The organism is Celerinatantimonas sediminis (assembly GCF_046054195.1).
Lineage (GTDB): Bacteria > Pseudomonadota > Gammaproteobacteria > Enterobacterales > Celerinatantimonadaceae > Celerinatantimonas.
This window is the reverse complement of record NZ_JBEQCS010000015.1, coordinates 1-57671: the sequence shown is the minus strand read 5'-3', so window position 1 is coordinate 57671 and position 57671 is coordinate 1. Positions and strand designations below refer to the sequence as shown.

Sequence of the window (57671 nt, the reverse complement as noted above, 5' to 3'; positions counted from 1 at the left end):
GATGCAAATGATGGACTGACATCCAGATGGAATTAAGTAACGAGCTTTCATTGTGGGGGGACATGATATGAGAAAGTCCAAAGTCCATAATATTGAGTAAAAAGACAGTAGCATTGATGATGGCTGATTTTGGTATTTGGGAAATTAACAAGGCTATGGCGATAGCAAGCAAGATGCATTTGCCGGTAATCTGATAAAATCTGAGATTGCGATTAAGCTGGTCTGCCTTATTAATAAACCAATGGCGTTTAGCATTATGATTAACCAGAATAGAATAATAACCGCTATCTTTGCCTTTTAGCCCAGCACTGATTAGCGTGATTACCTGCCCCTGACGCAGTGGAATATCACGACCGGAAAGTTGTACCGATTTTTCTACGCCATTAGCACGTCTAATCCAGAACTCCTGATTGGTAACGACCGATGAGCTGATTGTCGGAGCACTGATATGGCCACCATGTTGGTTAATATAACCACCACCACCACTGGATGAAATATGAGTTTCTGAATACTTATTTTGTCCGATGACTTCCCCAGTTACACTCCAAAATTCAAGTTCTCTATTTTTATACCTAAAGTTTTCCACCAATGACTCCTTCCTAGAGCAAATAATGTATTAAACGGACGACCGTTGTTCCATGTCTTAAAGTATTATTTTTACGTTATGAATCTCACAACTAATTTAGGGCTGGAAAATAACTTAATATCAATTAGCTAGCAAGTGAATTTTAGGATAGGAAGATGTACTCGGTATCAGGATGGATAAATGAAAAACGCCACTTTAGCGGCGTTTCCCATAGAATTTTCATAAGAAACTCTGTAGTGACTAGGAGCTGTTGACCTTTTGTAATTAACTTTTCGCTAATCTAAGGCAGATTTAAACTAATCATACGTTTTGCCATGCAGTCATTAGCCACATAGAACATTGTATTGGCTTTATTACCAACAAAAGATTTTGTCGTGCATATTTAATGCTAATTAAATGTCGATATCATCGCTATTTAAGTACCACAAAAGGTTTGATATTGATGATCAAACTCAGCATCTGGATTCCCCCACGAAGTGCCAGAACAAACGTTACCTTTTAAGTAATTAAGATAGTTATCAATTTTTAGCTGAATATCTTGCGGCTCATTTTCGGCAGCGGTAATGAGCATTTCAACTTCGTGGTTTCGCGGGATGGCTTTAGGGTTAGTGCGACTCATCAGCAGTAAAGCCTGCTGGTGATTAATTGCGCGCTGCCATCGCTGTGCCCAGTCGAGTAATTCACTTGGCAATTGCGGTTTTTCGCCACTAAGTGAATGATAGAGCTGATTAAAAATCTCTGTATAATCCCAAGCATGAGTCTGTAATAGCTCAAAAAATTCAGAAACTAAGGGGTTTTCACTGTGTTCGAACCCCAATTTATTGGCACACATCTTGGCATATTCTTGCTCAAACGCATTTGGAAAATGTTCCAGTTCTTGCGTTAATAAAGTAATGGCTTCTTGTTCATTTTCACAAATAAGCGGAATAAGGGTTTCGGCAAATCGAGCCAAGTTCCACTGCATAATCCGTTTTTGGTTACCAAAGCTATAGCGGCCTTGTTGGTCGATTGAGCTATAAACCTGCTCTAGCTTGTATTCACCCAACATAGCGCATGGCCCAAAGTCGAATGTTTCCCCGCTTAAAGCAACGTTATCGGTATTCATAACGCCATGAATAAAACCAACCCGATACCAGTGAACTAAGGTATTAATCTGAGTGCGTTGAACAATTTGATAAAGCGCTAAGTAAGGATTGTCAGCATCAAGTGCCTCTGGGCAAAGTTGGTCTATAGCAAAATCAGCCAGTTCTTTGATAACTCCCAGTGATGAAGCGTATTGAAAACTGCCTATGCGCAGATGACTGCGACCGATACGACTGACGACAGCACCGGCTTCAGCTTGATGTCGATGCACCGCCTCCCCGGTTGTGGTCACAGCGAGTGTACGCATACTTGGGACTCCAAGAATATGCATCGCTTCACTCATGATATATTCACGCACGGCTGGGCCAAGAGCGCAACGACCATCACCACCACGGGAATATTTTGTTAACCCTGAGCCTTTCAGCTGCCAGTCATACCCGTTAATTTGTCCAAGCATATGAGCGCGGCCATCGCCCAGCTGCGGATTATAAGACCCAAACTGGTGGCCAGAATAACCAAGCGCGAGACTTAATTGCGCTGATATCAGCTGATTTCCACAGAAATATTCTGCCGCATCTTGTCCCAACAATTGGGGTGGTAAATCCAGTTCGGCTGCCAACTCCTGATTAAATAGCAAAAGGCTAGGATCTTCGACTTTGCTAGGTTTAATGACCTGATATAAAGAATCAGGTAAGGCCAAATACCGTTGCATCATAGGATTTACTCAAATTAATTAGACGACAGTGCGAGTATGCTAAGAGAATCAGTTCTCATTTTCCCTTTACATTGATTCATTCTATGGACTGATCAAGGTAATATCAAATCAGCAACTTTATAGTAACCAACAGGATTAGGGCCTATTGAGCTTTGAGCGCTCTATTTACCACGATTTAATCTCACTTAGGGTTGGATATGAGTCACACCGAAAAAATGTATAAAGGGAGTTGTCTTTGTGGGAAGATTTCATTTGAAGTGCATGGATTCGAACAACATATTGCGCATTGCCACTGTAGTATGTGCAGAAAATTCCATGGCAGTGCTTATGGAACACTAGCAAAAGTTCGTGGGTTAACTTGGCTCTCGGGCAAAGAGCTACTCACAGAATATGTTGCGCCAAATGGCACCACTCGAACATTTTGCTCACATTGTGGTTCCAGTATTGGCTTTCGCTCCAAAGGCTGCTCGTTATCAGAAATTGAGTTAGCTTTAGCCTTATTTGATGAGGATATCCCGATTCAAATTGATGCGCACATTTTCACCGCTTATAAATCGAACTGGGATGAGATAACCGATGAGCTACCTCAGTACAAAGAAGGCCGCAACTAACCGATTAAAAGATCATCCCAGCAAGACGGCCCAAGCAAAGTTATTTAACACATCGTCTTGGTCTAAACGCCATCCATTGTGTGTTTTAAAACCTGGAGGTGTTACGAATACCAGCCATCAGCCAAAACTTCAGCCTGCACGATGACAAAGTGAATCGCTTCGTCTGCTTTATCGGGTGAATATTTCCAGGACACCGGACAAGGTTGTGCATCCGAGCGCGAACACTTAAACGCAACGATAATACACTTGATATTGAAGTCCAAGTTGAAAACCTAAATGAACAACCGTTAATGGGAATTCAAGGTCGATTACTCATTATTCCTGAAGTATCAATGATCGTTTCGTTTTTTGTCGATGGTTCTAATATTCGAATGATGCGAGTTCTTCATCAAAAGCAAAAATTCCCAATTGAGTAGCTGAAGTTGATTAAGCCACTAACGCCCTGTTAAGTAGTGAGGCTCGATATACAAATGCCTCTGCACTACTGCGTAAACACAAAAGCCACTGCGAACCAAAACTGCCACGCGTGCCGAATCGGCTTGATCAGTTTGTTATACAAAATTTCGCACGACTTACTTTGAATCTTGACGCCGAATCCACTCTTGAGAAGCGTCACCCATTGTTAAACCCACCGAACTTTTCATCCATTGCATGAAATCTCGGTCGAATTTAAATTGCTCACCAAATTTGGCTTTAAAATAACGACGAACGTTTTGAGTTGTCTTGTAACTATCTGTAATAACTGTATCGTCATCGATATCATTTTTATGCCAATCAACCTTTTCCATGGTCTGATTTCTCCATTTTGTATAACGCTGAGCTAAGTGGTTGCCAACGCCTAGATTACTCGATTGATTGACTATCTGACTTAACCAATTCAATAATTTTTTTAGCTTTTTCAAAATGATCTAAGCGATGTGTTTGAATCCACCAAGTTGCGGCCTCCATTAACAACTCCGGATCATCATTCTTATTAGCAAAAAAGGCGTAAAATGAAACACTGGTTATAAGAACAGTACAATGAGAGAGCCATAACACCGCGTTAATGCGTGCCAAACTTGAACGAAGCGAAACTGCCACGCGTGCCGAATCTGCTTGAACAGTTTGTATAAATCACTTATTCAGTTTCTCCTGAGCCGCTGACTCACCACCTTGTTGAAGGTATGACTCCCACAAAAAGCACGCTCCAGAAACAAATGTATTACCGGCTCCACTTAATGTACCAAATAGATAACCTTCATACTTTTCTAGCTTGATTGATAGCTCACAACCAGAACATCCAGATACCGACCATAACGATTCTTGATTCCCTGATGCCGCGAAATTATCTTCAAACAAGTCAAAGTCACCCGGTTGATACGATGCTTCAATTATGCAGCAAAGTTTTGATAAAACGCTTTCCCAATCAGGTAAGCATATCGTGTAATTCTGATAGTTATCCATTTACTACTCTAATTTATAACGCCGCATTAAGTGATGAACAACACGACTACCCAAACTTAAACTCGCCACATTTAGCACTGCAGCGGGCCTAGGCTGAAATATCCAAGCTTTGAGAATCCGTGTTAAATGCTTTGTATGGGAAATTTAGACGCGCCTGATCATCTTGATATGAGGGACACCAGTGCTCTTAGCCACATAAGATTGACCTGAAGCCTGAAAACCCAATTTTTCATACATTGATACGGCATGTAGCCTAGCATTTAAGTATATTTCTTCAGCACCCTTTGCGAGTGCTTCATGCGTCAGTTTTGTTAAAACTCTAGTGCCTAAGCCCTGACCTTGCATGTTTGGGCGGACGACCATCTGAGAAATCTTAAATCGTCGTGGGCTTTCTTCGCTTAATCTGCCATATGCGCACAATGAGTCATTATCTACTACTGCAACATGAATACTGCTACATTCAAGTCCATCAAACATTATTTCCCTAGGAAGACCAGGAGTTCGAAAGAACAAGTCGTACCGTAAATCCAATGCCTCTTGATATAGATCATCCGTACGTTCTAAGTGAATAAGTTCCATTTTATCTCCTTGCCCATAACGTTAAGCTCAGTGGCTGCCAACACCTAGATTACTCAACAATTACACCTTAACCACAAAACCAACTAAAACCCAAAATGCCACGCGTTAACAGCCCACTTGAGCGACTAGTTAGGCCAGTGCCGCACACAACACTTCCTGCTCGAATTCCTTCAGGTTTTTGTAAACCACCTCGCGCCGTTCACTATCGTGCCAATAACTGAGTATTTTTCCCTTATCCGCACCTTCCGTTTCGTACATCAGATAGTCACCGGCTCCGTTGTACAAGATAGGCACCCACGTTTTTGAAAATGGTTCTGAAATATCCTCCATTGGATCGTTCAAAAATTCCCAAGAAGATACAACCTCATCGATTGGCAAAAATGTCCGGTTATCTTTTTGATTTAAGGAATAGCTGCCAAGTTGACCATTGTGCCATTTATATAGCAAAACGATTTCTTCCGGCACTTGGTTACTGGAAAAGCATACTTTCAACAGAGTTAACTCATCATCAGTGGCGCCAGGTTGAAGCGATTCATAGGCCTTATAGAAATTATTCTGCAACGCCTGATCGATCTTTTCTAACGTATCCATAATCGTTCTTCTTTTTGGCCTAACGCCAAGCTAAGCGGCGCAGCTTTGCTGCCTTCTTGCTTGAGCGCCTTGTTAAGCGCTTAGTCTCCGATAGCAAGTTGAAATGGTGCATCACCTGAAAATTCGACACCCACTACAGCCTCTGCTTCAGACTCTGTGTCAAAGTAGATACTCCACTCACTATCAGAATTTATAAACGCGTTTGGATTATTAAAAGTTTGAGCTTCAAGCTTATATTCTTCTCGAACACTCTCGATATATTGCAACGCAATTTCAATTTTGCCAGCCCAACCTTTACATACACCCTGAGCTAGTGCGACCTGTTTGTCCGATACGTTTTCAGTTTCGATACTTAGTATCGCGCCACCCATTGAGTCGGGATTACCCTCCCAGTAGCCACCTTTATCTTGGAACTTACCGACTTGATCTATTTCCATGATTTCTCTGATTCGTATTGATGCGATTTGTTAGGTGTTTTATGCTGATGACTTATTTTAACTTAGCATTGCAACAATTTCCCTTCTGGATAATAACCTGTCCATCCACATGGCAAAAATCCATTCTGATAAGATTCCAACACCAAATAATAAAATTTAGGGACGCCAAAAGATTCATATGTTTTTTCTTGCAAATAAGACAAGATATCCCATTGAATTGATGGAAAGATCGTTAAAGGCAAATCATGTTCTCTTAGTTTATCTTTAAGTGTCGGAAATACATTAGATTCTAGATATGCCTGAAGTTCACTAGTAATATCATTCCATTCGTTATATTCAGCTCGATGATTACATGATAAGTATTCAGAAATATCACCGCTTCGATCTAGTTGAAAATTTTCCCACTCATCGGAGTCGATCATTTTAACTGCATCAAGAACACCTGCATCCGAAGAAATATTATTCATATTAGAAAACCATGGGATATTTTCCAAAAACGATATATCTGATTCTATTAATCTTTTTACCATCTAATTCTCAATTTATTACGATTTACTGTACAGGCACAATTGCTGCGATTAGTTACTGTTGATCACTATTGTCTATTATAAATGTACAACCTCGTTCTAACCTATCCCCTAAATCTGGGGCAAAGGCAAGAAGATTGACAGCATCATATCCCAGATTTTCTGCTTGTTGCCTTGCTGACTGCATATTGAAAACATCGTCACCACCCAGCAAATATAGCGCTGTAATTGAAATCAGTTCCTCTTTCTCAAGAGAATCCAATTCATCGAAGATAGCGACATTTTCAGAACATTCTATCGTAAAATTAATGCCATTACGTTCTAATCTTATTTTTGATTGCTCAATAAGATATTCAACAATTGATAAATTAAGACTCATATTGTTACCACGAAACTAATAAGCAGCTAACGCTAAGCAAACAGCACACACGCTGATGTCTCAGCAAATAATTAACTTTAAACCACAAATGACCAAGCGTTATGTGTCTGATTGCTTCGCCTTGTTATATTTTTGATGTGATGCCACTTATTTTTTCTATTGCCTCTGTTCCCTGATGCCAAAACTCGGAATAACTAGCACCACCGTCTAAGTAAATCTGCATATTTTGTGTAGTTTTTACAGATAAAGTTAACTTATCGATTTCAGCATGGTACTTGTCCGTATTAGGTTCAACACGTAATCGATGAAGAAAATCCAGGACTTCAGATAAAAGCCAACGAGCATCGTCTAAGTTGGGCTGTCTAAGTTCGCGCTCTGCCAACCACCTTGCTTTAATTGCGTCAAACTCTCTTAAATATTGATTATCACGTTGGCTCTTTCTACCGTAAGTCCATGAGCCCAAAACGCCGCCGAGGCAAAGTACCGTCGAGATAAGCGGTTCGAAATCTCGCTCAAAATACAACCAAACTGCTGATAGTATGAAAGCAACAATCGATATAAATAAAGCAGCTTTGTTCATGACTCCCTCAACAAAATATAACGCTGAGCTAAGTGGCTGCCAGCGCCTAGATTAATCAAAGCACTGCACCTTAACCACAAAACTCATTGAAACTAAAAATGCCATGCGTTGGCAGTCCGCTTGAGCGACTTGTTATGTGTCTTCCGCGTTCTAAAATTACTTTATTACTTATATTTTTGCCAGATAACATCCGATTCTTGATATTGTATAGGAAGTTTTTCTTTTGCTTCAGTAATCGAATTGTAATCACAGTCTTGCTCTGTATCCCACTCAAAATCGCAACTAAATCTATAAACTTTTTCACTGTCAGGATACTTGCATATTGCCAGTCCAAAAATTTCAGCAGCGATTTCTCCCGATTCATATCGAACAACGCCAAATGGGGTGTTACCTGACCACGCCCACTCAAGGACTTTTGCACCATCTATTTCTTTTGGTGGTCTCTTCATAGATAATCTTCCTGGCACATAACATTTGTATATTGCGCACGCTCAAAAACCACCTGCGCATTTTTATCCAAACAATTAATAATCCTTTATATCAATTAATTGTCAACGATTTGCACGCATCCGGTGGCAGGTAGCATATGCCGTCATCATCTACACAACTCGTCAATAAAAAAGCATTAAAAAAGGAAAACCCATTGGATTTTCCTTTTAGATAAACCGCCAATTTGAGCAAAACTTTAATCTATACTCATCCACTGGCAAAGATTATTAAGCATCGCCATAGAGCGATTAAGCTGAGTGACGCTCACAAATTCATCCGCTTTATGACCTTGTTCCATGCTGCCGGGTCCGCAAACTAAAGTGGCGATTCCCGCTTCATCGAATAATCCACCTTCAGTGCCAAAAGCCACGGTACCGAACTCTGCGTTATCACTCCACTGGCTCAGCCAATTGGCAAACTCTGATTGCGGATCGGTGAGTAGCGGCGGATACGCTGATAACTGCTCGAACTCAACGCGCGCTGATTCATGAACCTGCTGCATGAGAGGCTGCAAACTGTGGTGAGCATACTGCTGAAGAGCTGAAAAAGTTTTACTGGCATCAGTTTTGGGCAGATAGCGCATCTCCATATCAAACTGGCAATATTGCGGGACAATATTTAATGCACTCCCGCCCTGAATCACCCCTGTTTGCAGTGTGCTGTATGGCGGATCGAAGCGTTCATCACATTGCGTTTTAAGTGGTTCGGCAAGTTCAGTGATTTTACCAATGAGCTTAGCGGCATATTCAATGGCATTCACACCATTTGGCGCATACGCAGAATGACAAGCATGGCCATGGACTTTACAGCGCATTCCCACTTTGCCTTTATGGCCATATACCGGTTGCATACTGGTTGGCTCACCAATAATGCACATGGCAGGCTTTTCAACAGAGGCTTTTAAATGCGCGACTAAGCTGCGAACCCCAAGGCATCCAACCTCTTCATCATAAGAAAACGCCAGATGCAGCGGCATCCGTAGATTGGCCCCGACAAATGACGGAAGAGCCGTCAACACACAGGCCAGAAAGCCTTTCATATCGGCGCTGCCGCGACCATAACATTTGCCATCACGCTCGGTGAGTTGAAATGGCTCTACCGACCAATTTTGGCCATCAACAGGGACAACATCGGTATGCCCTGAGAGCATCACCCCACCATTACCTGCGGGGCCAAGCCGTGCGTATAAATTTGCCTTGGTGCGCTCTTGGTTGTAAACGCGAGTTACGCCAATACCCAATTTTTCAAGATAATCGGCAATTGAATCAATCAATGCCAGATTCGATTCGCGGCTGGTGGTATCAAATGCTAATAATTGACTGAGATGCGCTCTAAGCTCGGGGCTAAGTTCGTCACAATCACTCATCACCAGGTACTCCATAACTCGGAGCCTTACGAGGGTCAATAGCGCGCGTCACGTAATCCATCATCTGTGGCTGATAATCGAGCCACAGCTTTTCTAGCGCATCAATTGGCTCAACTTCAGCCCAATCCACTCGCAAATCGACCAGCGGCCAACTTTGGCTATCGACCACTTTCACCGCTGCAGAGTGAACCGGCCCTGCTTCACCGCCCTTGGCAAGCCCTGCTTTAAGTGCATCAATCAAACGCGCAGTGAGCTCACCGGTTGAGTTTACAAATGCATTTGCCATGGCATCAATGACTTGCTGGTTAGCCAGCATGTTTCCAGCGGCAATGCAGTTTTGGGCTTTAACACTATGGTGAATGCCTAGTGTTTTAGCGCCGCTAAAACAGGCGCTATCGCCATGGATATCCAAAACACTCACTTGGCGATAAGCATTAAATTCATCGCCCGAAACCGCTATATTCAGTGCCTGTTCTGCGCTTTTACCAGCACTTAGCTGATTTAAAATATCTTGGCCTAATGAAGGTAGCGTAATATTTTGGCTAGAAACTGCCCCGACTCCGGCGAGTAACCATGGGCAACGCGCACCGACTGCAATACTAGAGGAGCTAATCGCAATCCCCAATTGGCCAGTTTTAGGGCAAAGTCCGGCAATAGAAATAGTCATCAATACGCTCCTTATTTATCTTGCGGAATCACGGCAATGACATCGATTTCCATCAGCCACTCAGGTTGGGCTAACCCTGAAACCACCAGCCCTGTTGAAATGGGGAAGACACCTTTAAGCCAACGTCCAACTTCCTGATACACTGGCTCACGATAACGCGGGTCAGTAATATACGTGGTTGTTTTAACAATATGAGACATGTCGCTACCTGCCTCTTCTAATAACTGTTTAACGTTCTTCATGGCCTGCTCGGCCTGCGCCCGAGGATCGCCCAACCCCACTAAATTGCCCGCAAAATCTGTCCCAATCTGTCCGCGAACATACACGGTATTGCCCGCCACAACAGCCTGACAAAGATCATTATCAAGCGTTTGATTAGGATAAGTTTCTTTAGTATTAAACATACGAATACGAGTATGTGTCGGCATAATAACTCCTGTTTTAGTTTTGAGCGCGATAGTGTTGATATTGTCGTTGAATAACAATCTGGTCAGCGATGTATTTGGCATCATGCCACACGCCCCAGATAAAGGTTGAGCCGCGCCGAGACAACCAAGGCAAACCTAAGAAATAAACGCCAGCTTCGCTTGAAACACCGCGTTGATGATTCGGCATCTGGTTTTCATCAAGCGCATCCACTTGCAGCCAGCTGTAATCACAGGTGAACCCCGTCGCCCAGATAATCGTGTGAATATTGTTAAGCTTTAAATTGAGCTCAAGCGTCGGTTGAGTCATGCACTGGGGATCGGCTAAAAACTCGCGAGCCTCAGGCTCAAGCGGCAGATCTAACCCATTGCGAGCAATATACTCATCAGCTTTATCGAGCAGCGACAGATAGTTCTCATCACCAGCGCGAATATTGTCAGCCAAATCATTACGAAAATAGGCCGTTCCATCAGCAAATGCGTCAGTGCGCCCCACCAGATTGAGGCCTTGGGCAGCAAGTTTTCTAAAATCAATCGTCTGGCCGCCGTAGGCACCGCTCACCGCAATCGTGACATGCTCTTTGCCTGGCTCATTTGCTTGAGCTTCCCAAAGCCCCAACACACCTAACCACCAGACAAAATCACGGCCTCGGTAACTGCGTGGCGGGCGATCATGCAGCCCCACGGATAGATAAACATCTTTGCCAGAGCGCTGCAGCTCATCGGCTATCTGCACACCCGAAGACCCTGCTCCGACCACCAACACACCACCTTGCGGTAATTGCTCGGGGTTACGATAGCTTGCCGAATGAATCTGATACAGTTCAGGATCTTTAGGTGCAATCGCCGGAATCGTTGGGATCTGAAATGCCCCAGTTGCACAAACAATACGCTGCGCGTGAATTGCGCCCTCAGAGGTCTCAACACAAAATCCGCTACCCCCGGTATTTTTAATCACTTGTTTTACCTCAACACCGGTGCGAATCGGCAGGTTAAATTTCTCGGCATACGCCTTAAAATAATCTGCAACCTGCTCTTTAGGTACAAATTCATCGCCGCCACAGTTAGGAAATTCCATGCCAGGGAAGCGGTCATGCCAAGCTGGGCCATTGGCCACCAGCGAATCCCAGCGCATATCTCGCCACGCTTGGGCAATCTGATTTTTTTCCAACACCAGATGAGGAACATCTTGGCGGCTCAAATGTTCGCTCATTGCAACGCCAGCCTGCCCGCCTCCAACAATGAGGGTATCGATTTGTGTTATATTTTTGGTCATTATTCGCGCCTTTTGATACTGAATTGTTAATTTCTCAAAGATTAAATTCAGCTTATGGCACAAAATAAATGGCGTAAATTAGTATATATTTACGACCTAAATAGAAAAAATATCGCCCCTCATCAATATAAACTAAGCCGTTAACGAAGCACTCAGCGGATAAACCTGTCCTTGATTGGCCGTAACATCTAAGTTGCACTGGCGACAGTAATCCATAAACAAGCGTGCCGGTTTGGTTGGCTCATTCGTTTTCAGATAAGCCATAATCAGCGTTGAACTTTCCATCTCATCGCTAATTTCCACACAGGCTAACTCTTTGCCATCATAAGTAACATTTGAGTGCGGCCGCGTAACTAGCACCGAAAATCCCTGCCCTTGACCGACCATACAACGCACCATTTCAATCGATGGCGAGGCATAAGCAACGTGGGGATGCAGTCCCTTTTCGGTGAATATATTTAAAAAATAATTTCGACTCGGAATAATATCGAGCAAGATCATCGGCTCATGGCTCAATTCAGCCAGCGAAACGCTCTTTTTAAGGGCTAATGGATGATTGGCCGGAAGAAGTGCATAAGGTTTGTGCGGCGCATTGAGCACCTCTTTGCGAATTGAATTATCTAGGTCCAAATCATATAAAAAAGCCAAGTCAAACTGACCTCGATGCAACCCGACCATCAGTTCATGTTGCTCGCCATCGTGCAGCTGAATTTCAATGTCGGGATATTTTTTCTTAAATCCGGCAATCAACTGCGGAATATACATTGGCGCGACCGACTCAAAACTGGCAATCGAAATTTTGCCGCTAGTGATCTCACTATTAGCTAAAGTGTTTTGTTCAAACTCATGGGATAAACGCAGCAGTTCGCTTGCTTTATCATAAAAGCGCCGACCACAGGGCGTTAACGAAACTCCCTGCGCATGATGACGAATCAACAACTGCTGACCAAACGAATCTTCAAGATTCTTAATCGCTATTGAAATAGATGGCTGAGCAATATGCAGCTTGCGTGAAGCCTCGGCAATACTCTCGGTCTGAACCACCGTCGAAAAGTAATGCAATTGTTTTAAAGTAAAATATCTCATGCGCCACCACCTATTGACAAAATATTACTTAACCTCACATCTTCATAACTTTTTATTAGCAAGGCCTATACCACGACTGCAAATACCAGCCATAAATAGATTTACTCTATGTCATACATGGTTTTTCTATCTACGTAAAAGTTACGAAATCGTTATAGATGTTTCAAACATGCTTCATTTTGGACAAATATGGTCTGTTTTGGGGCGAATGAGTGATGATGTCAGGTCTATTGGGCAAGGCGTTATGCTTGATTTCGGAGCATGCCGATTAGATAGTTTTTTTTAAACTAAAAGGCAAAAAAAAAGTAATTGCTAGTTATCCAGCTATCCATCCATAGTGACTAAACATATTTGAGACGCATTTGTTCTGATCTAAATCAGTCTCTGATTAATTAGTTTAGCGAAGGTACACACTCTATGGCATTTAACTGGGACTATCTGTTCAGCTTGTTTAAACTCTCCGACTTTTGGTGGGCCAGTTGGACAGTTGTAAAACTTAGCGTCGCAAGTTGGTTGCTAAGTATCGTGTTTGGCTTTGTTCTGGCGTTAGCAAAACAATCGCGTTTTGCCATTTTAAATGTTCCGGCCAAACTTTACATCTGGTTTTTCCGCAGCCTTCCTCTACTCGTTTTACTCATTTTCGTCTACAACATTCCACAAATGCTGCCATTTAGTAGTTCGGTGCTTTCCAATCCATTTTGGTCAGGACTCATCTCAATGGTATTGTGTGAAAGTGCTTATGTTGCAGAAATTCACCGCGGTGGTTTGTTATCCATTCCTAAAGGACAAAAAGAAGCAGCTCAAGCATTGGGAATTCGTTTTGTCGGCATTCAGTGGTTAGTTGTTATTCCACAGGCCATCCGAGTGGCGCTACCGGCGCTGACCAATGAGTATATCTCGATTGTCAAACTCACTTCGTTAGTATCGGTTATTTCACTCACTGAAATCTTGCTTGTCGGTCAGCAGCTTTATACCCAAAACTTTTTAGTCATGGAAACAATGACCGCAGTAGCCATCTATTATGTGTTGATCGTAACCGTATTTGACTTTCTGCTCAAACGCTTAGAAGCACACTTAGATGTCACGCAAAGCAAAAAATCACATCAACTGCCACAAGCGCTAATCGAAAAAGTAAAAAATGCCCCGCCGGTACAGCTCACTCCGACCACTGAGTTTGATGGCCCCGCGCTTGAAGCGACCAAACTACACAAAGCCTACAACAATGTTGAAGTATTAGGCTCGGTCAACCTCACGGTCAACTCTGGTGAAGTTGTTTCAGTCATTGGGCCATCAGGCTCTGGGAAAACGACATTAATTCGCCTGCTCAACGGCTTAGAGCAATTGGATAACGGCGAAATTCACCTCAATGGCAAACCATTTTTAAAACTTCTGCGCTACGGGCCAGATAAATCTCGTTTTGTAGAACACCCAGAACATCGCAATAACATTGGCATGGTCTTTCAGAGCTTTAACTTATTCCCACACTTAAGCGTATTACACAACCTGATGTTGGCACCAAGTTATCACCACATGGGCGACAAAGAAGCGCTAAAAATGCAAGCGTATCAGCTGTTAGACAAAGTTGGCATGTTAGAACATGCTTGGAAACACCCACATCAGTTATCCGGTGGTCAGCAGCAACGCGTGGCAATCGCTCGAGCATTAATGATGCGTCCACAGATCATGCTATTTGACGAACCAACCTCGGCCTTAGATCCAGAAAAAGTTAACGAGGTATTACAGGTCATCGAAGATTTAGCAAAAGAAGGGATCACCATGGTGATTGTCACCCATGAGATGAACTTTGCCTTCAAAGTCTCAGACCGAATCATCTTTATGGAACAGGGGCGAGTGATCTGTGACGATGCACCGCATGTGCTGCGCTCAGGCCATAACGCTCGCGTTGAAACCTTTCTTAAAGATGTCTCTTTAGCTTCATAACCGATTTTTCAGGAGTCACCCATGATTGAACAATGGCAGATAGATAAATACCACGAACAAGGTTATTTAATCGTTGAAAACGTCCTTTCAAGCGAGCAGATTAGCGCACTGCAAAAAGACTTTGACAGTTGGGTTGAACAGAGCCGTAACCATCAGCAGCCTTGGGGCGAAACCATTGATGGGCGCTCACGGTTTGATATCGAAAGCGATCACTCAAGCTCACACCCATCGCTGCGCCGGGTTGCATCTCCGACTGAAATTTCACAAGCATTTAAAAACACCGCTCTTGAATCAGCTGTGGCACAAATTGCCAGCCAACTCGTTGGTAGCAGCGGTGCTCGCTTGCACCATAGCAAAGTGAATTCCAAATTACCGAATACCGCAACACAGGTTAAATGGCACCAAGATTTTCTATTTACCCCACACAGCAACGATGATCTGGTGACATCGCTATTAATGATAAGTGATGTCACCAAAGAAAATGGTCCGCTACAGGTGATCCCCGGAAGCCACAAAGGCCCGCTTTATTCCCATTGGCAAGGCGATCACTTCACCGGTTATGTAAGCGAGCAGGTTGAGCAAGAAAACTGTCAGCAGTCAGTCTCTTGTTTTGGACCGGCAGGCTCTGTTTGCTTTATGCACACACGCTTGCTGCATGCCTCAGCGCCAAACCATACCGATGCACCTCGAACGCTTTTTATTAGTGTTTATGCTGCTGAAGATGCGCTGCCATTGGCAGAAAATCCGCTACCTAGTGTTCATGAACGAACGTTGGTCAGTGGCATCGAAAGCGGCGAAATTCGTATAACAGCGAATCAATTACGACTACCCCAAAAACCCAAAGGGGCGTCATTCTTTGTTCAACAAGCCGAAAAAAACCAGGCTAGTGCCTGATCTATCAATCGATAAGAGGAATTATGATGATGTTTTCAGCCCGTACTAAACGTTCTAAAGCCCGCTTAATTACAACGAGCCTGGTCGGTGTTGTTTTCTCATTTTCAAGTTTAAGTGCTCTGGCCGCATTTAAACAACCAGGGAAAATCATTGCTGGTTCAGATATGACGTTTTATCCCTATGAATATATGAAAAACAACAAACCAGCTGGTTTTGATATCGAATACTTAGATGGTCTGGCAAAAGTGATGGGCCGCAAAGCAAGCAACATCGACACTCGCTGGGCAAACCTCATTCCTGGTTTGCGTGGTGGCCGCTTTGATCTAATTAACTCCTCGATGTATATCACCGCACCTCGCTTAAAAGTGATTGATATGATCCCATATTCAAAAAGTGGTGAGTCAATCCTCTCGATTAAAGGCGCCAGTTATCAACCCAAAACAATGCAAGATTTTTGTGGTCACACTATTGGTTCAATGGCCGGTACCGCTTGGCTCAAACAAGTGCAAAACGTATCGAAAGACTACTGCGTTAAAAAAGGCCTAAAACCTATTAAAATCAGAATGTACCCAACTGACCCACAAACAACTCAGGCCATGCTCTCTCACGCAGTTGAAGCGCAAATCACCGACTCAGCGGTTGCCGAAGGCGTGGTCAAACGCATGGGCTCACGAGTGGATATCTCCTCGGATAAATTACTGGACCCAGTATTGCATGGCTTTGGTGTGAAAAAAGGGAACGATGAAGTTCGTAAAGCTCTGATTAGCGCAATCGAAAAATACAGTAAGAGCCCTGAATATAAAGCTCTACTGAGCAAATATAACATGCAAGATCTCACCCAAGACGACATCAAAACAATGATGCCTAAAGGCTAAAGACTCAGCCCGGGAGAACTCCCGGGCACATGTGACACAGGAGTAGAAAATGTCACTTTCAACAGAAGAACAAATTCGAATCGACTTAGCTGCGACTTTTCGTATAGTGGCTCATCTGGGGATGCATGAAGCCGTTGCCAACCACTTTAGTGCGGCAGTTTCAGAAGATGGCAAAAAGTTTCTGCTCAACCCCAAGTGGAAGCATTTTTCACGAATTCGGGCCAGCGATCTTCTTTTGCTTGATGCCGATGATACTAGCAATAAAGAGCACAAAGATGTGGATGCAACAGCTTGGTCAATCCATGGACAAATCCATCAGCGCATGCCTGAAGTTCGCGTTGTATTACATTTGCACCCGGTTTACACCACTGCGATTTCTGCTTTAAAAAATCCCGCCATCTTGCCCATTGACCAAAATACAGCACGCTATTTTAACCGTGTATCATTTGACACAATGTATGGCGGCATGGCAGATACAGATGAAGAAGGCGCACGGCTGGCAGCCCTATTAGCTAATAACCACCGACTAATGATGGGCAACCACGGCGTGATGGTGACCGGTAACAATATTGGCGTAGCATTTGATGATATTTGGACGCTTGAGCGCGCCTGTCAGATATTAGTCACCGCACTTTCAACCGGGCAACCGCTCAATGTTCTCTCAGATGAAGTGGCTGAAAAAACCGCTCAAGATTGGGAAGGGATCCCTGATTTCTCACGGCAACATTTCGAAGAAATGAAAGAGATAATCATTCGCCAAGACCCTTCTGTCTTGGACTAACGATATTAGTCACTAAAAAGCCTTGCGAATAACGCAAGGCTGATTAAGAAAGATGTGTACTTAACGGGAAATCACTACCCGGCCATTAATGATTGAAAAATAAGGTTTGTATGTCGTTTCCATCCCATCTGCCACCACTCTTAACGGGCTAGAACCATGTTTATCTTTTAATCGAACTAACTTCCCGTCAGCATAGCTTTCCAGAGTATAGTCCTGCCAATTTTCAGGCGATTTAACCACAGCTCCAGATTGCGTTAAATCATCTTTAAAACCAATCGCGTCAAAAAACTCATCCGGGCTTGATTGGCCTGCTTCTGCCAATGATTTTTCCCGGCTCGACAGGGAATATGCCTCTTTTAAGCCCTGATAATCTTTACGCTTCATCATCTCAATAAGAGCTTGATAGGCCCGATGGAGTTTCTTCATGTTCTCGCGCGTTGGTTTAAAAGACGCGGCTTTGGTCCACGCCCATTGTGGGATTGTTTTAATATAGAAGGGGCGGTGAAAAATAGTTGTCCAACCTTTTTGCTGCTGCGATAAATGAGCCAAATCAGTTTGATGTTTAGCTGGATAACTTTTAGATGTTCTTGCAGTTGCTTTACCATCATCAACCGTAACATGCAGGCTGGAAAGCTCTACTTTATCCCCTTTTTCTGTGTTAGCTGTTAAAGTTAGCTGACATTCCCCATCAGGGCGCTGCACTGCACCGTCCCCTTCATTTTGGGTCCACATATTGATAGATACAACTTGTGCACCTAATGTATTCATCCCCGAGTGTAAAAAAGCAGTCACATTGAATCCGGTCATAATATCACCACTCACTGAAGAGCTATTATCTAACTGCGGCATCTGATTTATCATATTGCCGCATACCATATGATGGGAATTCATATTAACTAAATAGAGAATGGTTGGTTTTTCAGTGGGAATGGCGATATCCGTGGTTGATAAATCCACCACAGATGACTGACAACCGACTAACAGAATAACGCCTAATAATGCTCCCAATCGATACTTCAAAACAGCTCCTTTCATTGAATGATCCGCCCAGTAAAGACTGGACGGCTTATATAACTGGCCCGGCATTTTTGATGGCTTTATGAGATGAGAGGCCTGTTTATTTTCGCGCATTCATGAGTAACAGCTAGCGAATCACTAATGCATCTGTACCTTGCGATACGTCATCTGCTCGGCGTCGCAAATCAGTAAATCGCCTTCAATAGTAAAAGTCAGCTTCTTAAATGGTTGCTTGGCCGCCCACTTGGGATCTTGCACCCAAAAAGCCGCCGTGTTTTTAGAAGCTTGGATAGCTGGCACATCAAACCAGTGATAGTCCGCAGAATCGTTTACCCAACGTAAGCCAACGCGAGCCAGTTGTTCCCCTTTAGGTTTGAATACCCGCGCAACACCATTAAGCTCTGTTGTCGCTTTATATCGTTTGTGCGAGGAGGTTTCCACCTCCACAGCAATATCTGGCACACCGCCAACCTTTTTAACCATAACAGCCACTTGAAAAAAGTTACTCGGGATTTGTCGCACCCGTTTCATATCTTTGTCAGAAAACAGCGTGAACTTAGGTGAACCAGACAATGGCAATGTCTCAGGGGTTTTCAACTGCAACACACCTTGGGTAACAGACCAAGTTCCATGAGCTCTCATATCAGCACTGCCCGCTATCATTACCCATCGAAAGGAGTGATCTGGCTTAAGCAGCAATTCAGACGCCGTTTCCATTTGATTAATGAGCCGATAGCGGCCCGCAAGTTGATCCGATTTAGCAGCAACTGAGCCTGCAAAGCCCAGCAGCAATAATGCTATAAGCAATTTTTTAAACATAATAAAGACTTCTAATAAACCTGAAACATGCACAGGCATCGACCCGTGCAGCAAACTAACACCCTTGGGAAATAACGCCGTAGCTATTGTGAATAATCCTAAGCATCAAAGCCCAAGCCTGATGCAGAACCAATAACTGTGCTTACAAAGCGATTCTATTGTTAATATAATCAATTAGAGGAGGTAAATTAGCAGCTTGTCGTAATGAAGACAAGTTGAAGGCATCAGCTATGATGCTCATGTTCGTATTGTTTTTAGATAAAGCCTGCGAGCTTTTGTGTCGCAGACAACGAGCAGTTAAAAAGCCGGCATAAAAAAGATCAAAGCACTCACCACGGCTTTTGATGAGTGCTGGACAAGATCTTGCTCGGTTAATTTTTAATCAGACTGGTGTTCTAGTAGATTGTTATCATCATGTCGTTACGACATGATTCGAGCCCGAAAAGACTTCCCTTTTAATTTTCCGCGATTCAGTTTGGCTAAAGCTAATTTGATATGCGAGCGTTTTACTGCAACATACGACCAGATATCGTGGATCTGGATTTTTCCGACATCTTGGCCGGACAAATCATTGCCTGCGGTCAGCGCACCTAGAATATCTCCGGGGCGAAGCTTGTTCTTTTTGCCACCATCAATGCGAATACAGCTCATTTGAGCTGCAACTATATTGGCGTTTAATCCAGCGTCCCTGGACAGCTCGCCAACGGACTGTGGACCAATTCTATCTTGCAAAAGTGCAAAGCCATAATCATCATTAGGGCCAATCAGAGTCATAGCTCGACCCTGCTCGCCCGCTCGACCAGTTCGTCCAATACGGTGAATATAGGTGTCGCTATCATGTGGCAGCTGATAATTAACGACTAAATCAAGCGCATCAATATCCAAACCTCGCGCAGCAACATCGGTTGCAACCAAAACAGTGACACATTTAAGGGCAAATAACGCTAGCGCTTGATCACGTTCTCTTTGGTCCAAGTCACCATGGAGCGCTTTCACATCGAACCCAACATCTTTGAGATAATCAGCCAGCTCTTGCGTTTCCCGCTTGGTATTACAAAACACCACCGCGCTTTTTGGCTGTTTTGCCAGTAATATCTGCTGAGTTGCGCTCTCTCGGCTACGCGCATCGCTCACGGCAACAAATTGCTGGGTAATATTCGCCTTGTCATCGCTTTGCTCAATTTTAATTGAAACGGGGTCAACCAGTTGCTTTTTCGCCATTGCGGCAATGCTTTCAGGAAATGTTGCGCTAAACAACAAACGCTGGCACTTCGTTGGCATAAACCCGGTAATCGTCTCCAGCGCTTCGCTAAATCCCATCTCTAACATTCGGTCTGCTTCGTCCAAAACGAATTGGCGAACATTTTCAAGATTCAAGCGCCCTTTGCTCAAATGATCTAAAACTCGCCCAGGCGTTCCAACAATGATATGCGCGCCATGTTCAAGCGAGCCAATCTGTGGACCAATCGCAACACCACCACATAAAGTGAGGATTTTAATGTTATGGATCCCTCGGGCAAAACGGCGCAACTCACTTGCCACTTGGTCAGCAAGTTCTCGAGTCGGACACAAAACCAAAGATTGAACACGAAACAGCTTTACATCCAACTGATTAAGAATGCCTAAACCAAATGCGGCTGTTTTACCTGAGCCAGTTTTTGCCTGCGCAAGTATGTCTTTTCCGGCTAAAACCTCAGGCAACGCCTGCGCCTGAATCGGCGTCATGGTTTTAAAACCTAATTCGCCAAGTGTATTTACCAACGATGGATTAAGTGCCAACTGGCTAAATTCTGTATTGGATTGCAAAGTGATTCCTGTGGCCGCGTATACGGCTCAACTAACGATGGCGCAATTGTACCAGTAATGGGTGGCGCTGTACCGTGATTGACTAAAATTACATTCTTAAACACAGGATATAGTTGATTGATAAATTAATATACTTTTAAGCTTAGCCTCAAAGCTTACTAATGAATCAATACAACTGTTTTTTGACATTTAAGGCAAAGTCCACCACTAATCTGGCCGGATTAATATTTAAAATATTTCAAGTTAATTCAATATTATAGTGTATTAATTTAAATACCTTCCCTTTATTATGAAATTTGTAATTAATTAACCAGATTGATTTATTGATATTAAACTTATATTTAAATACCCCACAGCCATTAATTATAAATATCTAACTTTTATATTGCATGAATATAGAGCATCCATTTGGTTATATCACACCAATATTGAACAATATCTAAAAATACTACTTCTGATCACTTAAAAACATTTGACCCATTTTCAACTTTTTTTGAATCATTTTTGAATCACATGAATCAAAAAGAATTCAAATGCTCACATATAAATACCTAACATTGCTGATTTTGACTCGTCCCAAAAATGAATCATTTGAATCAAAATAAAATCAATTGGATCACAATTTGCCTATCTTAATTCATAAACTAATTCAGATAGACAATTACAAATGACTCAGCAAGAACTAAATATTCTGATAAAAAAACGGTTTGATTCATTGCCTAAACGAGAGCAACAAGCAGCTGCTTTTATTCTCGAATATCCCAATGAAATACCGGTCATGTCTATGCGTGAATTAGCATCTTTAGCGGGGCTTCCGGCCTCGACAATGACTCGACTAGCCAAGAGTTTAGGATTTAATGGATTTGATGAACTGCGCTCAATTTATATTTCGCAAGTGCGTGGCCAGAATAATATTTATGAGCAAAAGATGGCTGGTCTAGTGGCAATGAAAGAGCAGTTTGGCAATCACACTCTGGCGATAGATCTTGCCGATACAACAATTAAGCACATTCAATCTTTATGTGACCCAAGACAAATGGACGTGATTGTTCGCGCCGGGCAATTACTCTCGCAAGCTCGCAAAATTTATTGCCTAGCATTGCGTTCATCTTTTCCGATTGGTTATCAATTTGCGCATGTCTGCAGTTATTTTCGACCTGACGTTCAATTAATTGATGGCCCAGGAGAGAGCGGCATGATGAACATCATCCATGGCTTATCCAGCAAGGATGTATTGTTTGTCACGAATATCTCACCTTATGCGAAAAAGGCAATTTCAATTAGCCGTTATATGTCCAATCAAAAAGTAAAAATTGTATCGATTACCGATAACGCTAGCTCACCTGTTGCGAGGATTTCTGACGAAGTCATTCTCGTAAAAAAAGAAACCAATTCATTTTTTGACACCCTGACACCTGCGTTAATGGTGACAGAGATTTTAATTGCCCTACTTGCGGCAAATACCAAAGGCGATGTCCGTTCTCAGGTTAAAGGAACCGAAGAAAAAATATGGGCATTAGGTGAATGGTTAAAAACCACATAATTTTTTTAAAGTCGTAATTACAAAGGAAAGAAATGGCTAATTATAAACCTGAATATACTACTGCTCCGAAACATGGCCATAAGAGTCTATTTTATTCGGATGTCGTAACAGACCTGAACACTTTAGATTCTGTTGATATCGCAGTTTTAGGGATCCCATATGGTTCACCTTACAACATCGATGAAGTGTCCAATGATCAAAGTAACGGCCCAACTGCAGTGCGCCAAGCAACTGACCGCTCGCTGCGCAGCTTTGAACGTTACGACTTCGATTTAGGTGGCTCAATGACCGACAATCAACCGATTAAAATCGTTGATTGCGGCGATATCTCAGGCGATGCCAGAGCGTTAGGCAATCACTATGAAGCGGCCGAGTCAGTGGTACGAAAAATCATTGAACTGGGCGGTATGCCGTTAATTATTGGCGGAGATCATGGTGTTCCAATCCCAGTTATCCGCGCATTAGACACACTAGGGCCAATTACTCTGATTCATATCGATGCGCATTTAGATTGGCGTGATCACGTCAACGGCGTCAAAGATGGTTATTCAAGCCCGATTCGACGCGCTGCTGAAATGGACCACGTTGGTGAAATTTTCCAGATTGGAATGCGCGCGAATGGTTCAGCACGCCAAGAAGAAGTGGATGATGCCCTCGAATATGGTGCTCATCTGATTCCAGCTCATGAATTACACGATGCGGGCATGGAAGCTATTTTGGCTCGGATCCCTGATGGTGGAAATTACTATATTACTTGTGATGCCGATGGTATCGACCCAAGTATTATGCCAGCTGTGAATGGCCCAGCACCGGGCGGAGTAACTTATGATGAAATGCGTAAATTAATTCATGGTCTTGTTAATAAAGGCAGAGTGGTCGGCATGGATATTGTCGAAATAACTCCTCGAAAAGATATTAATAAAATCACAGCTATTACAGCAGGACGATTTTTTATTAACTTAATTGGAGCTGCAGTAAGAGCCAATTACTTCAAAAAAGATAAATAAAACAATACTTAATTAACCCCAAGTTATCTCACAAAGGAATATAATCATGGTGATAAAAAAGGCTTTTTTATCAATTACGTTAGCCTGTGCTAGTGCTGTTATTTCATTATCAGCGTCTGCCGACGTATTACAACAAATTCAAGAACGCCACGTCGTTCTAATTGCAATTCCGCAAGACTATGCGCCTTATGGATTTGTTTCATCAGATATGACACCTAAAGGTCTGGATATTGATGTTGCAAAATTAGTCGCTAAAAAAATGGGCGTTAAAGTTAAATTAATTCCTGTAACCAGCCCGAACCGCGTACCTTATTTACAAACAGGGAAAGCGGATATGACAATTTCTTCTTTAGGTAAAACACCGCAAAGAGCAAAAGTGATTGATTACAGTATTGCTTATGCCCCATTTTATGATGCCGTCTTTGGTTCAAAAGAATTAAAAGCATCAACCCCTAAAGAAATGGCTGGTAAAACCGTGTCGGTAACTCGTGGCTCAATGCAGGATAAAGAGCTTTCAGAAATCGCACCGAAAGCTATTGTTAAACGCTTTGAAGATAATAACAGCACGATTACCGCATTTCTTTCTGGTCAGACGCAAATGGCAGCAATTGGAACAACCGTTGCCGCAGCGATTGAAAAGAGTCATCCAAACGTAGATATGCAATTAAAGTTAGTTTTATCTAACTCTCCTTGTTACATCGGCATGCCAAAGGGCCAACCTAAATTAGTTGCAAAAGTTAACTCAATTATTCGAGCAGCTAAAAAAGATGGCACCTTAGATAAAATTTCCCAGAAATGGCTAGGAGCGCCAGCGGGTAATTTGCCAGAGTAATTTATATGGCACGTTCATGATAAATGAGCGTGCCTTTTTAAGGAAGTTAGAATGAATCAGCAGTTAGCGCTTGTATCTTTGGCAAATTATTTAAATCATCAAAAAGAACAAGTTTTACCCAACCGGATTATTCACATTGCGAAGCGATGCTTAATCGACACGTTAGGAGTTGCGCTCGCGGGTAGTCAACATTTGGCGGTGCGCAAGGCCCGTTGCGCGTTATCAACGGGTGGCAAAGGCGCGCATTTTATTGGCTGTCGCGAGCAAAGCTCGAGCGCAACAGCGGCATTAGTAAATGCAACAGCAGCCCATGTACTGGACTTTGATGACAATTGCTATGCTGGCTTTGTGCACGGTTCAGCAGTCATTGTGCCTGCGGCGTTAGCCATGGCTGAAACATTAAATGTCACTGGCAAAGAGCTGTTAAAGGCCATTGCACTTGCGAGCGAATGTCAGTATCGAGTCGGCATGTTGCTTGATAATGAACTGTACTATCAGGGATGGTGGACAACTGGCATCTTGGGCACTATCGGCGCTTGCGCAGCAGCAGCCACATTATTGCAATTAAATGCTGAACAATCAGCTTGCGCATTTGGGATTGCAGTTGCCTCGTCTTGCGGTATGAAAAATATTTTTGGGACTGACTGTAAATCACTCATGGCGGGGATAGCGGCGCAAAAAGGGATTACTGCTGCGATACTGGCCAAAGAAGGATTGTCCGGGCCAACTGATGCACTGGAACATCCATCAGGACTAATCAATCTTTGTAATAACGGCCACAGCAATCCGGACCAATTTAAAATCGACACGCAAACCTGGTGTTTAGAAGAGGTTGGAGTCGATATCAAGCGGATCCCGCTTTGTCTTTCTTCTCATGCCGCTGTTGATGCGTTGCTCCATCTAAAACATCAACATCATCTGACTGTCGAGCAGATTCAGCGTATTGACTGTGATGTACCACAAATTGTGGTGACCAACCTTATTTATGATAAGCCACAAACAGCGCAACAAGCGCAGTTTAGCCTGCCCTTTGCTATCGCTCAGAGCTGCTTATCAGACACGATTACGCTTGACCATCTTTGCGATGAAAACCTTCAGTGTGAACAACTCAACTCATTAATGGCACAAGTTTCATATACCTCAAGCAGCCAATGGGACTTAGCTCAAATGGCCAAAGAGGCCCCAGAAGGAGCCGAAGTAACGGTTCATCTTAAAGATGGCACAAGCTACAGTCACTTTGTGGCTAAGGCTCGCGGCGCGGCATCAGTACCTCTAGATGATGAAGAAATTAGCGCCAAATTTTCTCAATGTGCTCAAGGCGTTCTCAGTCAAAACAATATTCACAAATTATTAGATGACCTATGGCATATCGAAGCAATCAACACCAGAGAACTAGCAAATTATTGGGAGCATTGCTATGAGTAATCTAGATTTTGCTTCAGTTTTAGCCAATTGGCAGGTCTTTGTCGATGGCGCAGCGATCACTGTGCTAATGACCGTTATCGCAACTATATTCGGACTAGTGCTGGGCATTGCTTGCGGTTGGTCAAGAGCTCAAGGGCCTCTGTGGCTGCGGATCATTGTGAGCTGCTATGTAGAACTGACTCGAAATACACCTTATATCATTCAACTATTTTTTATCTTCTTTGGCCTGCCAGCGATAGGCATTCGAATGTCAGCGCTTAATGCCAGCATTATCTCACTCATTATTAACTTGGGTGCCTATGCCTGTGAAATTGTTCGCTCTGGTATTCAAAGTACTCCCAAAGGACAAGTGGAAGCGGCTCAAAGCCTAGCTTTAAACAACTGGCAAATATTTACGCGAGTGGTACTGCCACCGGCGCTAAGCCGCGTATGGGATGCCATTATCGGACAGGTCATTATTATTATGCTTGGTTCAGCGGTTTGTAGTCAGATTTCAACAGCCGAACTATCGTTCCAGGCGAACTTACTTGCCAGTCAAAACTTTCACAATTTTGAATCCTATATCGTGGCAACTGTGATCTATCTGTTCTTAGCCGTTGTCGTTCGCCAAATTTTTCGCTGGATTGGTCCGCGATTTATCTTTGCCCGCTAATCAATAGGAGATCATTATGGGTGATTTTACTCTTTGGGACATCATTAGAAACTTGCTGCTGGCGCTGCGCTGGACCATTGGTTTATCAATCATCGCGTTTGTTGGTGGCGGTTTGGTTGGCGGTACATTGATGATTTTACGCCTGGCTAAAATTCCAGGAGCTTCACGATTTGTCCGCATCTACATCCACCTATTTCAAGGCACACCGCTGCTCATGCAGCTGTTTTTGTGCTATTTCGGCTTGGCTTTATTCGGAATTGAGACAACGCCGATTATGGCGGCATCCATTTGCCTTACGTTGTATGCCAGCGCCTTTTTAACCGAAATTTGGTATGGCGCGGTTAAATCAGTCTCGATTAATCAGTGGGAAGCTGGAGCAAGCTTGGCACTATCTTTTTACCAACAGCTACGCCACGTCATTTTGCCGCAGGCATTAAGAATATCCATTGCGCCGACCGTGGGCTTTATGGTTCAGGCCATAAAATCTACCGCATTGGCCTCTGTCACCGGGTTTGTTGAACTAACTCGCTCAGGCCAAATCATTTCAAACGTCACGTTTAATCCATTTCTTGTGTATGGATGCGTTGCCCTGCTTTATTTCATGATCTGTTTTCCGTTATCGCTCTTTAGCCAACGTCTAGAAAACCGTCTGAAAAGGAGTTTATAAACATGTCAGATTTAGAATTAGTGAATATATCCCGCCTCCACAAACGATTTGGAGACAATGAAGTCCTTAAAGGGATTGACCTTAGCATTGAGCGGCAAAATGTTGTAAGTATTATCGGCAAAAGTGGTTCGGGCAAAAGTACCCTACTTCGCTGCATTAACGGCTTAGAATCATTTGATGAGGGAAGCATCAAAATTGGCTCTCTTGCAGTTTTAACCGATGACAACCAAGCTTTGCGGGACTTACGGCAAAACGTCGGGATGATATTTCAAAGCTTTAATTTATTTCCTCATCTGAGCGTTGGCAAAAACATTATGTTAGCCCCAACCTTAGTCAAAAAAACGACCACTGCAGAGGCTGAAAAAACCGCTAAGGAGCTGCTTGCAAGAGTGGGTTTATCCGATAAATTCGATTGTTGGCCAGATGAGCTTTCCGGTGGCCAGCAGCAACGTGTTGCGATTGCTCGCTCTTTGGCGATGAATCCAGAAGTACTCTTATGCGATGAAATTACATCAGCCCTTGATCCGGAATTAGTCGGTGAAGTTTTACAAGTGATTGAATCACTAGCCAAAGATGGAATGACGATTATTATGGTGACGCATGAGATGAACTTTGCCAAAAAAGTCAGCGATAAAATTGTCTTTATGCACCAAGGACGAGTGCACGAAATGGGCAATCCAGATGAACTATTTACCAGCCCCAAAACAGCCGAACTCGCGCAATTTTTAAATTAATCGGTGCCCTTCTATGCTTTGTCATTGCTATCCAATGGGCAGCTTTGCTGCCCTTATCTGACACAACACAATAAATCGTGAACTGAAGTTCAGATTTGAGTGATAACCACCTTTACACTACAAAAATAGCTATTTAAAACGGCACGAATAAATAAAGCTTAATAGTAGATAAAGGCAATGGCGCATCTCAGTTTCAATTCATATATTTTGTCATTACTCGATGGTATCGCAGCAAGCTATCACCAGTTGCGAGTGTTGATTCGCCGCATCAAGCCCTGTTTGAAGCTCCTTATTAAAGAGCAAAGTCGCTCAAATAAACGCCAACTATTGTGCCAATCATCGGATGTTTTAATCACTTTATTTAAAACGCTTTCACAAATTCGCGATTTGCAGGTACAGGCAGAGCTATTTCACTCACAACAAATCCAAGCCGATGAACACAAAATTGCACTTAATCATTACATCGAACAGCTTGAGACGGACATTAAACATCACCAGCATCAGTTAATCCCCATAGTTCAATCGCTGGATGTTCTTAGCGCTATAACGCTGATAAAAAGCGATTGTAAGAAAAACAGCCAACAGAAAAAAATTCAAGCACAAGCCAACGTTCAACGAAAAAAATCTCAAGATAGCTATAAGCGCTCATTAACGAAACTGGCCGAACAACCGGAAACCTTTCATAAAGTTCGCATCAAACTTAAAAATTACCGCTATGCACTTGAGCTTTATGGACAAATCGCTAAAAAAAGAAAAGCTAAACGAATTCAGCAATTAAAAGAGATGCAGGAGAAACTGGGCGATGCAAGCGATCTTTATAACGCAGTGAGATTGATGCAGCACTACCAGCTTGGAGAAAAGACCATCAACGACATTCGAGCCCGCTACTTACAAGCTCGCAACCACGCCATTGAACAGCTCTTGGCACAATAAAGCTAGGGACTAAAAACAGGCCAAATAACATTCTTAGGAGATCTATATAAAGCTTTTAGCCCCTTTCTTAGCACTTCTGATTAAATCTCGATAACCGATTTAAGGCATAGATATAAAAAACAACAAACTGAAGACAAAATATCAATAAATAAGACTATAGTTGAATCGAACACTGTTAACACCTTAATATAATCCAAATATTAAGGTGTTAAATAACCAATCAAGGTTACAGCATATCTAAAGATACCGCGTCTTTGAGTATCGCCAATAAACTACAGAATACGACTACATCAACTAAAATTGAAAAGAAGCTGGCAACTTATCAACCGAAACTTGTAACATCAATTCGCAATCGGTTATGCCTGATTCAGGCATTCGAAGTTGTTGACACAGCATTGCCAATTCCTCTTTTGATTTAGTTCGCACTTCACCAACAAATTGCCGAGAACCACAGCTAGCAGAAAAAATAGTGACTTGTTCATTTTCTAGTAAGAACTCTTGTGCTCGTGAATCGCCATTAACTAATAAAATAGCCAGATAACTATGCTCAACTAAAATATCATTGATAATTACCGTAGAACGAACAACGCCAGACTCCAACAACACCGAAGCGCGGCGCCTGACAATTCCGTATGGCCTTTGCAGGCGCTCAGCTAATTCCCTAAACTGGATCCTTGGCTCATTAACTAATTCACGTAACATTGCTCGATCATCATCAGAAAAAGCAACTTGAGCTAAAACCTCAGATGTCGCAGGAGGGGAACCCGTATCTTCACGCCATTTAACGATGCGTAACATTGGCCAATATTCAGTATTTAAAACGCCAGGGGCACTTCGTAAGTGTTTGTGAATAAAATTGTGCATCTGAATATCAGTTTCACCAACTAATTCACCAAAAAATGAAAAGCTACCGACTGTACGAGTAAGATGAATAATTTCTTTTTGAGCCTGAGCCCAAGTTGAAAAGATATCTGGGTCTCCCTGAACAACGACACCGAAAGAAAAGCGGACTGATTGACCAAAAAGAGCTGGGTCAACCAGTGTTACCAAGCGAATACAGTGATCTTTAATTAATCGATCTAAACGCATCCGCACCGCATCAGAAGAAAGGGAAATAACACTACCTAATTCAGCGTATGACAATCGAGCATTGCCCTGCAATAAATGGATCAGTTGCTGATCTTTTTCATCTAAAATAGCTAACTTTGTGCTGGATAATGACTCATCTGACATAGTACTAAATGGCTGGTTATTCTTCATCTAACACATACTCTCCTTATGAACAGCGGTCAAAACCGCGGCTATTATTGTCAAAAAGACTACACAACTAGCAATGACAATAATGGCGCCTATCGTACCAAGTAAGCCAAATAAAGGCCAGGAAGCGGCAATCGACCCACCACTAGCTCCATATCCAACCGTATTTAAAATTGCATACGCTCGGCGTAATTGATGAAGTTTAGTAATACGTCGTATTAGAGTTAATCCCACAAGTTGTCCCAGGCCTTGAGATGCGCCACTAAAAATAGCCGAAACAAACAGTGCCATTGCTGAATTTTGCATGGTGCCTATCACTAAAATAATCGCCCCAGTACCACCAATAAATAGAGCCACCTTACTTTGGGTAAGAGGAGAAAACTTTGCTAACAACATTTGAGCAACGAAAGCAGAACCAAAGACAAGAAACACCAATACTCCTGCTAAGAACGCACTATTGACAGCTAATGTTTGCTGCAAATAAGCAGAGCCGATGGACATATAGATACCACTTGTAATGTAACAAGATGCAAAAATTATCGTAACAGCGATAAATAATGTCTTGGGATGTGGCAATGGATTGTGTTCATCAATCATCGGGGTTACATCCGCATTAAGATGAAAACTAGCCGCAGCCTTTAGTGGTTTATTTATCAATAATAAGATTGCGCCAATCAATAACAATATCGCTTCAAACATAAACACTGTTTGGGTCGGAGATGGAAGATAGTCCGCAAACAAGCCCCCTAACAAAGGACCAAAAGCTAAACCTATCGAAATGGCTAATGAGCTCACTAACGATGGCTTGGGATGCCCTTTATTCTCTAAAATTGCGGTGACAGCAGCAGGTCCACTAGAAACAAAGATCCCAGCAGCAATGCCACTGAACAAACGCCCCAACATAAGTTGTTCTGGCGAATGAGCAGAAGCAAATATAAGCGCAGCCATCAAGCTGAGTGTAGTGCCGCCAATGAGGGATACTCTCCAACCAATTTTGTCAATAAATCGCCCAAGTCCTAATAGGCCAATTAATACTCCACCTTGGTATAAGGAAAACAGCAACGTTATTGTTGCTGTTGAATAACCAAGATCGCTTTGCCACAGTGGATATATAGGGGATGGCATATTCGATAACAAAAATACACCAAGCATAATAAGAGCCGCGATCACAATAGCTCCCCTTTAGGACAATACCAACTTGGCGCCAACCAATTTTGCCGACCACCATCAAATGTTTCATTAGTGACGTTAGTTGTCTGTAATTGCTGACGGCGTACCTCTGTAGCAGGCAAGTCAATCGATAAGGTTTCCCAACGTTTAGGGTCGCCACTAATCACAACGCCATACGCATGAAATGCTCGCTCTACAGAAATATACTCATCAATAACATCTTCAAGAACAGCCTGCGGGTCGCGAGTTAAAGGTGAACCATAACCACCAGCCCCAGATCCTAAAGAAACAATTGTATCTCGCTTAGATAAGTGAACTTGTGCAACAACATCTTCAACTTGGTGAGCCTGACCATCCGCTTTGATTACCCAAGCTTGGGGTCCTTGAGCTATTCCCCCGCCTCGGATCCCTTTAGGACGATTCTGAACACCTTCTAAATAATAATGTGATGCAGCTGAACTAAGCAGTGGCCCATAGGACGAAATGGTTCCTGGTGCACCACGATGACATCCAGCACCCTCAGAGTCTGTTCTCACTGATGCATGTTGCCAAATCACCAACGGATATCGTTGCTCCACAATCTCCGAAGCATCAATTCGAGGAATCCCTGCGCCCATAATCGTTGCAAACGCTAACCACCCATCTGAGTCCGCTGTACCAGGTCCCCCAGAAGAGCCAGAAAAAATCTGCAAAATATACTCGTCATTATCCCGTCGAGGATCATGTCCAGAAACAACTCCCTCATGCGGAGGACAACCTAATGGAGGCTCGGCCGCTCCAATACCTTGCGCCATCGAAGTTAATCCAGCGAGAACCATACCACTAACTCTATCGGTAATTGTTCGTGTCGCAGCAGAACAAGATGCGGGATGTTTAGGGATCCCAACAACACACCCTTCACGAAGCATAACTTGAATCCGACGATAGCTTCCTGAAGTGTTCGGCACCAAAGATTTACTGGCATTTTTATCAGTATTTAGAGCCATCAGAACGGAGATAATCGCGCTGTTAATCGCTGTTGCTTCTGTTAGGTTGAATCCAGTAGGTGTACAATCAGGATTATCCCGCAGATCAATCGATACCGTTCCTTCTTTAGGTTTCACATCAATAGTTGCTTTTAAATCAATTCCGTCAGGCAAACCAGGAAAAGCATCCATATGAGTTTGTACCTGAATACATCCTTCAGGTAACTTCGCTATCCCTGCAGCTGCCATTCGTTCGCCATAATCTAACCATTGATTAACGAATTCTTGTAACTGCGAGATACTGGCAAAACTTGCACAAAACTCTTTTAAGCGCTTCTCCGCCAAACGCAGTGCCCCAAGAGAAGCCAAATAATCCCCATACCAAGTATCAAAAGCTCGAATCCGCAACCTAGCCATTCCAATAATGTCTTCAACATCTTGGAAGTCCGATTGCACTTTAACGCATGGGAAAATCAGAGCCCCTTCTTCATATACATCTCTTGCTTTGGGCATGTAGGTTGTTGGTAATGCATTACCTGCATCGACCTGATGAGCTTTAGCGATAACCGTAAAAACATGTTGCCCTTGGTAAAATACAGGCACCATCAGCGTATGGTCTGCGGCATGCGTATTTCCATCATAGGGATCATTATGTAAAAAGGCATCGCCTTCGCGAAAATCAGGATGCCGGCGCATCATACTTGCCGTTGTCAACGACGAACCATAAACGTGCACGGGGATCCCATCAGGAGCCGATAACAATTCATTATTGTGACTGGTAATAGAACACGAAAAATCACGAGCAGCCATGGTAGTAGAGCGAGCTGTGCGGATCATTGTGTTGGTCATTTCCCGAGTGATGCTATCGAGTCGATTCGCCATAATACTCAAAGTTACGGGATCGATAGTTTCATTATTCACATTAGTCATCATCGTCATCCTTATAAAGATTCTATTGAAATCAAATAGTGAGTGGCCCGAGTGTATGCAGCTGAGCCAGGGGGAAGAACAATGGTAGTGGTGGGTTCTTCAATAACAGCAGGACCAGAAATAGTGATATCAGAGGGTAATTTTTCAACACGATAAACACTGCCTTCTACAGGTATGGCATCAAAGAACATCTGACGATGTTCGGGTTCTATCAATGAGTTGCTGGCAACGGTTAACGGCATTGCCAAAGAAGGTTTACGACGGATAACTCGCCCTTCAGCGCGCCAGCTAACAATTTCTATCGGGGCTCCAGGCTGATTCACAGAAAAGTACTTCAAGTGCGCTTCGTCAAACGCATCGTGCAATCGGCTGATTGCATCAGCTGTTGAAAAATCAATCAAGTCACCTAAATCAACATCAATTTCAAAGAGCTGTTGCTCATAACGGGCTTCGATAATTAATTTTCGCCGACGCTCTCCATCGTTATCGACTTCAGCAAAAAATGAAGAAAGTTTATCAAACAGCTCAGCCACAACCTGATTTGCTTTTGCTATATCAAATTTAGTTGTACTCATGTACTGACCGGACGAAACAGTTGCACTAATATCTGTACATTGACCACCAACGGCGCTCAGTCCTGATGCTAATCGAGGGATTATGACATGAGAAATCCCCAAGTCTTTAGCGATTCGAACAATATTCATTCCTGCTGCACCACCACCTGCGACCATGACACAATCTCGCGGATCGATTCCCTGACTAATAGTCATATCAGTGGTAAATCCGCGCATATCTTCAGAGGTAATCCGTAATACGGCTTCGGCACTTTGTTCAATACTGATCCCAAGAGGTTTGGCTAAATGATTTTGAAATGCTTCTCTTGCCGCATCGAGATCTAACGTCATTCGTCCACCTAAAAAATTATGTGGATCTAAATAACCTAAGACTAATGCTGCATCTGTGACCGTAGGATGAATACCTCCGCGACCATAACAAGCGGGGCCAGGTGTTGCGCCTGCACTAATGGGGCCTACCCGCACTAATCCCCCTTCATCGATATAGGCGATTGAACCGCCACCAGCTCCCAATGAGCGAGTATCAACCGCGGGCAAGCCCGTCATATGTCCTTGAAATTCAGCTCCCAACCACTTTTCTCGGCTATAGGCTATTTGACCGTTCTCCGTTAGGCTCACGTCATAAGAAGTACCGCCAGTATCAACAACAATGATATTTTTATCTTTAGATTTGGATTCTAGCTGTCCATAATGAGCTCCTGCAACAGGAGCTAAAGCGGGTCCTGAATCAATTGTTTGAATCGGCCGCTCGGCCATTTGTTCCAAGCCCATGACACCACCGCTGACATGAGTAACCATCATGGGTTCCCCTGCAAACCCCATTTCTCTGAATCGACGTTCTAGAGAATGTAAATGTTCACGCATTAACGGCTTAATTGACGCATCAATTGCTGTAGAAGAAGCCCGGCGATATTCACGAACAACATTATTTACTTGATGACTAAGTGAGTAGGAAATACCTGGAAGCTCTTGCTCAATAAGCTGCGCTATTTTTAATTCATGTTCAGGATTAACAACAGAAAAGACTAAGCAAACAGCGATTGCCTCGACATCTAATTCTCTAATACGTTCTAATACTTGACGAACCGAGTGCTCATCCAGCTCAACAGCAACATTCCCGTCTGATAAAATTCGCTCAGTCACTTCAAATGACAATCGCCGAGGAATATAAGGGGCTGGATATGGCGTTGATAAATTATAGGGGTCGGCCTTACCACCTTCTCGATATAACAACACATCACGAAATCCACGGGTTGTAATTAACGCTGTTTTTGCAACTTTCCCTTCTAAGACTGCATTCGTCGAGCGAGTTGTTGAATATACAAATCCTTGAGTCTTGGTAAGTAACTCCCGTAAAGTCATGCCATTTTCGTTAGCAGCAAGTTCAATTGAAGCTGCAATACCTTCAAATAAATCATGAGGAGTTGATGACGATTTATATAAACCTATGATTCTACTTTTGTCTGCCAAAATTAAATCAGTGAATGTCCCTCCAGTATCGACAGATAATGTAAAAGGAGGTGTAAGTATTGCTGAATTCATAATATTCCTTACTATGTAATGAGATTCTCGTTATAAAAAGTAACGAGCAAAATCTATTTGGAAGTTAATTCAAGATGTTGGATTCGAGAAGCAAAGCGACCTTTCGTCACTATTGCCATAAGAGGAGTTACAACAACTGTTGCCGCAAAAGCGACAAAAGGAGCGATAGTGGTACCAAATGGACCAGCTATACCAAAAGACAATGGCAAGGCACTCACCAAAGCGATGATTAAAGCTGTAAAACCAACTGGATTGACGCTGCAAAGTTGATGCTGATCATAATAATAATGTTCTGAGCTTAATTTTAATAAATAGCGATTAATTAAAATATCAGCAAAAACAGTTCCTACCCAAGCAATTAAAACGATTCCCCAGATCCCTAAAACAACAGTAGCTTTACTATATAAATCAGCTGTTAGAATAAGGACACAAAGAATACAAGAGATAACAACCCACCAAAGTCGAGCCAATTTGAGATGCAATAAACGATTAGCAACGGTGGCTAGACTAACTGCTGCCGAATACACGTTATTGGTATTAATTCGAGCTTGGGTTAGCACAACAACTAACACTCCTAATGCCCCAAAGGACTGTGTGAAATAGACGGCGGGATCTGATTCTTTAAATGAGGCGCCAAGCCAAGCACCAAATAGCAAAGGGACTAAGAAAGTAAACAGAGTAAACACAGGCCCCAACATAACCCCTCCGATTTTTGCATGACGAGAAGGAATGAATCGACCAAAATCACTGGCAGTTGCGCCGATACCTGATATTCCAAACATTGCCACCATCACTTGTAATATTGGAGATCCGGCTAGCAAATTAGCTTGAGAAGAAACACCAATTGACCAAAAGTGTAAGTTTGTATCAATACTGGCTGCCTGATGAGCAATTAAAATAAAAAACAGAAATAATACAGGTAATGATAGCCACATGATACGACTAACTAATTTCACACCAAAACAAGTTAGCGGAATAAATAATAATCCACATATAATCTGTAAAAGGAGAATTGGAATAGCAGGGAAATATGTATGCACGGCATTAATCATAATGCCACCTTCCATTCCAAAATAAAGCAGATTATTAAGCGCAAAAATTAAAGCTGTGACAGTTGATCCCAAATAGCCAAAGCCACTTGCTCGAGTTATTAAATCTGAATTAAATCCGGACTTAGAAGCAAAGTTTACCCAAATAAAGCTTATCAAGCCGACTATGGCAGCTGTTACTGTAGCACCTATTAAAAAATTTATAGTACCAAATGAGTGGACTAATTGTGCTCCGAGCGAAAACCATATTAAAGCTGTAGACACACCTAGCATGACATTAAATATAGATAAAGCACTCACACTCTTATCTGATTCAGGAACAGGTGAGTTTGCATACTCATCAGCACGGTCATCCTCATAAGAGGCTAAGTCTTGATTTTTTTTCATCATGAATCCCTTCTAAAAGATTGGTTTTAGATGTTAAAAACACGAAAAAACTAAACACAATTAAATAAAAACACTATAAAAATTAAATTTCAATGAAAAAAACACCATTATTTTAAATAAATTATGAAAATAAAGCTTCTTTTAAAAACGTTCCATATGGGTGCATTGCTTTAAAATAATGCATTTTAAAGACGATGCTGTGAAATAGTGCAATCACACAACTCTGCATATATGAAGATGCATCAATAACTTATTGTTAATTAGATTAAATTATTTAAATTGCATCAAAATAATACAATGTCTTATTTTTTGGCTTTAAAATGAGTCATAGCCAGTTTGCGACATAACAATGCAACACTGGCTATTTTATGAGCGCTATATAAATAAAAAAATTCATAGCATGGTGGTGGGAAAATTAGAATCAGTCTGAATTTTTAGATTCAGAAGGCGAGCCAAGTGTATTCTGTAACGCAGAATAACAGGAAATTTGAGCTTGGCGGACTAAACGCTAATAGGAAAGAACATCACTTCAAGACTAGGAACACATATTTAATGAGTACCTTCATATCAATGATATCAATTGCCATTTAGCATGATGCACTTGTGGAGAGTCAAAAAGGTATTAGGCCACTGATGTAAATCCACTTTCATCATTCATAAAATGGCTTTACCAAGACTATTCAGAAATCTCGAATACAGATCTTGCGCAATTCCTTTTGAAAAAGAGACAACATGGTGGGTGACTTACATCAATTACGTACTCCCGCCACAAGGCGGGATACCTCACTCTACAGTCAGAAACCTTAAACAAGTCTATATTATTTTGTTTGCATTGTTTGTGGAAAATTAACGCTGATATTTTTTAGCATGATTTCCGGAATATTGCGCTCTAGCCATTGATCAACAGAAATTTTAGTTCGCACGGGTTTATGGGTTTCAATAAGATGTAACCATCGAGGCTCTGTAACTATCGCTCGACCTACAGCAATCAGGTCACAACCGATTTGGCGGGCCTTAATGAGATCATCATTCGATTGCACATTTCCAACACCAATCAAGGGGAGTCTCCCCTGTAATGCTTTTTTCAGTAGGGTAACAACAGGGGTTGTGTCCAATGGGTTGCGACGAGATGTTTGATCATACTGTTGTAAAGAAATATGCAGATAACTTAATTTTCTCTGAGCCAACAGGTCTGCAAATAGGCATCCTTCATCTAAGGTCAAACCATCTGTAATTTCTAGAACTTCTTCCGCCGTTAATCGATAACCGACAATGAAATCAGGACGATTTTCTTCTTTGACTGCTTGTATAACAGCATCGACAACTGCCAGAGGAAAGCGAGCCCTGTTTTCAAATGTACCTCCCCATTGATCGCCTCGTTTGTTCGTCGCTAACGATAGAAATTGCTGGAGTAAATACCCATTCGCACCATGCAGTTCGACACCATCGAATCCCGCTTTAATTGCTCGTTTTGTCGTTTCAGCAAATTTTTCAATTAAAAAATATATTTCTTGTTCTTCTAATGCTCGAAGATGGTACGGTAAGCATAAGTTTCAGCAATAGCTGAAGCACTGACAATATCATCCGATAGCATTTCACTGGTAGAACGACCCGCATGAAAAATCTGCAAAATTGCTTTTGCCCCGCCAGAATGGATCACAGCGGCTAACTCTGACAATTGTGGCAACGAGGCATCGTCACCTGCATAAAATTGACCTTCAAAACCACGACCATTTTTGACAATGTGAGTAGTCGCAGTTATCACCATACCAACATCTTGTACTCGTTCACGGTAATAAGCCAGCTCAGTACCCATTAGCTGGCCATCATCGGGGCCATGACCACGGCATTTCGTAAGTGAACACCATTTGAAAGAGTAAAAGGTTCATGCACATTGTTATTCATTCATATTTTCCTCGAAGAATTCTCATCGATATGCAGAGTACTGCATACAGTAGAATCAGAATAGTGATATTTCACGCTTGATATAAACTATAAATCATCCAAATTATTCGATAAGTGAACAGAACTGATGTCTGATGATATTGAAAAATTGAAAATTTTTTGTACTGCAGCACAGAGTCCAAGTTTCAAACAAGCCGCTATAAAATTGAAGACATCGCCACAAGCTGTCACACGAGCAATTAAAGATCTTGAGGCAAAATTCAATGAAATTATCTTCATTCGTAGCACTCGAAATATTCAAATCACCCAATTTGGTGAAACACTTTATAAAAAATCGTGGCCAGCGATAGTCGAACTCACCAATGTTTTTCAGACCACTTTAAAGGAAGATATTCCTGTACGAATTACCGTTCCGTCTCTCATCTGTAGCCATTTTATAATGCCGTTGATGCCGAAAATAAAAGAGCTTGATAATGCATTAACTTAATTTTTAAACTGAGTGATAGCCACAGCGATGTGATCGATGAACGAATTGATATAGGAATACGTATTGGGCCTGCCATCAAAGATGAACGATTTATTGCGCGTTCTATTGGTAAATTTAGCTTTGCTATTGTGGCAACACCCGAGTTATTAACGCAATATGGCAAACCCACCTCGATAGATGACTTAAATAATAAACCATTGGTTGCTCTTGCCGATGTAAAGACTGAAAAACTATGGTTTTGGCCATTTATCAATAAAATTAAGTTTACCCCTATCGCTCCTAAGCTAATTTGTGATGATGCACAGACAGAACTTAATGCTGTATTAAATCATGTTGGTATTGGCCGAATTCCAAAATGTCTTGCTCAACCATATATAGACAGTGGAGAACTCATTTCTGTACTTGATGAGTTGACGGTCGAAGGTCCATGGGATGTGTTTATATATCGACCTCAGAGAGGGCCAGTCCCCCATCGAATCCGAGTACTCTTTGATTTCTTTAACAAGGCTCTTAATTTTCATTGAGTTAACTGATAGCAAGAAAAGTACTAGCCCATTCGAAAAAGGCCTGAAAGAATGTATGTTAAGATGTATTTTCATTCGGTATTCAGTTTTTTGTTAACCTTAAAATGGATATTTATGCCTTCTAATCTCTTCACTTCAAAGTGTTCTAGGTATCCTTCAACACGTAGAATTTTATTCTCCCGCATAGGGATTTGTTTACTCATTGCCTCGTCATTGATTAGTAGCGGACTGCCTTCGCCACTCTATCCCATTTATCAAAAGGCATTTCAACTCAGTAATCTGTGGGTTAATTTATTGTTTAGTGCATACGCCGTCGGGGTTTTGCTGGCTATGATGCTGGCTGTATTTTTTGGGGATCGATTCAAAGATCGAAGACAATTGTTAGTTACTGGTGCTGGCTTTATTCTCGTTAGTGCCACCACAATGGCACTAGCAACGAGTCCTTCGGCTTTGATTTGTGGTCGTCTGCTATCGGGAATTGCAACAGGCCTGTTGCTCGGGTCAGCTAATGCGGCTCTTCTTGAATTACATCCCAGTCATGATGCTCGCGCGACTGCGACACTTACAACCATTAACTTTACGCTTGGTAGTGCAATTGGACCATTGATTAGTGGATTTTTTATTCATCTGCACCTCTATCCGACCACTGTATCTTTCATTGCAATCATCATTATAACGTTAATAGCAATCCCTCTGATGCTAATCACCAAAGTTCCTGTTCAAGTTGCTTCATCAACACCGATTAAGAGTGCAACTTCCGAGCAAAAATCACCATTTTTATCACTTCCGTTCCTAATCGCCATGTGCACGCTGATTATTGGCTGGTCTGTCGGTTCTGTTTTTATGTCTGCAGGACAATTTTTTACGCGAGATTTAGCAGGCGTCCACAATATATTGATAGCAGCATCATTACTAACAGCCTTTCAGGTTGTTGCTGGTGGGGGGCAATTATTGAGTAACCAGTTTCATCAGCAAACCGCTATTGCAGTTGGCATTGTGCTCTGTATTGGTGGACAGATAGCCATGTGTTTGTTTGCGATTCATGGTGTAAAAATACCTTATGAAATCAGTAGTGTCGTTGCGGGATTTGGTTATGGTATCGCATTTGTAGGGGCGACAGCTCTAGTGAATCACACAGCTCCGCCATCCAAACGAGCAGGCTATATTTCAGCGTACTATGTCATGGGATATGTTTTTGGCAATGCACTCCCGGCAGTTATTGTTGGCGCGATTACTGACGCACTAGGTCTGCGCATAGCAATTATTCTATTTACAAGTTGGTTAACTCTGCTAACTATCGTGCTTTTTTACGTGATGAATCAATATCGGACTTTGCAGCAGAGCTGATCTTTTGGGTTGAATATTACTCAATTAACCCCAGCACAGTCTGTAACGCCTTTGAGCTAAGCCGATAGTTAAATGAACTTGAAAGACGATAGCCTTAAAAATTAATCCAAATGGTTCACTTAGATTAATTTTACTTGGAATTTGCCTGGAGTTTCGCCAAAGCGCTGACGAAAAGCTTCGATATAAGCACTCACATTCGTGTATCCACTTTGCTCTGCGACCTCGCTAATACTGAGTCCTTTTTGTATTAATGCCAAAGACGTGATGATTTTGGACTGCTGACGCCATTGGCTAAACGTCAAGCCAGTTTGTTTACTAAAAATACGACTGAGCGTTCGAACGCTGACGCCCCATTGACTGGCCAACTGCTCTTGCGATAAATGACTAGATGGCGATTTTAAAAGCTCATCGGCAATGTTGCGAGCTCTTCTATCCAAAGGAAGCGGCAGCCTTAGAGGAAGTTCTTGTAACCTTGCTACTTCATACGCAAGAAGTGCAACAAGGTGATCGATATAACTTTGTGGGTAGCTTGAGCGGTCACATTCAACGGTGCGTTGCAACAACGTCTCAAGGAATGTGTTCATACCAGATACCCGAGGTTCATTTGGGAAACCTTCAGCATCAGAGTATTCCAAGTTAAGAACATACACCTGAACTGACGTGAAAAACTTCACCTTATGAGTACAATCTTTTGGCGTCCACCCAACCGAGCCCGGCGTGACAGTCCATTGGGCTTTGCCTGTTTCAACGTTAATAACGCCACTTTCTAGCCAATACAACTGCCCCCACTGATGATCGTGCCAAGGGGTTTCACATGTTTCCGTCAGCGTAACTGACTCTAGATTGATAATTATGGCTGAATATCCGTATTAGATGTCAATATAACGATAATAGTATCACAGTTTATCCTGTAAATTACATAGGCTTGGAAAGAGAAATGAGAACGATATGCATTTGTATTATTATAACAGCTTTTGATTCTTAAAAAATACCTAATATCAGTACTTAGCTATCAAATTATAGCCCTCTTTTAGTTAGCGAAATCATTTCTAAGCAATGAGCCTTGTGTGTTCTCAAGCACTGCCTTTTTCAAAAGACAGGCAAACGAAAACTTAAGCTCAGCTTGCTCTTGCATCGATATTAAAAATAGAGAATTAGCCGGATTATAGGAAAATCAGAATGGAAATCTTTTCAATTAGACACCTAACGCTTAGCGTTATGATCGCGTTATCTTCCCTACCCGCATGGGCCCAAGATACGGTGGATCAAGAAGAGAGCTCATCGACTGATACTATAACAGTTGTAGGTAACGATACTCAGTCACCTGATATTTCTGGTGGTACAGGGATGGGGCTTTCAGCAGAGCAAACACCACAATCAATCAGTGTGGTTGATTCTTACACCATGCAGGATTGGGGCATGGATTCTCTGAACGATGTGCTAAATAACGTTATTGGAATTTCATTAAAACGTGATGATGATGTTCGCACTGAGTACCAATCGCGTGGCTTTGATATTAACAATATTCAGATCGATGGTACGCCGTACGCTTGGGGCTCTCTTGGTAATAGTTCAGGTCAAGCTCTGGCTGATATGTCAATCTATGAGCGCGTTGAAGTCGTGCGTGGTGCAACCGGTTTAACCACAGGTGTGGGAGATCCATCGGCTTCAATCAATCTGGTTCGCAAGCATGCTGACAGCAAAACTCTTAAGGGCAACGTTGAAGCAACCTTAGGAAGTTGGGATCAACATACGATTATGGCGGACGTACAAAACGCCTTGAATGATGATGGCTCGCTGCGTGGCCGTTTGGTTACAAAATACACTGAGAAGAATTCTTATGTTGATCTCTACAGTTCAAAACGAAAAGTACTTTATGGTGTGGTTGAAAAAGATATAAATAGCAATACTTCACTCCGGGTTGGTGGCAACTATCAAAGTGATGATATTGATGGTGCATCTTGGGGTGGATTACCTGGCGCGTATTCTGATGGCACAGCAACCGACTTAGCACGTTCAAAAACAACGGCTACGAATTGGAGTTATTGGAATACCAAAAATGAAGGTGCTTTTATAGAGTTACAGCACACATTTGCAAATGGTTGGAAATGGAAAACAGATTACAGTTATTCAAGATATGAGAAACAAGATAAGCTTCTCTATTTAACTTCATTAGACAAAACAGCTGATTCTATCTCTGCTTACCCTGAAAAAGATCACAGTAACACCGAACAAAATAGCCTGAGTACTCAACTTTCAGGTCAATATGATCTTTTAGGGCGCGCGCATGATTTTACCCTGGGCCTAACATACAGCCGCGAAAAGTATAGATCGTATGAAATCTACGCCGATAGTTATTCTGATACCATCGACAACTTTAGTACTTGGAATAATAATTATGCAGAGCCCTCTTGGTCTTCTAGTGACAACCTTGTTGAAGAGTTAAAAACCGAACAAAAAGGCATTTTTGCATCCACACGCTTAAATGTTACAGATGCCTTCAAATTTATCCTTGGTGGGCGACTGGCCTACTGGCAACGAGAAGGACAAAGCTACGAAGCTGACGCAACTTATGGTGATAATGGGGTCTTCATGCCCTACGCTGGCGCCTTGTATGATTTAAATGATCAAACTCGTTTTTATGCCAGCTATGCCACCATTTACGAACCTCAAAATGCCCAAACAAGCACAGGAAAGTTCTTAGACCCGGTGAAAGGCGATACTTATGAAATCGGCATGAAAAACCGCTATTTCAAAGACAGACTACGACTTAACGTTGCTCTATTCCGCACTGAAGAAAATAATCTTGCACAAAACGACCCAACCGGTGCAACGATTCCTAACTCTGAAGACCCAGCGCAAGTCGCAGCTGATGGCGTCACGAGCAAAGGCTTTGAAGTACAAGTCTCCGGGCATCCGCTTGAAGGTTTAGATATGAACTTGGGTTACACTCAATTTCAAGCAAAAGATAAAGATGGCGAAGAAGTTAATACCGATTTTGCTCGCAAGCAGTTAAAAATGATGAGTAGCTATCAATTTGTCCATCTGTTGCCACAACTGACCATGGGTGTTTCATTGCGCTGGCAGGGAAAAACCTACTCTAATGATGTTAGCCAACCAGCATACAGCCTAGTGGACATGATGGCGAAGTACCAAGTTAATGACAACGTTGTGGTTAATTTAACCATTAATAATTTGTTCGATAAAAAATACTACGACTACTTAGACTCTGATAATGAAGTTCATTATGGCGCGCCACTAAGCGGCACCCTATCCGTAGGTTACTTGTTTTAAACAAAAGTAGAGACAAATCTGCCATTTAAAACGAGTATTTACTCTAAATAAAATAGCCACAGTTTGTCATAAGCTGTGGCTATTTTGTCTTGGTAGGGCTTTAAAACCGAAGTTTGAAGTCACGCCAAAAGAGATGAACCTCGATTCATCATCTTTTTATCAGTCCATTCCCAAGGATTTAGGTTCTAATTTTAGCCCCTGTCTGGTTCTAACTGCGACATAGAATGCTCGACTCAATGCATCGACTAATTTGCGCTCTTTAGCATCAATTTCCCGAGCCGCATAATGGCCAAATGTTAGCGTAAACAGCTTTTCTCTTTCTTTTGATGTACCTTCAAAGTATGAGATAAGCCACTCTAATTGCTGCTCTATTGATTCAAACATATCAGGTTGTATCGCAGCCCGATGCTGCTTAAGTACAACTAATGCTTGAGTGCAAATATCTATTTTTAGCTCTTCTTGACTCATAATATATTAGGGGTTGTTGATCTTTGGTGGTTGAATTTTGTTCAAATTAAACGCATTTTGAACGCGGCGCATCCTGTGTCACTTAATGAGTTAAGCAAGCAGGGTGCAACAAAGTTCAGGATACGTTTAAATGAACCCGAAGGGCAGTATCGGAAAGGAATTTATCCGGCGTTAAACTTTTTTTGTGCAGAACTACACGGCACAACGTTTATCTGCCTAAATTCCTCTCAGATTGCTGCATAACTAATCACAAAAGGTCAACAGCCTAGTTAACTGATTACCCTTCTAATATCGCTAAAATATCTTTCATCGACTGCTGATACTCATTATCGTTGGAATTTTTAAATATTAGAAAATCATCAATGACATTTGGGTCATCCAGATTATCTGGAATATCAAAGTTAACCCCTTTGATATATTCATCCCAATGCTGCAGCTTCCAAGTATCGCGCGCAGAATTACGTGCAATCATCCGTTGTTTAACGACTTCAACATCAGTGATCACCCAAACGACCGTTAAGCGTGCCTGTTTTTCAGCTAACTGTTGTTTTAGGTTGGTGATGTAATTGACATCGCGAATCTCACGGGTAAATGGTGCATTAATCAGCACAATATCATCGTATTCTAATGCTTCCATGGCCAATGCTAATGTCGCTTGATATTCATAGTCGCGAATATTTTCTTCAAAAAAGTCAGAGCTGCGATTAACTTCTTGGTGCGCCACTTTAAAAATTTGATGTGATAGAACGATTAAAGTGTCTTTATCAAGATAGACCACATGTTTTAGCTCTTTGGCCAACTGTTTTGAAATATAAGTTTTACCACTGGCTGGCGGTGATGTAACAAGGATAAGTCGTTTCATAGTGCTCGCATCCAAAACGTAAAAACTATCCTCATCGTAGCGCAGAAATAAGCAAGTATAATGAACAAAATCATGGAAACAGTGGAATAGCGAATTTCATATAAACTTTAGCTAATTTGGCCAGATACGCTCATTAAAGCCAAAAGTGACAATTTATAAAAATTCTTCAAAAAAATAAAAGCGTTAAAAATACCGCTAAGTATTTTTAACGCCGGATACATTCAAGCCAAAATCCTAGCTAATAGCGCAGCAGCACCTCGCAACAATTAATGCCCGAGAAACCAATGTGGTTAAGTCACAAAATTCGCGCTCGGTATGCGCATAACCGCCAACCGGGCCAGTTGCGCACAGAGTTGGAATCTTCATGGCGCTAGTCCAACCCGCATCCGAACAGCCTCCGGTAAACTCACCATCCACCGCAATACCAATAGCCTCAGCTTGCTGGCGATAGATTTTAAGTAAGCTCTCCCCCATCTTGCGCTCAAATGGTAAAAATCCTACTTTTTTATGCCACTGGATCGAGCTGCCATCAACGGTTGCATCCGCAACGCATTTGGCCAACTGCGTTTCTAACCATGTGCCCTGCTCTATCGTTAAATAGCGTACATCCAAGCTGGCACTGGCTTTTTGCGCCACAGTATTGGGTGTGGTGCCACCAGCAATGACGCCGACATTCGTTGTAATACCACTTTCATAATCGGTTAACTGGTGAATACTCGTGATCAAATTAGCCAAAATACCAATCGCACTAATGCCATCTTGATGGCTCACGCCAGCATGCGATGCGCGCCCCGTAATATCAAATTGATAAGTGCTTCCCCCTTTTCGCTCATTGACCACATTGCCAGAGATGCGTCCAGGTTCGGCATTAAATACGGCCACGGCATCTTTTACTTGTTCGGCAATCACTTTACGGCCATTGGGAGAGCCAATCTCTTCGTCACTGGTGGCAAGTAGCAGCACCTGAAATGGTAATGGCTGAGCATAGGTTTGCTGATAATGGTGAAATGCTTTTAAAATAAAACAGTTCATCACAATGCCCGATTTCATATCAGCAACCCCTGGGCCAAAGGCTTTATCGCCCTCTTTCGTAAATGGCCGTTTCAGAGGCTCACCAGTTGGAAAAACCGTGTCCAAATGCCCAGATAACACAATTAAAGGCGCATCAGCATCCCCAACGGATGCTTTGACGGCGAATGTTTCATGGCCCTGCAACAATTGTGCGTCGATGCCTTCACGCTCTAGGTCGCGCTTTAAATGCTGTGCTATTTGTAGTCGCCCTGCTTGATTATGGCTATAAGAGTCAATATTCACTAACTCTTCAAGCAGCGCGGTCATTGGCTCTCGCTGTTCACTCAGCCACTGCGAGAGAAAATTTACAAGTTGCTCGTTCATTGGCGTTGCTCCTTAATCGCCTGCCCTTGCTCGGCTAAATCCCAGAAGACTCCGGTCATAATTTGTAGCGATTGTTTAGCAACACTGGCCAAACAGTGCTCGTTCGGACCATGCTGTAAACAAGCCGGATAAGAGTGTGGGATCCACAGCGTTGGCAGCCCCAAGGTATTAGCAAAGGTCGTATTAGGCAAAGAGCCTCCAAGGTTGGGAATTAAAGAAGCGTCGTTGCCCGTCGTCTTTTTAATCGAATTCATCGCCCAATGTACCCATGGATCTTCTGGATCAAGACGGGTCGCTTCCATTTTCACCGCCGCCGCAGGAGTCACTTCAACATCCTCAAAGCCATTAGCCTTAAGATGCTCTTTAATAATATCGAGGAACTGATCGCTTTTACTGCCAACCACAAAACGCATCTGAGCATTGATGATGGCCGAACCAGGAATAGCATTAGCTGGCGCTTCCGGATTCCCTGCATGGCAGGCAAGGATCTCTAACGTATTCCAACCAAATAATTTTTCAGCTGGTGTAAGCCCCGGTTCGCCCCAACTAGGTGATAGTTCTGGGTCATTTTTACCGGTGCCAACGGGGATATTTTTTACCGCAGTGCGCACAGCATCTGGCAGCTCATCTGGTAATAATTCGGGCACTAAAATTTTGCCATTGGCATCAATAAGACTGCTCCATGCGTTCATTAATCGTGTCGCAGAATTAGACAACAACCCGCCCCAGTTTCCCGAGTGGTGCGATCCTTCTCGAGCGCGAATGGCTAAATTAAAATTCATCGAACCGCGCGAGCCTAAAAATAATGTTGGATACTGCGCGCCCACCCGCGGGCCATCCGAGGCGATAAAAAGATCCGCTTTTAAGCGCTCTTGGTATTGCTGACAAAATAGGTCAAGCCCAGGAGAGCCAGTCTCTTCGCCCATCTCTAATAGCACTTTGACGTTAAAACCAAGCTGACCTTTAATAGCCAACAAGTTTTTTAAAGCGGCTAAATTAACGCTATGCTGGCCTTTATTGTCGGCGGTTCCCCGGCCATACCAAAAATCACCATCAACTTTAAGCTCCCACGGTGATAGCCCTTCTTTCCACTGGTCACCGTAACCTCGAACCACATCACCATGGCCATAGGTTAATAGCGTTAAAAGGCTTGGGTCTTCAATTCGTTCCGCTAAAAGCAGTGGCCAAGCACTGGGATCTTCGGCTGCGGGGTTAGCAATCACTTCGCAGCTAAAGCCCATTTGCTCAAGGTAAGGAATCATATGCTGCTCAAGGTAGACGGATAAGTGAGGGTATCCATCAGGCGTTTGGCTTTCTGAGCGCACCGCAACTCGCGAGCTAAGTAACTTAAAAAAAGCGCCTGATTCAAAATATTCGCTGATACTATCAATGGCTAATTGACGACTCATAAAAACTCCTTTTTAGGCACAAAGACGCCCGACCTTGCTCCAAAGGCAAAGCGTCTTATCAATGTAAAGATGAAAAACTGTTTGTTAACCGGCTTTGGACCACACCAAGGATTCAGGGTCAGGCAGACTCAAATCCGGATCAGGTGTGAGAATAGAAGCCAACAATGTTTGTGTGTACGGATGCGCCGGATGCTCAAAAATTTGCTCACGCGAGCCCTGCTCGACAATATTGCCTTGATGCATCACCGCGACCCGGTCTGATAAATACTCGACCACCGCTAAGTTATGGCTAATGAACAGATACGTCAGGCCAAATTCCTGCTTCAACTCCATCAGTAGATTTAAAATTTGCGCCTGAACGGATACATCAAGTGCCGATGTGGGTTCATCACAGATAAGAATACTGGGGCGAAGAATTAACGCTCGAGCAATCGCAACTCTCTGGCGTTGCCCACCTGAGAGTTGGCCAGGAAACTGCTCAAGCAGTCGGTCAGGCAAACCAACTCGTCGTGAAATATCAACGACCTGACGTTTTTGCTCTGATTTAGAGCCAATTTTATGTAATACCAATGGCAGGCGAATAATATCTTTCACCCGTTTACGAGGATTAAGCGATGAATAAGGGTCTTGAAAAACCGGCTGAATCACTCGGGCTAATGCCATCCGATTGCTCAAGTCCATCTCTTTGTCGTGGATTAAAACATTACCTTCACTTGGCGCTAGCAATCCTAAGATCATTTTCGATAACGTACTTTTTCCGCATCCGGACTCCCCCACTAAGCCGAGGACTTCTCCGGGCTCAATTCGCAAATTAACACCATTGACTGCGGTAAATTGTCGCTTCTCTTTCCAAAGGCCTTGGCTGATTTCAAAGTGACGGGTCAAGTCACATAATTCGAGGGCAAATTTCATTACGAAGCCTCCTTCACCGGATAAAGAGTCACTGGGCAACGCACCCAATGTTGACCTGCTCGCAGATCAAGCGATGGCATGCTCTGGCAGCACTGTTTCTTGGCTAACTCACAGCGATTAGCAAATGCACAGCCTTGCGGCTTACCTATCAAGCTGGGCACAACTCCAGAAATAGTGGCAAGTTTCTGCCCCGGTTGGGTTTTACCCGGAACTGGAATACAGTTGAGCAAGCCTCGGGTGTACGGATGTTGCGGCCTTGCGTAAATTTCTTTAACGCTTGCAGTTTCAACGATTTGTCCGGCATACATCACAGCCACTCGGTCCGCAATGCGCGCCACTACGCCTAAATCATGGGTGATAAAGATAACTGCAGTTCCAAACTCTTGCTGCAATTCTCGAATCAGCATTAAAATTTGCGCCTGAATGGTGACATCTAATGCAGTTGTGGGTTCATCAGCAATGATCAAGTCAGGCTCGCACATTAATGCCATGGCAATCATGATTCGCTGACGCAATCCGCCTGAGAGTTCATGAGGATACTGATTTAATCGTTCCTGTGGGTATGGCACACCAGCGCGATTGAGCAGATAAATCGCTCGCTCGTTGGCCTCTTTTCGAGAGACCTGCTTATGCGTCATAATCCCTTCGGTAAGTTGATCGCCCAACTTAAATGATGGATTAAGGGATGTCATCGGCTCTTGAAAGATCATCGACATATTTAATCCGCGTAACTGATTGCGCTTTTTCTTTTTTAAATGCAGCAAGTCGTGGCCCAGAAACTCAAGCTTATCCGCTCGACATAGCGCTTTTTTAGGCAACAAATCCATCAGCGCCATAGAAGTCATGGACTTACCACAGCCTGATTCGCCAACGATACAGAGCATTTCACCGCGTTTAACTGAAAAATCTAGCCCACGAACCGCATTCAGAGGACCATTTTCGGTCGGTAAACTTACCTGTAAGTTTTCAACGTTCAATATTGTCTCTTGCATTGTTTGCTCCCGATTAACTGCGGTTTTGCGGTGCATTTAAGTCTCGCAGACCATCACCTACCAAATTGATAGCCATCACCAGTACCATTAGAGCGATCCCAGGAATTGCAATCACCCAAGGCTGGAAGAACATATACGCTTTGCCTTCGGCCACCATCAACCCCCAAGAAGGCAGTGGCGGCTGCACACCTAGACCTAAAAATGACAATGTTGCTTCGAGCAAAATAGCGTGGGCCATCTCAAGCGTAGCCACCACAATCAAAGGACTTAAAATATTGGGTAATAACTCACGCAATAAAATGTAGGGAGTTGATGCACCGAGCACTTTCGCCGATGCGATAAATTCTGACTCACGCAGCTGTTGCGTTGTGGCGCGGGCGACCACCGCGAACCTATCCCACAATAAAACGCCGAGCAATGTGATGATTATTTGTAGTGAACCGCCAACGAGTGAAGCCATAGCAAGCGCGACCAAAATAACTGGCATCGATAAACGAGTGGTGATGAAATAACTAATCACCGAGTCAGTTTTACCACCAAAATAGCCAGCGATAATTCCAAGTGTGGTACCGATAACGCCAGAGATAAACGCAGCGGCAACACCGATAATTAGCGAGATACGCGCGCCATATAACAGGCGGCTTAGGTAATCACGACCTAATTTATCCGTCCCTAAAATATGCTCCCATGAGCCTTTTGCGTGCCACACCGGTGGGATCATCCGCTGGCTCACATCTTGAGCGTATGGGTCATGCGGGGCAAGAATTGGGGCAAACAACCCAGCCAACACAATAACCAAAAGTAAGATGCCGCCAAGCGTTAAACTATGATGGCCCAAAACTCGCTTCAGCGCTTTTCGCCATGCGGGGATCTCAGGCAAAACCGACTCATTGGTATTCATTGCGGTTGTAGACATAGAGCCTCCTTTAAGCGATACGCAGTTTAGGATCAAGCAAGGCATTGAGCATGTCGGCTAAAAACGTCAACACGATATAAAACAACGCGATGATAAGAACGATGGCTTGCACCACCGGGTAGTCATTACGTGAAATAGAATCCCAAGCCAACTGCCCGAGCCCTTGCAAAGAGAAGATTGACTCAACCACCACTGAACCGCCCAACATAAAGCCAAGCTCAACGGCTAAAAGTGCAACGACAGGGATCACGGCATTACGCAGCGCATGTTTGAGTACGACTTTAGTTTCGCTAATCCCTTTAGCTCGCGCGGTACGAATATAATCAGAGCCCAACACCTCCAACATACCGGTGCGAGTTAAGCGCATAATCGATGGCGTTGCGTAATAGCCAAGAGCAATGGCAGGCAAAATGAAATTTCGCCACGAGCCATTGCCAGCGACAGGCAGCCAATGCAATGTCACTGCAAATACGATGATAAGGACCAAGCTAAAAAAGAAACTCGGCATAGCTTGACCAAACACAGCCACTAATAACGCCAGGCGATCAATCCAGGTGTCTTGTTTAATCGCCGCAATCACTCCCAGTGGAATGGCGATAAACGTTGCCACAGCCAGCGCGATTCCCCCAAGCGCCATAGTGATAGGAAGGCGCTGCGAAATGAGCGAGCTCACTGAATCAGGGAAATAGTAAGAGTTACCAAAATTAAAGTGCAAAGCACCCCACAACCAGTGGAAATATTGCACGAGGATGGGCTGATTTAAGCCAAACTGAACGCGAATTTTAGCAACCTGTTCAGCCGTTGCTTCGGGACCGGCGATAGCAGTTGCCAGATCACCGGATAAATGTAACAACATAAAACAGACGATGGATACGGTGAGGGCTACCCCCACCGCCATACATAATCTGCGTAGCATATATTTCAACATATCAACCTCTGTTAACTTTATGCAGCGAGATTATTTCCAGCTTGATTGCCAGAAACGAGGAAGTTCATCCGGATAGGCTTTAAACTTCAGATCTGAGGTGAACGCGTAATTACTTGAATAGGTAAATAAAGGTGCCCAATAAGCATTTTGAGTGATTTTATGAATCGCTTTGCCGTAAAGCTCTTTGCGCTGAGTTGGCTTGACCGATGTGTCCGCTTGCGCTAACCATTTCATCACTTGTTTATCTTTATCTTCATCATCTGCCCCGCCTTTAAAATAAACACTAATAATGGCTGAGACATCGTTAATTGAGTATGAACCCCAAGTTTGGAATGAGATTGGCACTTGGCCTGCTCGCTCTTTATTACGCAATGCGGCATACGTCATAAAGTGCAATTTGGCTTTAATGCCCACTTTTCGAAGATCTCCAATCACCGCTTCGACATAATCACGGTCGCGATAGGCATAAATATCAGTTGAGAAACCATTCGGGTAACCTGCTTGCGCGAGCAGTTTTTTCGCTTTTTGTGGATCATAAGGATATTGCACAGCATCTTGCTGCTCACAGCCAAACTGAGAAGGGAAACACGGCGCACTAAGCGGATGGCTGCCGCCACGCACCATCGATTCGGCCATCCCTTTGCGGTTAATGGCATAGTTCACTGCTTGTCGTACCTTAAGCTTTCTAAACGGTGCGGTTGCTTCACTCGAGCCAATATTATGCATAGTCAAGAATCCAACTCGCATCGTTTCGCTTGAGAGCACTTTAAGGTTTGACATCTGTTTTAGTTGATCGGCCTGATCGGATGGAACTCGCCAAATCCAATCCACTTGGCCGGTCATCAACTGCGCGACTCTTGTATCAGGGTCTGGGATCACAACAAACTTAATTTTACCAATGTGAGGTTGGCCAACCGGACTTTCCTTAAAGTAATGGGTATTTTTCACCATATCGACTTCTTGGCCACTAATGACTTTAACTATTTGGTAAGGGCCTGTGCCAATTGGTGCTTTATCGAAACCTTTTAACCCCACTTTTTCAAAATATTTCTTTGGATAAATCGGCAATGGGCCAGCTAGATATTCAATAGCAGCTGGAAACGGTTTGTTCAAAACAAACTCAACCGTGTACTGGTCTAGTTTCTTAACATGTTTTATCCAGCTGATATTTTGCAGTGTGACGACTTTAGAGCTCGGCTTTAACGCGTAGTTAAAAGTAAATGCCACATCATCGGCGCTAAATGGGTCGCCATTTTGAAACTTCACATCTTTACGCAGATTAACGACTAAATGTGTTGGGTCTTTCCACTCCCATTTGGTTGCAAGCTGAGGTTTATATTTGCCCGTGTTCGGATCACGATAAATCAGGGTATCCCATGCCAGATGCCCTAAGATGACACCTTCACGCAGGTTATTGTGATAAGGGCTGATATTTTCTGGCCAACTGTTTGAGGCATAAGTTAGCGTATCGTCAGATTTACCGGCAATGGCACTGGCGGAACTGACGGCAAGAGTTGAGGCAACTAACAATGAGAGTCCATGCTTAACCAAAGACATAAGTATTTCCTTATCCTTTAATACTGGTGAAATCATCCCCGAGCACTTCTTGATAAAGTTATAAACTTCAACCAACTTAACCAATTAAAAATCGTGCTTGCCGGGAGCTTATAAAGCGAAACATCAAAAATAATAATATTTAAAAACAATATGTTATATACCATTTAAGATAGATTTAACGAATCGCTTACATTCCATGCTATGGTATAAAAATCATTGCCACAATTAGTAATTTAGCAACAAAACATTGCCAATTTGGCAACGATATCGCTTCATTTATGGGCACTAATTTGGTGAACTTTTCGGAGAGGACAATGGCATCTTTTCATCATTTAACAGCACCCGCGCTACGCTACTTCTTAGCCGTTGCTAAGTTCGGCTCAATCAGTGAAACATCAGCGCACCTAAATGTGGCAAGTAGTGCAATTAGTCGCCAAATTTCATCACTAGAAGAGCAATTAAACACACCATTATTTGAGAGAAAACCTCGCGGAATGGTTTTAAGTGCAGCAGGAGAACTATTAGCCGCTTACGCAAGAAAGGTGACATTAGAGACAAACCGGATTATTGATGAAATCGCAGCTCTTGAAGGGCTAGAAAAAGGCAAAGTCACGATTGCCTCAACCGAGGGATTTAGCATGGAGTTTTTGCCATTTTGTATCAGAGATTATCAAAAAACATTCCCAGGGATTCACTTTCAAGCGGAAGTTTTTCCACCCCATGAAGTGTCTAAGGCCGTACAAAATGGTGATGCTGACATTGGCTTAGCATTCAGTTTGAGCCCGGCCCCAAATATTCGCGTTGTTCACTCGCAACCTGCTCCGATTTTGGCGCTCATTCCCAATGATCATCCTCTGGCCAATAAGAAGCGAGTGAGCCTTCGCCAGATTTGTGCTTATCCGTTGGCATTGCCCTACCCTGATACAACCGTTAGGCAACTATTTGATATCTGTGCCAGCCAACAAGGGCTGGATTACACGCCTGCCTTTGTTAGCAATTATATGTCTGCATTAAACCAATTCACTCTTTCTGGAGCTGGGATTTCATTTGCGGGGGAAATATCAGTGCGCAGAAAAGTAAAACAAAATCTTTTTAAAGCAGTGCCGATTCGCGACAAAGGAATGGGCATTCGTAATTTAGAGGTACAAATACTAGCAGGACGCACCCTACCTAAAGCCGTAAGCTCATTTTGTGAATTTGTTATTGAAAGAATGACTATTAATGAATCTGAGCACCGCCAAAAGACAAGGGACTATTGAGCTTTTAGGGGAGTTTTTAGGGCATAAAAAAGCCATTCTTATGGGATATAAGAATGGCAAACACAACATAAATGGACACCGAAGCTAGTGGCTAGCCATTGCGATATAAATAGCTATAGCCGTTAATGGCTGGTACGCCGCCTAAATGGGCATACAACACTTTAGAACCTTTGGGAAAATACCCTTTGCGGGTTAAATCAATCAAACCTTGCATCGATTTTCCTTCATAGACAGGGTCGGTCATCATCCCTTCTAATCGCGCCGTTAGGCGAATCGCTTCATTGGTTTCTTTTGATGGTACTCCGTATGCTGGATACGCATAATCATCAACAATTACCACATCATCTTTAGTAATTGGCTGTTTCAGTTCGACTAAATCGGCTGTGTGTTGTGCAATGCGTAAAACCTGCGCATGGTTTTGCTCTGGCGTGGCCGAAGCATCAATGCCAATCACATGTTTTGCTCGACCATCTGCGGCAAAACCAACCACCATACCAGCCATGGTTGAGCCGGTGACCGTACAAACCACAATGTAATCAAATTTAAAGCCAAGTTCAGCTTCTTGCTCACGCACTTCTTCGGCAAAATTCACATAGCCGAGGCCGCCAAGTGGATGCTCAGATGCACCGGCTGGGATTGGATAGGGTTTGCCGCCTTTGGCTTCAACATCTTTGAGCGCATTTTCCCAACTTTCGCGAATACCAATATCAAAACCTTCATCGATCAATTCAACCTGAGCCCCTAGGACGCGGCTCAATAAAATATTACCAACGCGATCATAAACCGCATCATTAAAAGGAACCCAACTCTCTTGGACCAATCGGCATTTCATTCCGATTTTTGCTGCAACAGCAGCGACCTGACGAGTGTGGTTAGACTGAACACCGCCGATGGTCACGAGTGTATCAGCACCTTGTTTAATCGCATCTGGAACAATATATTCCATTTTACGAACTTTATTGCCACCAAAGGCCAACCCACTATTACAGTCTTCACGTTTTGCATAAATTTCAACATCGCCGCCAAGGTGTTCAGACAGACGGCTGAGCTTTTCAATTGGAGTCGGACCAAATGTAAGCGGATAGCGTTCAAATTTTTCCAACATAACCCATTCCTTTTAAGTCACAAGTTTAACTTCATCGCTAATTAGCCTACCTTCTATGAAATGAAATGTGCTTTCGTATTTTTATTTATTTTTTATTTATTATTTCTTTTTTAATTATTTTTTGATAAAAATTTAATTAAATAAAACACAAATATGAAAGATTATTTCAATGATAGATTTAGATAAAACTGATAAACAACTGCTACGCTTGCTGCAAGCTGATGGCCGCTTGAGCAACGCCGAACTTGCTGAAAAAGTTCATATCAGTCAGGCCACCTGTCATCGCCGCGTCAATCGGCTTTTCGAAAATGGTTTGATTTGCTCGGTACGTGCTCAAATTGCCCCCAAAGCGGTAGATTTAGGGACGCTTGTGATAGTCGGTGTGGTCTTAGATCGCTCAACTCCGCAAAGTTTTGCCGAGTTTGAGCAAGCCATTACTCAATTGGCAATGATTTTAGACTGCCAGTTAGTCGCTGGAGAATTTGATTATTTATTGCGGGTTCGCGTCAAAGATATTGAAGATTTTAACGATCTCCATGCCAAACAACTGATTGCACTACCAGCAGTTCGACAAATTCGGACATTCTTTGTGATGAAAGAGGTCATTGATAGCGCGCCGCTACAATTTTAGTCGTTGGACTTATTTACACTTAAATTTTGCCATTCAAGGCGGCAATGGCGAGCGGATTAAAATATCTTAAGTTCCTGCGCCAGAGCGTACTTGTGGTATTTCTCTCCCACTTGTTTCTCAACACGCAGCAATGCGTTCTCGATGTTGATTAAGAAATATTCATCTGTTTGCTACTTCGTCTTTTGCGTCACAATAAAATAATCGATGGCACCAGTGGTTCTTTTGTAGTGAGCCGACATAGACATCTCCCCCTGATCCCAGTGATCAGAAGATGGATTTGTAAAATCAATAGCAACTTCACCTTGGCCGATTTTCCAGGTGCGTTGCGGTTTGGCTTTATTGAGTAAATCACTGCGAGCGTCAGAAAATTTAAACCCTAAAGGAAGCTCGCCAGCATATTGTTCATGCCCATCTTTGCCTTGAGCATAGAAAAAGACAGACTGACATTTGCGAAGATCTTTACTCTTTCCACCTTGAAGGCCATCGTCCGGTCTAAACATGAGATCAACTCCCAATGGTTTAGATTCAATATACTGCATTGCTGAATCCGGCCTACCAACTTTAAATGAAGGGTATTTATTTAAAAAAGAGGCAACTAAATCAGAGTCAATAGGCTTGGCAAGCAAACCAAGTAATTCAGGTAAATCCATATTTATCAGCACTTAAATTTATAAAAATAAAGTAGTCTAAGGGTTACATCTCACGCCGGCATAAACCTAGGCGACCAGTTAAGCAGCCATCATAGCAGCGATAGTGTTCCAATCCCCATCAGTGATAGCCGATGCGTCATGGTGAAAAAATAGTATCAAAGTTAGCCATCTGAGCCATAGTGGTTTACCTCGATTACTCACTTGTGATTGATTTAGCAGATGCTCTTGATTGTGCTGATTAAAAAAACTTGAGCAAGCCTTCGAATTGACAATTATTTTTATTCCAAATAATTATTAAAAAATATAAAAAACACTAGGCAGTGTTGATCTTTGTTGATTTATTCATCGCAATACATCGGTAGCCACATCATAACCATTGCCAGAGCTAC

Annotated in this window: 55 protein-coding genes and 4 pseudogenes (1 of these 59 running past the window's edge); 21 read left to right on the top strand and 38 right to left on the bottom strand. The window is 42.8% G+C overall.

Annotated features, from left to right (window positions below; all coding sequences use genetic code 11):
* A protein-coding gene (locus ABTQ23_RS15745) for a hypothetical protein (RefSeq protein ID WP_408616699.1) crosses the window boundary here: on the bottom strand, positions 1-586 show its 5' portion. It extends 149 nt beyond the left edge of the window; only the first 586 of its 735 coding nucleotides appear in the window; its start codon is at positions 584-586; the stop codon falls past the left edge of the window.
* A gap of 415 nt (positions 587-1001) precedes the next feature.
* Positions 1002-2384, bottom strand: coding sequence for a protein adenylyltransferase SelO (locus tag ABTQ23_RS15740; RefSeq protein WP_408616698.1), 1383 nt, complete (start codon positions 2382-2384; stop codon positions 1002-1004).
* Between the two features lie 197 nt (positions 2385-2581).
* Here ABTQ23_RS15740 and ABTQ23_RS15735 point away from each other — a divergent pair, with 197 nt between their 5' ends.
* Together ABTQ23_RS15735 and ABTQ23_RS15730 are read left to right on the top strand one after the other, a co-directional pair.
* Positions 2582-2995 (top strand): GFA family protein, encoded by a 414-nt coding sequence (locus tag ABTQ23_RS15735; RefSeq protein WP_408616697.1) that lies wholly within the window; start codon positions 2582-2584, stop codon positions 2993-2995.
* A 251-nt stretch (positions 2996-3246) separates the two neighbouring features.
* Positions 3247-3411, top strand: a pseudogene (locus ABTQ23_RS15730) (type II toxin-antitoxin system RelE/ParE family toxin); the annotation flags it as partial.
* A 156-nt stretch (positions 3412-3567) separates the two neighbouring features.
* Here the strand turns inward: ABTQ23_RS15730 and ABTQ23_RS15725 are convergent.
* From ABTQ23_RS15725 to ABTQ23_RS15655, 15 genes are all read right to left on the bottom strand, one after another.
* The gene (locus tag ABTQ23_RS15725) at positions 3568-3783 is read right to left on the bottom strand and encodes a DUF6434 domain-containing protein (RefSeq protein ID WP_408616696.1); all 216 of its coding nucleotides are present in this window, start codon (positions 3781-3783) and stop codon (positions 3568-3570) included.
* Between the two features lie 55 nt (positions 3784-3838).
* Positions 3839-4051, bottom strand: coding sequence for a DUF6500 family protein (locus ABTQ23_RS15720; RefSeq protein ID WP_408616748.1), 213 nt, complete (start codon positions 4049-4051; stop codon positions 3839-3841).
* A 57-nt stretch (positions 4052-4108) separates the two neighbouring features.
* Positions 4109-4438 carry a hypothetical protein gene (locus ABTQ23_RS15715; RefSeq protein ID WP_408616695.1) on the bottom strand — a complete coding sequence of 110 codons (330 nt, stop codon included), beginning with the start codon at positions 4436-4438 and terminating at the stop codon, positions 4109-4111.
* Positions 4439-4582: 144 nt separating this feature from the next.
* A complete protein-coding gene (locus ABTQ23_RS15710; RefSeq protein ID WP_408616694.1) occupies positions 4583-5017 on the bottom strand; it encodes a GNAT family N-acetyltransferase in 435 nt (144 codons plus the stop codon).
* A gap of 129 nt (positions 5018-5146) precedes the next feature.
* On the bottom strand, positions 5147-5608 hold the full coding sequence (locus ABTQ23_RS15705; RefSeq protein WP_408616693.1) for an SMI1/KNR4 family protein: 462 nt from the start codon (positions 5606-5608) through the stop codon (positions 5147-5149).
* A gap of 80 nt (positions 5609-5688) precedes the next feature.
* Positions 5689-6045, bottom strand: a complete 357-nt coding sequence (locus ABTQ23_RS15700; RefSeq protein WP_408616692.1) for a hypothetical protein — start codon at positions 6043-6045, stop codon at positions 5689-5691.
* A 62-nt stretch (positions 6046-6107) separates the two neighbouring features.
* Positions 6108-6575 carry a hypothetical protein gene (locus ABTQ23_RS15695; RefSeq protein WP_408616691.1) on the bottom strand — a complete coding sequence of 156 codons (468 nt, stop codon included), beginning with the start codon at positions 6573-6575 and terminating at the stop codon, positions 6108-6110.
* A 52-nt stretch (positions 6576-6627) separates the two neighbouring features.
* The gene (locus ABTQ23_RS15690; protein ID WP_408616690.1) at positions 6628-6951 is read right to left on the bottom strand and encodes a hypothetical protein; all 324 of its coding nucleotides are present in this window, start codon (positions 6949-6951) and stop codon (positions 6628-6630) included.
* Positions 6952-7075: 124 nt separating this feature from the next.
* A complete protein-coding gene (locus ABTQ23_RS15685) occupies positions 7076-7531 on the bottom strand; it encodes a hypothetical protein (RefSeq protein WP_408616689.1) in 456 nt (151 codons plus the stop codon).
* Positions 7532-7695: 164 nt separating this feature from the next.
* Entirely contained in the window at positions 7696-7980 is a 285-nt protein-coding gene (locus tag ABTQ23_RS15680) for a hypothetical protein (protein ID WP_408616688.1), read from the bottom strand.
* 236 nt (positions 7981-8216) lie between these two features.
* A complete protein-coding gene (gene argE / locus ABTQ23_RS15675) occupies positions 8217-9386 on the bottom strand; it encodes an acetylornithine deacetylase (protein WP_408616687.1) in 1170 nt (389 codons plus the stop codon).
* On the bottom strand, positions 9379-10053 hold the full coding sequence (locus ABTQ23_RS15670) for a DUF1028 domain-containing protein (protein WP_408616686.1): 675 nt from the start codon (positions 10051-10053) through the stop codon (positions 9379-9381). Before ABTQ23_RS15670 ends, argE begins: the two co-directional genes overlap by 8 nt.
* 11 nt (positions 10054-10064) lie before the next feature.
* Positions 10065-10481 (bottom strand): RidA family protein, encoded by a 417-nt coding sequence (locus tag ABTQ23_RS15665; protein WP_408616685.1) that lies wholly within the window; start codon positions 10479-10481, stop codon positions 10065-10067.
* A 13-nt stretch (positions 10482-10494) separates the two neighbouring features.
* Positions 10495-11754 (bottom strand): flavin-containing monooxygenase, encoded by a 1260-nt coding sequence (locus ABTQ23_RS15660; RefSeq protein ID WP_408616684.1) that lies wholly within the window; start codon positions 11752-11754, stop codon positions 10495-10497.
* 132 nt (positions 11755-11886) lie between these two features.
* Entirely contained in the window at positions 11887-12840 is a 954-nt protein-coding gene (locus ABTQ23_RS15655) for a LysR family transcriptional regulator (protein ID WP_408616683.1), read from the bottom strand.
* A 417-nt stretch (positions 12841-13257) separates the two neighbouring features.
* Between ABTQ23_RS15655 and ABTQ23_RS15650 the strand changes: the two are divergent.
* From ABTQ23_RS15650 to ABTQ23_RS15630, 5 genes and pseudogenes are all read left to right on the top strand, one after another.
* Positions 13258-13936 (top strand): annotated as a pseudogene (locus tag ABTQ23_RS15650) (amino acid ABC transporter permease); the annotation flags it as partial.
* An 83-nt stretch (positions 13937-14019) separates the two neighbouring features.
* A pseudogene (locus tag ABTQ23_RS15645) lies at positions 14020-14781 on the top strand (amino acid ABC transporter ATP-binding protein); the annotation flags it as partial.
* 21 nt (positions 14782-14802) lie between these two features.
* Positions 14803-15675, top strand: coding sequence for a phytanoyl-CoA dioxygenase family protein (locus tag ABTQ23_RS15640; protein WP_408616682.1), 873 nt, complete (start codon positions 14803-14805; stop codon positions 15673-15675).
* Positions 15676-15704: 29 nt separating this feature from the next.
* Entirely contained in the window at positions 15705-16550 is an 846-nt protein-coding gene (locus ABTQ23_RS15635) for an ABC transporter substrate-binding protein (RefSeq protein ID WP_408616747.1), read from the top strand.
* A 49-nt stretch (positions 16551-16599) separates the two neighbouring features.
* Positions 16600-17331: a class II aldolase and adducin N-terminal domain-containing protein gene (locus tag ABTQ23_RS15630; RefSeq protein WP_408616681.1), complete on the top strand. Its 732-nt coding sequence runs from the start codon at positions 16600-16602 to the stop codon at positions 17329-17331.
* 60 nt (positions 17332-17391) lie between these two features.
* On the opposite strand, the gene ABTQ23_RS15625 is transcribed toward ABTQ23_RS15630, so the two are convergent.
* The 3 genes from ABTQ23_RS15625 to dbpA all read right to left on the bottom strand — a co-directional run bounded on the left by ABTQ23_RS15625 (position 17392) and on the right by dbpA (position 20979).
* The gene (locus ABTQ23_RS15625; RefSeq protein WP_408616680.1) at positions 17392-18351 is read right to left on the bottom strand and encodes a glycosyl hydrolase family 26; all 960 of its coding nucleotides are present in this window, start codon (positions 18349-18351) and stop codon (positions 17392-17394) included.
* Between the two features lie 135 nt (positions 18352-18486).
* Positions 18487-19167 (bottom strand): hypothetical protein, encoded by a 681-nt coding sequence (locus tag ABTQ23_RS15620; protein ID WP_408616679.1) that lies wholly within the window; start codon positions 19165-19167, stop codon positions 18487-18489.
* 420 nt (positions 19168-19587) lie between these two features.
* Positions 19588-20979: an ATP-dependent RNA helicase DbpA gene (gene dbpA / locus ABTQ23_RS15615; RefSeq protein WP_408616746.1), complete on the bottom strand. Its 1392-nt coding sequence runs from the start codon at positions 20977-20979 to the stop codon at positions 19588-19590.
* Positions 20980-21640: 661 nt separating this feature from the next.
* Between dbpA and ABTQ23_RS15610 the strand changes: the two genes are divergently transcribed.
* From ABTQ23_RS15610 to ABTQ23_RS15575, 8 genes are all read left to right on the top strand, one after another.
* Positions 21641-22516 (top strand): MurR/RpiR family transcriptional regulator, encoded by an 876-nt coding sequence (locus ABTQ23_RS15610; protein ID WP_408616678.1) that lies wholly within the window; start codon positions 21641-21643, stop codon positions 22514-22516.
* A 32-nt stretch (positions 22517-22548) separates the two neighbouring features.
* The gene (locus tag ABTQ23_RS15605) at positions 22549-23523 is read left to right on the top strand and encodes an agmatinase (protein WP_408616677.1); all 975 of its coding nucleotides are present in this window, start codon (positions 22549-22551) and stop codon (positions 23521-23523) included.
* Positions 23524-23569: 46 nt separating this feature from the next.
* Positions 23570-24355: a transporter substrate-binding domain-containing protein gene (locus tag ABTQ23_RS15600; protein WP_408616676.1), complete on the top strand. Its 786-nt coding sequence runs from the start codon at positions 23570-23572 to the stop codon at positions 24353-24355.
* A gap of 51 nt (positions 24356-24406) precedes the next feature.
* Positions 24407-25780 carry an MmgE/PrpD family protein gene (locus ABTQ23_RS15595; protein WP_408616675.1) on the top strand — a complete coding sequence of 458 codons (1374 nt, stop codon included), beginning with the start codon at positions 24407-24409 and terminating at the stop codon, positions 25778-25780.
* A complete protein-coding gene (locus ABTQ23_RS15590; RefSeq protein ID WP_408616674.1) occupies positions 25773-26432 on the top strand; it encodes an amino acid ABC transporter permease in 660 nt (219 codons plus the stop codon). Before ABTQ23_RS15595 ends, ABTQ23_RS15590 begins: the two co-directional genes overlap by 8 nt.
* Positions 26433-26448: 16 nt before the next feature.
* The gene (locus ABTQ23_RS15585) at positions 26449-27099 is read left to right on the top strand and encodes an amino acid ABC transporter permease (RefSeq protein ID WP_408616673.1); all 651 of its coding nucleotides are present in this window, start codon (positions 26449-26451) and stop codon (positions 27097-27099) included.
* A 2-nt stretch (positions 27100-27101) separates the two neighbouring features.
* Positions 27102-27833: an amino acid ABC transporter ATP-binding protein gene (locus tag ABTQ23_RS15580; protein WP_408616672.1), complete on the top strand. Its 732-nt coding sequence runs from the start codon at positions 27102-27104 to the stop codon at positions 27831-27833.
* A gap of 177 nt (positions 27834-28010) precedes the next feature.
* The gene (locus tag ABTQ23_RS15575; RefSeq protein WP_408616671.1) at positions 28011-28766 is read left to right on the top strand and encodes a CHAD domain-containing protein; all 756 of its coding nucleotides are present in this window, start codon (positions 28011-28013) and stop codon (positions 28764-28766) included.
* Positions 28767-29060: 294 nt separating this feature from the next.
* On the opposite strand, the gene ABTQ23_RS15570 is transcribed toward ABTQ23_RS15575, so the two are convergent.
* The 6 genes and pseudogenes from ABTQ23_RS15570 to ABTQ23_RS15545 all read right to left on the bottom strand — a co-directional run bounded on the left by ABTQ23_RS15570 (position 29061) and on the right by ABTQ23_RS15545 (position 38457).
* Positions 29061-30026: an AsnC family transcriptional regulator gene (locus tag ABTQ23_RS15570; RefSeq protein ID WP_408616670.1), complete on the bottom strand. Its 966-nt coding sequence runs from the start codon at positions 30024-30026 to the stop codon at positions 29061-29063.
* On the bottom strand, positions 30027-31193 hold the full coding sequence (locus tag ABTQ23_RS15565; RefSeq protein WP_408616669.1) for an MFS transporter: 1167 nt from the start codon (positions 31191-31193) through the stop codon (positions 30027-30029).
* Complete coding sequence (locus tag ABTQ23_RS15560; protein ID WP_408616668.1) at positions 31190-33091, bottom strand: hydantoinase B/oxoprolinase family protein; 1902 nt, start codon at positions 33089-33091, stop codon at positions 31190-31192. Before ABTQ23_RS15560 ends, ABTQ23_RS15565 begins: the two co-directional genes overlap by 4 nt.
* Positions 33092-33099: 8 nt before the next feature.
* Entirely contained in the window at positions 33100-35205 is a 2106-nt protein-coding gene (locus ABTQ23_RS15555) for a hydantoinase/oxoprolinase family protein (protein WP_408616667.1), read from the bottom strand.
* A 53-nt stretch (positions 35206-35258) separates the two neighbouring features.
* Complete coding sequence (locus ABTQ23_RS15550; RefSeq protein ID WP_408616666.1) at positions 35259-36644, bottom strand: purine-cytosine permease family protein; 1386 nt, start codon at positions 36642-36644, stop codon at positions 35259-35261.
* Positions 36645-37459: 815 nt separating this feature from the next.
* Positions 37460-38457 (bottom strand): annotated as a pseudogene (locus tag ABTQ23_RS15545) (oxidoreductase).
* A 216-nt stretch (positions 38458-38673) separates the two neighbouring features.
* Between ABTQ23_RS15545 and ABTQ23_RS15540 the strand changes: the two are divergent.
* The 3 genes from ABTQ23_RS15540 to ABTQ23_RS15530 are packed head-to-tail and all read left to right on the top strand — an operon-like array spanning position 38674 to position 40904.
* Positions 38674-39033 carry a LysR family transcriptional regulator gene (locus tag ABTQ23_RS15540; protein ID WP_408616665.1) on the top strand — a complete coding sequence of 120 codons (360 nt, stop codon included), beginning with the start codon at positions 38674-38676 and terminating at the stop codon, positions 39031-39033.
* A 29-nt stretch (positions 39034-39062) separates the two neighbouring features.
* Positions 39063-39557 carry a substrate binding domain-containing protein gene (locus ABTQ23_RS15535; RefSeq protein WP_408616664.1) on the top strand — a complete coding sequence of 165 codons (495 nt, stop codon included), beginning with the start codon at positions 39063-39065 and terminating at the stop codon, positions 39555-39557.
* Positions 39558-39608: 51 nt separating this feature from the next.
* Positions 39609-40904 carry an MFS transporter gene (locus ABTQ23_RS15530; RefSeq protein ID WP_408616663.1) on the top strand — a complete coding sequence of 432 codons (1296 nt, stop codon included), beginning with the start codon at positions 39609-39611 and terminating at the stop codon, positions 40902-40904.
* Between the two features lie 119 nt (positions 40905-41023).
* Here the strand turns inward: ABTQ23_RS15530 and ABTQ23_RS15525 are convergent, their stop codons facing one another.
* Positions 41024-41731, bottom strand: coding sequence for an AraC family transcriptional regulator (locus ABTQ23_RS15525; protein WP_408616745.1), 708 nt, complete (start codon positions 41729-41731; stop codon positions 41024-41026).
* 352 nt (positions 41732-42083) lie between these two features.
* Between ABTQ23_RS15525 and ABTQ23_RS15520 the strand changes: the two genes are divergently transcribed.
* A complete protein-coding gene (locus ABTQ23_RS15520; RefSeq protein WP_408616662.1) occupies positions 42084-44198 on the top strand; it encodes a TonB-dependent siderophore receptor in 2115 nt (704 codons plus the stop codon).
* Between the two features lie 159 nt (positions 44199-44357).
* Here ABTQ23_RS15520 and ABTQ23_RS15515 read toward each other — a convergent pair whose 3' ends face one another.
* The 9 genes from ABTQ23_RS15515 to ABTQ23_RS15475 form a co-directional block, all read right to left on the bottom strand.
* Positions 44358-44666, bottom strand: coding sequence for an immunity protein Tsi6 family protein (locus ABTQ23_RS15515; RefSeq protein WP_408616661.1), 309 nt, complete (start codon positions 44664-44666; stop codon positions 44358-44360).
* A 277-nt stretch (positions 44667-44943) separates the two neighbouring features.
* Positions 44944-45528: a P-loop nucleotide/nucleoside kinase family protein gene (locus tag ABTQ23_RS15510; protein ID WP_408616660.1), complete on the bottom strand. Its 585-nt coding sequence runs from the start codon at positions 45526-45528 to the stop codon at positions 44944-44946.
* Between the two features lie 234 nt (positions 45529-45762).
* The gene (locus ABTQ23_RS15505) at positions 45763-46923 is read right to left on the bottom strand and encodes a M20 family metallopeptidase (RefSeq protein WP_408616659.1); all 1161 of its coding nucleotides are present in this window, start codon (positions 46921-46923) and stop codon (positions 45763-45765) included.
* Positions 46920-48332 (bottom strand): M20 family metallopeptidase, encoded by a 1413-nt coding sequence (locus ABTQ23_RS15500; RefSeq protein WP_408616658.1) that lies wholly within the window; start codon positions 48330-48332, stop codon positions 46920-46922. The genes ABTQ23_RS15505 and ABTQ23_RS15500 overlap by 4 nt, the downstream gene beginning before the upstream one ends.
* A gap of 84 nt (positions 48333-48416) precedes the next feature.
* Positions 48417-49244: an ATP-binding cassette domain-containing protein gene (locus ABTQ23_RS15495; protein ID WP_408616657.1), complete on the bottom strand. Its 828-nt coding sequence runs from the start codon at positions 49242-49244 to the stop codon at positions 48417-48419.
* A complete protein-coding gene (locus ABTQ23_RS15490; protein WP_408616656.1) occupies positions 49244-50236 on the bottom strand; it encodes an ABC transporter ATP-binding protein in 993 nt (330 codons plus the stop codon). The genes ABTQ23_RS15495 and ABTQ23_RS15490 overlap by 1 nt, the downstream gene beginning before the upstream one ends.
* A gap of 13 nt (positions 50237-50249) precedes the next feature.
* On the bottom strand, positions 50250-51152 hold the full coding sequence (locus tag ABTQ23_RS15485; protein ID WP_408616655.1) for an ABC transporter permease: 903 nt from the start codon (positions 51150-51152) through the stop codon (positions 50250-50252).
* Positions 51153-51162: 10 nt separating this feature from the next.
* Complete coding sequence (locus ABTQ23_RS15480) at positions 51163-52080, bottom strand: ABC transporter permease (RefSeq protein WP_408616654.1); 918 nt, start codon at positions 52078-52080, stop codon at positions 51163-51165.
* 30 nt (positions 52081-52110) lie between these two features.
* Positions 52111-53637, bottom strand: coding sequence for an ABC transporter substrate-binding protein (locus tag ABTQ23_RS15475; protein ID WP_408616653.1), 1527 nt, complete (start codon positions 53635-53637; stop codon positions 52111-52113).
* Between the two features lie 314 nt (positions 53638-53951).
* On the opposite strand from ABTQ23_RS15475, the gene ABTQ23_RS15470 reads away from it, so the two are divergent.
* Positions 53952-54896 carry a LysR family transcriptional regulator gene (locus tag ABTQ23_RS15470; protein WP_408616652.1) on the top strand — a complete coding sequence of 315 codons (945 nt, stop codon included), beginning with the start codon at positions 53952-53954 and terminating at the stop codon, positions 54894-54896.
* A gap of 91 nt (positions 54897-54987) precedes the next feature.
* On the opposite strand, the gene ABTQ23_RS15465 is transcribed toward ABTQ23_RS15470, so the two are convergent.
* Positions 54988-56001 carry a 1-aminocyclopropane-1-carboxylate deaminase gene (locus ABTQ23_RS15465; RefSeq protein WP_408616651.1) on the bottom strand — a complete coding sequence of 338 codons (1014 nt, stop codon included), beginning with the start codon at positions 55999-56001 and terminating at the stop codon, positions 54988-54990.
* Between the two features lie 169 nt (positions 56002-56170).
* On the opposite strand from ABTQ23_RS15465, the gene ABTQ23_RS15460 reads away from it, so the two are divergent.
* Positions 56171-56632: an Lrp/AsnC family transcriptional regulator gene (locus tag ABTQ23_RS15460; RefSeq protein ID WP_408616650.1), complete on the top strand. Its 462-nt coding sequence runs from the start codon at positions 56171-56173 to the stop codon at positions 56630-56632.
* A 170-nt stretch (positions 56633-56802) separates the two neighbouring features.
* Here the strand turns inward: ABTQ23_RS15460 and ABTQ23_RS15455 are convergent, their stop codons facing one another.
* A complete protein-coding gene (locus ABTQ23_RS15455) occupies positions 56803-57282 on the bottom strand; it encodes a hypothetical protein (protein ID WP_408616649.1) in 480 nt (159 codons plus the stop codon).
* Positions 57283-57671 lie beyond the last annotated feature (389 nt).

What these genes read in the sequence shown, in the direction of transcription:
- ABTQ23_RS15740 (WP_408616698.1), bottom strand. Translation starts at nt 2,384, where the DNA reads ATGATGCAACGGTATTTGGCCTTACCTGATTCTTTATATCAGGTCATT.
- ABTQ23_RS15735 (WP_408616697.1), top strand. Translation starts at nt 2,582, where the DNA reads ATGAGTCACACCGAAAAAATGTATAAAGGGAGTTGTCTTTGTGGGAAG.
- ABTQ23_RS15725 (WP_408616696.1), bottom strand. Translation starts at nt 3,783, where the DNA reads ATGGAAAAGGTTGATTGGCATAAAAATGATATCGATGACGATACAGTT.
- ABTQ23_RS15715 (WP_408616695.1), bottom strand. Translation starts at nt 4,438, where the DNA reads ATGGATAACTATCAGAATTACACGATATGCTTACCTGATTGGGAAAGC.
- ABTQ23_RS15710 (WP_408616694.1), bottom strand. Translation starts at nt 5,017, where the DNA reads ATGGAACTTATTCACTTAGAACGTACGGATGATCTATATCAAGAGGCA.
- ABTQ23_RS15705 (WP_408616693.1), bottom strand. Translation starts at nt 5,608, where the DNA reads ATGGATACGTTAGAAAAGATCGATCAGGCGTTGCAGAATAATTTCTAT.
- ABTQ23_RS15700 (WP_408616692.1), bottom strand. Translation starts at nt 6,045, where the DNA reads ATGGAAATAGATCAAGTCGGTAAGTTCCAAGATAAAGGTGGCTACTGG.
- ABTQ23_RS15695 (WP_408616691.1), bottom strand. Translation starts at nt 6,575, where the DNA reads ATGGTAAAAAGATTAATAGAATCAGATATATCGTTTTTGGAAAATATC.
- ABTQ23_RS15690 (WP_408616690.1), bottom strand. Translation starts at nt 6,951, where the DNA reads ATGAGTCTTAATTTATCAATTGTTGAATATCTTATTGAGCAATCAAAA.
- ABTQ23_RS15685 (WP_408616689.1), bottom strand. Translation starts at nt 7,531, where the DNA reads ATGAACAAAGCTGCTTTATTTATATCGATTGTTGCTTTCATACTATCA.
- ABTQ23_RS15680 (WP_408616688.1), bottom strand. Translation starts at nt 7,980, where the DNA reads ATGAAGAGACCACCAAAAGAAATAGATGGTGCAAAAGTCCTTGAGTGG.
- argE (WP_408616687.1), bottom strand. Translation starts at nt 9,386, where the DNA reads ATGAGTGATTGTGACGAACTTAGCCCCGAGCTTAGAGCGCATCTCAGT.
- ABTQ23_RS15670 (WP_408616686.1), bottom strand. Translation starts at nt 10,053, where the DNA reads ATGACTATTTCTATTGCCGGACTTTGCCCTAAAACTGGCCAATTGGGG.
- ABTQ23_RS15665 (WP_408616685.1), bottom strand. Translation starts at nt 10,481, where the DNA reads ATGCCGACACATACTCGTATTCGTATGTTTAATACTAAAGAAACTTAT.
- ABTQ23_RS15660 (WP_408616684.1), bottom strand. Translation starts at nt 11,754, where the DNA reads ATGACCAAAAATATAACACAAATCGATACCCTCATTGTTGGAGGCGGG.
- ABTQ23_RS15655 (WP_408616683.1), bottom strand. Translation starts at nt 12,840, where the DNA reads ATGAGATATTTTACTTTAAAACAATTGCATTACTTTTCGACGGTGGTT.
- ABTQ23_RS15640 (WP_408616682.1), top strand. Translation starts at nt 14,803, where the DNA reads ATGATTGAACAATGGCAGATAGATAAATACCACGAACAAGGTTATTTA.
- ABTQ23_RS15635 (WP_408616747.1), top strand. Translation starts at nt 15,705, where the DNA reads ATGTTTTCAGCCCGTACTAAACGTTCTAAAGCCCGCTTAATTACAACG.
- ABTQ23_RS15630 (WP_408616681.1), top strand. Translation starts at nt 16,600, where the DNA reads ATGTCACTTTCAACAGAAGAACAAATTCGAATCGACTTAGCTGCGACT.
- ABTQ23_RS15620 (WP_408616679.1), bottom strand. Translation starts at nt 19,167, where the DNA reads ATGTTTAAAAAATTGCTTATAGCATTATTGCTGCTGGGCTTTGCAGGC.
- ABTQ23_RS15610 (WP_408616678.1), top strand. Translation starts at nt 21,641, where the DNA reads ATGACTCAGCAAGAACTAAATATTCTGATAAAAAAACGGTTTGATTCA.
- ABTQ23_RS15605 (WP_408616677.1), top strand. Translation starts at nt 22,549, where the DNA reads ATGGCTAATTATAAACCTGAATATACTACTGCTCCGAAACATGGCCAT.
- ABTQ23_RS15600 (WP_408616676.1), top strand. Translation starts at nt 23,570, where the DNA reads ATGGTGATAAAAAAGGCTTTTTTATCAATTACGTTAGCCTGTGCTAGT.
- ABTQ23_RS15595 (WP_408616675.1), top strand. Translation starts at nt 24,407, where the DNA reads ATGAATCAGCAGTTAGCGCTTGTATCTTTGGCAAATTATTTAAATCAT.
- ABTQ23_RS15590 (WP_408616674.1), top strand. Translation starts at nt 25,773, where the DNA reads ATGAGTAATCTAGATTTTGCTTCAGTTTTAGCCAATTGGCAGGTCTTT.
- ABTQ23_RS15585 (WP_408616673.1), top strand. Translation starts at nt 26,449, where the DNA reads ATGGGTGATTTTACTCTTTGGGACATCATTAGAAACTTGCTGCTGGCG.
- ABTQ23_RS15580 (WP_408616672.1), top strand. Translation starts at nt 27,102, where the DNA reads ATGTCAGATTTAGAATTAGTGAATATATCCCGCCTCCACAAACGATTT.
- ABTQ23_RS15575 (WP_408616671.1), top strand. Translation starts at nt 28,011, where the DNA reads ATGGCGCATCTCAGTTTCAATTCATATATTTTGTCATTACTCGATGGT.
- ABTQ23_RS15570 (WP_408616670.1), bottom strand. Translation starts at nt 30,026, where the DNA reads ATGAAGAATAACCAGCCATTTAGTACTATGTCAGATGAGTCATTATCC.
- ABTQ23_RS15560 (WP_408616668.1), bottom strand. Translation starts at nt 33,091, where the DNA reads ATGATGACTAATGTGAATAATGAAACTATCGATCCCGTAACTTTGAGT.
- ABTQ23_RS15555 (WP_408616667.1), bottom strand. Translation starts at nt 35,205, where the DNA reads ATGAATTCAGCAATACTTACACCTCCTTTTACATTATCTGTCGATACT.
- ABTQ23_RS15550 (WP_408616666.1), bottom strand. Translation starts at nt 36,644, where the DNA reads ATGATGAAAAAAAATCAAGACTTAGCCTCTTATGAGGATGACCGTGCT.
- ABTQ23_RS15540 (WP_408616665.1), top strand. Translation starts at nt 38,674, where the DNA reads ATGTCTGATGATATTGAAAAATTGAAAATTTTTTGTACTGCAGCACAG.
- ABTQ23_RS15530 (WP_408616663.1), top strand. Translation starts at nt 39,609, where the DNA reads ATGTATGTTAAGATGTATTTTCATTCGGTATTCAGTTTTTTGTTAACC.
- ABTQ23_RS15520 (WP_408616662.1), top strand. Translation starts at nt 42,084, where the DNA reads ATGGAAATCTTTTCAATTAGACACCTAACGCTTAGCGTTATGATCGCG.
- ABTQ23_RS15515 (WP_408616661.1), bottom strand. Translation starts at nt 44,666, where the DNA reads ATGAGTCAAGAAGAGCTAAAAATAGATATTTGCACTCAAGCATTAGTT.
- ABTQ23_RS15510 (WP_408616660.1), bottom strand. Translation starts at nt 45,528, where the DNA reads ATGAAACGACTTATCCTTGTTACATCACCGCCAGCCAGTGGTAAAACT.
- ABTQ23_RS15505 (WP_408616659.1), bottom strand. Translation starts at nt 46,923, where the DNA reads ATGAACGAGCAACTTGTAAATTTTCTCTCGCAGTGGCTGAGTGAACAG.
- ABTQ23_RS15500 (WP_408616658.1), bottom strand. Translation starts at nt 48,332, where the DNA reads ATGAGTCGTCAATTAGCCATTGATAGTATCAGCGAATATTTTGAATCA.
- ABTQ23_RS15495 (WP_408616657.1), bottom strand. Translation starts at nt 49,244, where the DNA reads ATGAAATTTGCCCTCGAATTATGTGACTTGACCCGTCACTTTGAAATC.
- ABTQ23_RS15490 (WP_408616656.1), bottom strand. Translation starts at nt 50,236, where the DNA reads ATGCAAGAGACAATATTGAACGTTGAAAACTTACAGGTAAGTTTACCG.
- ABTQ23_RS15485 (WP_408616655.1), bottom strand. Translation starts at nt 51,152, where the DNA reads ATGTCTACAACCGCAATGAATACCAATGAGTCGGTTTTGCCTGAGATC.
- ABTQ23_RS15480 (WP_408616654.1), bottom strand. Translation starts at nt 52,080, where the DNA reads ATGTTGAAATATATGCTACGCAGATTATGTATGGCGGTGGGGGTAGCC.
- ABTQ23_RS15475 (WP_408616653.1), bottom strand. Translation starts at nt 53,637, where the DNA reads ATGTCTTTGGTTAAGCATGGACTCTCATTGTTAGTTGCCTCAACTCTT.
- ABTQ23_RS15470 (WP_408616652.1), top strand. Translation starts at nt 53,952, where the DNA reads ATGGCATCTTTTCATCATTTAACAGCACCCGCGCTACGCTACTTCTTA.
- ABTQ23_RS15465 (WP_408616651.1), bottom strand. Translation starts at nt 56,001, where the DNA reads ATGTTGGAAAAATTTGAACGCTATCCGCTTACATTTGGTCCGACTCCA.
- ABTQ23_RS15460 (WP_408616650.1), top strand. Translation starts at nt 56,171, where the DNA reads ATGATAGATTTAGATAAAACTGATAAACAACTGCTACGCTTGCTGCAA.
- ABTQ23_RS15455 (WP_408616649.1), bottom strand. Translation starts at nt 57,282, where the DNA reads ATGGATTTACCTGAATTACTTGGTTTGCTTGCCAAGCCTATTGACTCT.